48 protein-coding genes are annotated in these 52277 nt (G+C 37.7%); 34 read left to right on the top strand and 14 right to left on the bottom strand.

Annotation, left to right across the window (positions count from 1 at the left end):
• The 19 genes from ACO1O5_RS17640 to rnpA form a co-directional block, all read left to right on the top strand.
• Positions 1-597: DUF4290 domain-containing protein (locus tag ACO1O5_RS17640; RefSeq protein WP_486272562.1), on the top strand; the 597-nt coding region annotated here is incomplete at its 5' end.
• 93 nt (positions 598-690) lie between these two features.
• Entirely contained in the window at positions 691-1995 is a 1305-nt protein-coding gene (gene murA, locus ACO1O5_RS17635) for a UDP-N-acetylglucosamine 1-carboxyvinyltransferase (protein WP_486272560.1), read from the top strand.
• A gap of 165 nt (positions 1996-2160) precedes the next feature.
• Positions 2161-2739 (top strand): guanylate kinase, encoded by a 579-nt coding sequence (gene gmk / locus ACO1O5_RS17630; RefSeq protein ID WP_486272558.1) that lies wholly within the window; start codon positions 2161-2163, stop codon positions 2737-2739.
• Between the two features lie 61 nt (positions 2740-2800).
• Positions 2801-4066 carry a hemolysin family protein gene (locus ACO1O5_RS17625; RefSeq protein WP_486272556.1) on the top strand — a complete coding sequence of 422 codons (1266 nt, stop codon included), beginning with the start codon at positions 2801-2803 and terminating at the stop codon, positions 4064-4066.
• 91 nt (positions 4067-4157) lie between these two features.
• Positions 4158-5282 carry a glycosyltransferase family 4 protein gene (locus ACO1O5_RS17620; protein ID WP_486272554.1) on the top strand — a complete coding sequence of 375 codons (1125 nt, stop codon included), beginning with the start codon at positions 4158-4160 and terminating at the stop codon, positions 5280-5282.
• A gap of 68 nt (positions 5283-5350) precedes the next feature.
• The gene (gldC, locus tag ACO1O5_RS17615) at positions 5351-5695 is read left to right on the top strand and encodes a gliding motility protein GldC (protein ID WP_486272553.1); all 345 of its coding nucleotides are present in this window, start codon (positions 5351-5353) and stop codon (positions 5693-5695) included.
• A 34-nt stretch (positions 5696-5729) separates the two neighbouring features.
• Positions 5730-6185 (top strand): GatB/YqeY domain-containing protein, encoded by a 456-nt coding sequence (locus ACO1O5_RS17610; protein ID WP_486272551.1) that lies wholly within the window; start codon positions 5730-5732, stop codon positions 6183-6185.
• Positions 6186-6242: 57 nt separating this feature from the next.
• Positions 6243-6779: a CvpA family protein gene (locus ACO1O5_RS17605; RefSeq protein WP_486272549.1), complete on the top strand. Its 537-nt coding sequence runs from the start codon at positions 6243-6245 to the stop codon at positions 6777-6779.
• 104 nt (positions 6780-6883) lie between these two features.
• Positions 6884-7663, top strand: coding sequence for an alpha/beta fold hydrolase (locus ACO1O5_RS17600; RefSeq protein WP_486272548.1), 780 nt, complete (start codon positions 6884-6886; stop codon positions 7661-7663).
• A 62-nt stretch (positions 7664-7725) separates the two neighbouring features.
• Entirely contained in the window at positions 7726-8388 is a 663-nt protein-coding gene (locus tag ACO1O5_RS17595) for a CBS domain-containing protein (protein ID WP_486272546.1), read from the top strand.
• Between the two features lie 179 nt (positions 8389-8567).
• On the top strand, positions 8568-9443 hold the full coding sequence (locus tag ACO1O5_RS17590; protein ID WP_486272544.1) for an NAD kinase: 876 nt from the start codon (positions 8568-8570) through the stop codon (positions 9441-9443).
• An 86-nt stretch (positions 9444-9529) separates the two neighbouring features.
• Positions 9530-10354, top strand: a complete 825-nt coding sequence (gene porG, locus ACO1O5_RS17585; protein WP_486272543.1) for a type IX secretion system protein PorG — start codon at positions 9530-9532, stop codon at positions 10352-10354.
• A gap of 208 nt (positions 10355-10562) precedes the next feature.
• Entirely contained in the window at positions 10563-11300 is a 738-nt protein-coding gene (uppS, locus tag ACO1O5_RS17580; RefSeq protein ID WP_486272541.1) for an undecaprenyl pyrophosphate synthase, read from the top strand.
• A 138-nt stretch (positions 11301-11438) separates the two neighbouring features.
• Positions 11439-14177: a BamA/OMP85 family outer membrane protein gene (locus ACO1O5_RS17575; protein ID WP_486272539.1), complete on the top strand. Its 2739-nt coding sequence runs from the start codon at positions 11439-11441 to the stop codon at positions 14175-14177.
• Between the two features lie 21 nt (positions 14178-14198).
• Positions 14199-14711, top strand: a complete 513-nt coding sequence (locus ACO1O5_RS17570) for an OmpH/Skp family outer membrane protein (protein ID WP_486272537.1) — start codon at positions 14199-14201, stop codon at positions 14709-14711.
• 83 nt (positions 14712-14794) lie between these two features.
• Positions 14795-15334, top strand: coding sequence for an OmpH/Skp family outer membrane protein (locus ACO1O5_RS17565; protein WP_486272535.1), 540 nt, complete (start codon positions 14795-14797; stop codon positions 15332-15334).
• A 62-nt stretch (positions 15335-15396) separates the two neighbouring features.
• Positions 15397-16227, top strand: coding sequence for a glutamate racemase (murI, locus tag ACO1O5_RS17560; protein ID WP_486272533.1), 831 nt, complete (start codon positions 15397-15399; stop codon positions 16225-16227).
• Between the two features lie 132 nt (positions 16228-16359).
• Positions 16360-16527 (top strand): 50S ribosomal protein L34, encoded by a 168-nt coding sequence (gene rpmH, locus ACO1O5_RS17555; RefSeq protein WP_150413998.1) that lies wholly within the window; start codon positions 16360-16362, stop codon positions 16525-16527.
• A gap of 88 nt (positions 16528-16615) precedes the next feature.
• The gene (rnpA, locus tag ACO1O5_RS17550) at positions 16616-17014 is read left to right on the top strand and encodes a ribonuclease P protein component (RefSeq protein ID WP_486272531.1); all 399 of its coding nucleotides are present in this window, start codon (positions 16616-16618) and stop codon (positions 17012-17014) included.
• 16 nt (positions 17015-17030) lie between these two features.
• Here rnpA and ACO1O5_RS17545 read toward each other — a convergent pair whose 3' ends face one another.
• From ACO1O5_RS17545 to prfA, 3 genes are all read right to left on the bottom strand, one after another.
• Positions 17031-17849, bottom strand: coding sequence for an SDR family oxidoreductase (locus tag ACO1O5_RS17545; RefSeq protein WP_486272529.1), 819 nt, complete (start codon positions 17847-17849; stop codon positions 17031-17033).
• A gap of 118 nt (positions 17850-17967) precedes the next feature.
• Positions 17968-21438, bottom strand: coding sequence for a trifunctional glycoside hydrolase family 18/polysaccharide deacetylase/glycosyltransferase family 2 protein (locus tag ACO1O5_RS17540; protein WP_486272526.1), 3471 nt, complete (start codon positions 21436-21438; stop codon positions 17968-17970).
• Positions 21439-21765: 327 nt separating this feature from the next.
• Positions 21766-22833: a peptide chain release factor 1 gene (gene prfA, locus ACO1O5_RS17535; RefSeq protein WP_486272525.1), complete on the bottom strand. Its 1068-nt coding sequence runs from the start codon at positions 22831-22833 to the stop codon at positions 21766-21768.
• Positions 22834-22908: 75 nt separating this feature from the next.
• On the opposite strand from prfA, the gene ACO1O5_RS17530 reads away from it, so the two are divergent.
• Positions 22909-24087, top strand: coding sequence for an amidohydrolase family protein (locus ACO1O5_RS17530; protein ID WP_486272523.1), 1179 nt, complete (start codon positions 22909-22911; stop codon positions 24085-24087).
• 6 nt (positions 24088-24093) lie between these two features.
• On the opposite strand, the gene recO is transcribed toward ACO1O5_RS17530, so the two are convergent.
• Entirely contained in the window at positions 24094-24825 is a 732-nt protein-coding gene (recO, locus tag ACO1O5_RS17525; RefSeq protein WP_486272521.1) for a DNA repair protein RecO, read from the bottom strand.
• A 145-nt stretch (positions 24826-24970) separates the two neighbouring features.
• Between recO and rsmA the strand changes: the two genes are divergently transcribed.
• The 3 genes from rsmA to ACO1O5_RS17510 all read left to right on the top strand — a co-directional run bounded on the left by rsmA (position 24971) and on the right by ACO1O5_RS17510 (position 30096).
• Entirely contained in the window at positions 24971-25723 is a 753-nt protein-coding gene (gene rsmA, locus ACO1O5_RS17520; protein ID WP_486272520.1) for a 16S rRNA (adenine(1518)-N(6)/adenine(1519)-N(6))-dimethyltransferase RsmA, read from the top strand.
• Positions 25723-26562, top strand: a complete 840-nt coding sequence (locus tag ACO1O5_RS17515; protein ID WP_486272519.1) for a hypothetical protein — start codon at positions 25723-25725, stop codon at positions 26560-26562. Before rsmA ends, ACO1O5_RS17515 begins: the two co-directional genes overlap by 1 nt.
• 72 nt (positions 26563-26634) lie before the next feature.
• Positions 26635-30096 carry a methylmalonyl-CoA mutase family protein gene (locus ACO1O5_RS17510; RefSeq protein WP_486272517.1) on the top strand — a complete coding sequence of 1154 codons (3462 nt, stop codon included), beginning with the start codon at positions 26635-26637 and terminating at the stop codon, positions 30094-30096.
• 59 nt (positions 30097-30155) lie between these two features.
• Here the strand turns inward: ACO1O5_RS17510 and ACO1O5_RS17505 are convergent, their stop codons facing one another.
• Positions 30156-30692, bottom strand: coding sequence for a hypothetical protein (locus tag ACO1O5_RS17505; protein ID WP_486272515.1), 537 nt, complete (start codon positions 30690-30692; stop codon positions 30156-30158).
• A gap of 174 nt (positions 30693-30866) precedes the next feature.
• Between ACO1O5_RS17505 and ACO1O5_RS17500 the strand changes: the two genes are divergently transcribed.
• On the top strand, positions 30867-31676 hold the full coding sequence (locus ACO1O5_RS17500; RefSeq protein ID WP_486272513.1) for an N-acetylmuramoyl-L-alanine amidase: 810 nt from the start codon (positions 30867-30869) through the stop codon (positions 31674-31676).
• Between the two features lie 83 nt (positions 31677-31759).
• Here ACO1O5_RS17500 and ACO1O5_RS17495 read toward each other — a convergent pair whose 3' ends face one another.
• On the bottom strand, positions 31760-32314 hold the full coding sequence (locus ACO1O5_RS17495; protein ID WP_486272511.1) for a type 1 glutamine amidotransferase domain-containing protein: 555 nt from the start codon (positions 32312-32314) through the stop codon (positions 31760-31762).
• Between the two features lie 327 nt (positions 32315-32641).
• Between ACO1O5_RS17495 and ACO1O5_RS17490 the strand changes: the two genes are divergently transcribed.
• The 3 genes from ACO1O5_RS17490 to ACO1O5_RS17480 all read left to right on the top strand — a co-directional run bounded on the left by ACO1O5_RS17490 (position 32642) and on the right by ACO1O5_RS17480 (position 36721).
• On the top strand, positions 32642-33805 hold the full coding sequence (locus tag ACO1O5_RS17490; RefSeq protein ID WP_486272509.1) for a hypothetical protein: 1164 nt from the start codon (positions 32642-32644) through the stop codon (positions 33803-33805).
• 125 nt (positions 33806-33930) lie between these two features.
• Positions 33931-35760, top strand: a complete 1830-nt coding sequence (locus ACO1O5_RS17485; protein WP_486272507.1) for a DNA polymerase III subunit gamma/tau — start codon at positions 33931-33933, stop codon at positions 35758-35760.
• Between the two features lie 37 nt (positions 35761-35797).
• Complete coding sequence (locus ACO1O5_RS17480; protein ID WP_486272505.1) at positions 35798-36721, top strand: NAD-dependent epimerase/dehydratase family protein; 924 nt, start codon at positions 35798-35800, stop codon at positions 36719-36721.
• Here the strand turns inward: ACO1O5_RS17480 and ACO1O5_RS17475 are convergent, their stop codons facing one another.
• From ACO1O5_RS17475 to ACO1O5_RS17465, 3 genes are read right to left on the bottom strand one after another with little or no spacing between them, the layout of a single operon-like run.
• Positions 36722-37009, bottom strand: coding sequence for a DUF4157 domain-containing protein (locus ACO1O5_RS17475; RefSeq protein WP_486272503.1), 288 nt, complete (start codon positions 37007-37009; stop codon positions 36722-36724). It abuts the gene before it with no gap.
• Positions 37010-37037: 28 nt separating this feature from the next.
• Entirely contained in the window at positions 37038-37499 is a 462-nt protein-coding gene (gene bcp, locus ACO1O5_RS17470) for a thioredoxin-dependent thiol peroxidase (protein ID WP_486272501.1), read from the bottom strand.
• A gap of 10 nt (positions 37500-37509) precedes the next feature.
• Positions 37510-39264 (bottom strand): M23 family metallopeptidase, encoded by a 1755-nt coding sequence (locus ACO1O5_RS17465; protein WP_486272499.1) that lies wholly within the window; start codon positions 39262-39264, stop codon positions 37510-37512.
• Between the two features lie 42 nt (positions 39265-39306).
• Here ACO1O5_RS17465 and ACO1O5_RS17460 point away from each other — a divergent pair, with 42 nt between their 5' ends.
• The 3 genes from ACO1O5_RS17460 (at position 39307) to ACO1O5_RS17450 (ending at position 42583) form a co-directional block, all read left to right on the top strand.
• Positions 39307-39591 (top strand): hypothetical protein, encoded by a 285-nt coding sequence (locus ACO1O5_RS17460; RefSeq protein WP_486272497.1) that lies wholly within the window; start codon positions 39307-39309, stop codon positions 39589-39591.
• Between the two features lie 138 nt (positions 39592-39729).
• Positions 39730-41373 carry a carbamoyl-phosphate synthase large subunit gene (gene carB / locus ACO1O5_RS17455; RefSeq protein ID WP_486272495.1) on the top strand — a complete coding sequence of 548 codons (1644 nt, stop codon included), beginning with the start codon at positions 39730-39732 and terminating at the stop codon, positions 41371-41373.
• Positions 41374-41389: 16 nt separating this feature from the next.
• Complete coding sequence (locus ACO1O5_RS17450; RefSeq protein WP_486272493.1) at positions 41390-42583, top strand: carbamoyl phosphate synthase preATP-grasp domain-containing protein; 1194 nt, start codon at positions 41390-41392, stop codon at positions 42581-42583.
• A gap of 50 nt (positions 42584-42633) precedes the next feature.
• Here the strand turns inward: ACO1O5_RS17450 and ACO1O5_RS17445 are convergent, their stop codons facing one another.
• From ACO1O5_RS17445 to ACO1O5_RS17435, 3 genes are read right to left on the bottom strand one after another with little or no spacing between them, the layout of a single operon-like run.
• The gene (locus ACO1O5_RS17445) at positions 42634-43506 is read right to left on the bottom strand and encodes an outer membrane beta-barrel protein (protein WP_486272492.1); all 873 of its coding nucleotides are present in this window, start codon (positions 43504-43506) and stop codon (positions 42634-42636) included.
• A 32-nt stretch (positions 43507-43538) separates the two neighbouring features.
• A complete protein-coding gene (locus tag ACO1O5_RS17440; RefSeq protein WP_486272490.1) occupies positions 43539-44663 on the bottom strand; it encodes a hypothetical protein in 1125 nt (374 codons plus the stop codon).
• Position 44664: 1 nt separating this feature from the next.
• The gene (locus ACO1O5_RS17435) at positions 44665-45150 is read right to left on the bottom strand and encodes an RNA polymerase sigma factor (RefSeq protein WP_486272488.1); all 486 of its coding nucleotides are present in this window, start codon (positions 45148-45150) and stop codon (positions 44665-44667) included.
• A gap of 149 nt (positions 45151-45299) precedes the next feature.
• On the opposite strand from ACO1O5_RS17435, the gene kbl reads away from it, so the two are divergent.
• The 4 genes from kbl to ACO1O5_RS17415 are packed head-to-tail and all read left to right on the top strand — an operon-like array spanning position 45300 to position 48501.
• Positions 45300-46487, top strand: coding sequence for a glycine C-acetyltransferase (gene kbl, locus ACO1O5_RS17430; protein ID WP_486272486.1), 1188 nt, complete (start codon positions 45300-45302; stop codon positions 46485-46487).
• Positions 46488-46524: 37 nt separating this feature from the next.
• Positions 46525-46752: a DUF433 domain-containing protein gene (locus tag ACO1O5_RS17425; protein ID WP_486272484.1), complete on the top strand. Its 228-nt coding sequence runs from the start codon at positions 46525-46527 to the stop codon at positions 46750-46752.
• Entirely contained in the window at positions 46749-47126 is a 378-nt protein-coding gene (locus ACO1O5_RS17420; protein ID WP_486272483.1) for a DUF5615 family PIN-like protein, read from the top strand. Before ACO1O5_RS17425 ends, ACO1O5_RS17420 begins: the two co-directional genes overlap by 4 nt.
• The gene (locus ACO1O5_RS17415) at positions 47119-48501 is read left to right on the top strand and encodes a LutB/LldF family L-lactate oxidation iron-sulfur protein (RefSeq protein ID WP_486272481.1); all 1383 of its coding nucleotides are present in this window, start codon (positions 47119-47121) and stop codon (positions 48499-48501) included. The genes ACO1O5_RS17420 and ACO1O5_RS17415 overlap by 8 nt, the downstream gene beginning before the upstream one ends.
• Before the next feature lie 12 nt (positions 48502-48513).
• On the opposite strand, the gene purH is transcribed toward ACO1O5_RS17415, so the two are convergent.
• Positions 48514-50037 (bottom strand): bifunctional phosphoribosylaminoimidazolecarboxamide formyltransferase/IMP cyclohydrolase, encoded by a 1524-nt coding sequence (purH, locus tag ACO1O5_RS17410; RefSeq protein ID WP_486272479.1) that lies wholly within the window; start codon positions 50035-50037, stop codon positions 48514-48516.
• 24 nt (positions 50038-50061) lie between these two features.
• Positions 50062-52158 carry a ComEC/Rec2 family competence protein gene (locus ACO1O5_RS17405; RefSeq protein WP_486272477.1) on the bottom strand — a complete coding sequence of 699 codons (2097 nt, stop codon included), beginning with the start codon at positions 52156-52158 and terminating at the stop codon, positions 50062-50064.
• Positions 52159-52277: the final 119 nt, after the last annotated feature.

The following is a 52277-nucleotide window of genomic DNA, read 5'->3' as shown; positions in this document are numbered from 1 at the left end:
CGGCAAAAAAATGCTTATGCCCTTATTGAATTAATGGGCTTCTTAAATCCTCATTTAAAGAATGTAGAAGACTTCCGGCACAAATTGTGGGATCATCTTTTTTTAATAAGCGATTTTAAGCTGGATGTTGATAGTCCTTACCCGATACCAACCCGTGAAACTTTAAAAGCAAAGCCGGATCAGTTGGCCTATCCCAAAAGATATCCCAAATACAATCATCTTGGCAAGAACATCGAAATAGTCATTGATAAAGCATTACAGGAAGAAGACAGCGAAAAACGCCAGGGATTTGCTAATGCTATTGCTTATTATATGAAGCTAACTTATAGTAACTGGCACAAAGAACTCGTTCACGATGATAACATACAAACGGAACTTAGCTCTATTACAAAAGGCGAACTTGAATTCAACAATCGCCCTTTTATAAAACACCGGGTCGACAACAGCCGCGAAGAATTCGTAAGTAATGTTGGTAAATACCGTAAGAATTTTGGCGGCCGTAATAACAATCGAAATAACCAGGGCAGAGATAACCAGGGAGGAGGAAGAGATAATCGCAATAACAATCGCAATAAATTTTCTAAAAAAAGATATTAAGCTACTTTTTATTAAATAAAAAATAAGTTTGCAACCCCGGCCTTTATATATTGCCGGGGTTTTATTTTTGTTTTCCACGAAAAATAAATTGCGATGGGCTCATTTGAAGTTACGGGAGGGAAAAAATTGACGGGGGAAATAACGCCGCAGGGCGCTAAAAATGAAGCATTGCAGGTAATTTCTGCGGTACTGCTGACGGCTCAAAAAGTTACTATCCACAACATTCCCGATATTATAGACGTAAATCTGCAAATTGAATTATTGCAGGGGCTGGGCGTAATAGTTGAAAGAATCGACCGGCATTCCTGCACTTTTGATGCGGCTACAATTAACATTGACTACCTCGCTTCTCCTGTTTTCAGAAAAATGACCGGGCGTTTACGCGGCAGCGTTATGTTGGCAGGTCCCATGTTGGCAAGATTTAAAAGAGCTTACGTGCCAAAACCCGGGGGCGACAAAATTGGTCGCAGGAGATTAGATACTCACATAATAGGATTTCAAAAACTGGGCGCCCAATTTGACTACGATGACGATGCATCTTTTTTCCTTTTAAAAACTTCGCATCTTAAAGGGACAGATATGTTGCTCGATGAGCCGAGCGTAACGGGAACTGCAAATATAATTATGGCTGCAGTTATGGCTACTGGTATAACCACCATCTATAATGCAGCCTGCGAACCTTACATACAACAGCTTTGTAAAATGCTGAATAGTATGGGCGCAAAAATTTCGGGTATAGGAAGTAACATGATTACAATTAACGGGGTTGAGGAATTGCACGGTGCCACACATACCATTCTCCCTGATATGATTGAAGTAGGTTCTTTTATAGGGCTGGCAGCAATGACCCAAAGTGATATAATAATAAAAAACGCAGGCATCGATCATTTAGGAATTATTCCGGAAAAATTTCTTCAGCTTGGAATAAAAATGAATTTTGAAGGTGATGATATTCACATACCGGAACAGGATATTTATGAAGTACAAACATTTTTGGATGGATCTGTATTGACTATTTCCGATCATCCCTGGCCGGGTTTTACACCTGACTTGCTAAGTATTGTTTTAGTAGTTGCAACACAGGCAAAAGGAAGTGTGCTTATTCACCAAAAGATGTTCGAGAGCCGGTTGTTTTTTGTAGATAAAATTATTGAGATGGGTGCACACATTGTTTTATGCGATCCGCATAGAGCAGTGGTTATCGGGCTCCAGAGAAAGAATCAGTTAAGAGGAATACAAATGAGCAGCCCTGATATAAGAGCAGGTGTTGCTTTGCTTATTGCAGCTTTGAGTGCAGAGGGGAAAAGTATCATCCAAAATATTGAGCAAATTGATAGAGGCTATCAAAATATTGATGTACGATTGAGGAGATTGGGCGCAGCAATTGTAAGGCAATAGTAGTCGGCACGGCGAAAGCCGTCAGACTGCGACTAACAGCATACTGCGGTTACCGGCAATAAATAATTAAGTGCTACCAAATTTCATGAGTAAAAGTCAAACTTGAACAAGAGCCTGATAACTGTGAGCCATCTAATTTTTTCAGAATGGAATTAAGTACAAGACATGGACAAAAAATACAATAAACTGATTCTTATAACTGCCCCGTCAGGAGCCGGAAAAACTTCTATAGTAAAATATTTGATGACGCGGTTTCCGCAATTGGCGTTTTCAGTTTCTGCAACAACGAGAAAACCCCGAGACAATGAAAAGGATGGAGAAGATTATTATTTTATTTCTGAAAATGAATTCACAGAAAAAATTCATCAAAAGGAATTTCTCGAATGGGAAATGGTATATGAAGGCAAATATTATGGTACGTTAAAATCGGAGATTGAACGTATATGGGAATTGAAGAAAGTTCCGGTTCTTGATATCGATGTACAGGGTGCTATTCATGTACAGCAGCAATATCCTGTAAATACAATGGCAGTCTTTATACAGGCACCATCTTCTGAAGAACTAAAAAGGAGGTTGCAGGGACGTGGGTCAGAAACAAAAGAATCACTGCAGGCACGAATCGATAAGTCATCATACGAAATGACTTTTAAGAATCATTTCGAAAATGTTATTACTAACAAGGATTTTCAAACCGCGTGCCTTGATGCCGAAAAAATAGTAGCTCCCTTCCTGGCCAAGGAATAATTTAATAAGGGTGCAATCACTTCGTAAGGAGTCCTTTGGACAATTTTTATATTTTTGTAATATGGACTGGAATTCAATTATTGCTATCGCCGTTTCACTTGTGCTTATCGGTTTTTTTGCCGGAATAGAAATTGCTTTTGTTTCTGTAAATAAGCTATCTATTGAACTTAGAAAAAAACAAGGAAGTTACCCTGGCAGAACCTGGGCAGCGTTTATGGACAACCCGTCCCGGTTTATTGGCACAACTCTTATTGCGTTAAATATTTTAATGGTAATATATGGTTTGCTTTGGAGTAACATACTTAACAGCGTATGGAAATACTGGGGCATTTCCAATCCATTTGTAAAGCTTAGCGTAGAGACAATTATCTCAACAGTATTGCTTTTAATTTTTGAATTTATTTTTAAGGCATTATTCAGGGCGACGAATAAAGAAGTAACCGGAAGTAGTTTCATAACTTTTATCGTGAAGTTTTTTTATTCCATGTTTGCATGGGTAGCTTCTTTTTTTGTAAATGTTGCAGAGTGGATGCTCAAATATGTTTTTAACGTAAAGCTGCAAAATAAGAATGAAGCCTTCACTAAAATTGACCTGGAACATTTTATTCAGCAGAGCAATATGAATGATGCAGACGATAATGAAGAAATGAATAATGAATTATTCGAAAATGTATTGTCATTATCCGATGTTAAAGTGAGGGCGTGTCTTATTCCCCGAAAAGAAATCGAATCTATCAACATCAACGCATCACTTCCCGAAGTGAAGGCCCGTTTTATAGAAACCAAATTGAGTAAGTTGGTTGTGTACGAAGGTAATATTGATAATATCCAGGGATATATACATCAGCTCGATATGTTCAGAAATCCTCAGAGCCTTCGCTCTGTGCTGCTTCCTATACCCACCATACCCGAAAGCATGAGTGCTACCGACCTCATTGATAAATTCAGCAAAGAAAGAAAAAGTATTGCATGGGTTATCGACGAATTTGGCGGCACGGCGGGTATTGTAACAATGGAAGATTTGCTGGAAGAAATTTTTGGAGACATTAAAGATGAATATGATGCGCATGAAGAATTTGTTGATAAGCAAATCTCGACAAACGAATTTATTTTAAGTGGCAGGCTGGAACTCGATTACCTGACTGAAAAATATAAAATGGAATTTAGGAAAAATGAGGAGACTGAAACATTATCCGGTTATATCATTAGCCAGCACGAATCTATTCCGCGTCAAAAAGACCGCATAATTATAGACGATTATCAATTTGACATTTTAAGTGTAAGCGAAACCCGCATCGAAACAGTAAAGCTTAAAGTATTGAGGTAACAATGTTTTCCTGATTAATATCAATCATAAGCCATCACTTATACTTTCTTACCAATCTTATAATGTCAATTCAAAAATCTCCCTCATATAAATGATTATTGCAGTTAATACAAAAATTACCGGGAGGGGTGAATTGACAGAAGACGATAATTTTGTTATTGAAGCTTTCAGCAGAATAATAAAACTCCAGCCGGGGCACACCTTCGTTCTAATTTCTGAAATGAAATTAATTGGTACAATAGCTTCTTTTGAAAATGTAATAAATATTGTAATCGGCCAGCAAAATAAAAGTCCTGCCCTTTGGTATTTATGGTATAACATAAAAATTCCGTCAATATTAAAAAAACATAAAGCAGATGTTTATATAAGCTGCGACGGAATTGCATCTCTTACCGCCAAAGTTCCTCAATATATTATTGTAGCTGATCTCAGATTTATACATCAACCTTCTTTTTTTAAAACAAGCAGTTTAATATTTTATAAGACGTTTATACCGAAGAGTGTAAAAAAGGCGCATACAATTTTCACTGTTTCAGAATTTACCAAACGTGATGTAGTTAATCAATACAAAACAAATGCAGATAAAATAAAGATAATTTATAAGGGGGTTAATGAAAATTGCAGAGGAATCGGTTATGAAGAAAAAGAAAAAATAAAATCGCAATATTCCGACGGCTATGAGTATTTTATTTATTCAGGAGAAATTGGTTCCAATAAAAATTTATTGAATTTGTTGAAGGCATTTTCGGCCTTTAAAAAGAGGCAAAAAAGCAATATGCAATTATTAATTGCAGGAAAACCAGGATGGAAAAACAAAGAGTTTTTTGAAAGCCTAAGCCTCTTTATGTTTAGGGACGAAGTAAAAATTTTGAAAGATCCTTCTATTGAAGAACGAATAAAAATAACAGCCGCCGCTTATGCCATGATAGATCCTTCGCTTTTTAACGGCTTTACAACACAACCGTTAGAAGCAATAAAATGCGGTGTTCCGGTAATCACTTCTGCAAAAGGTGCAATGCCCGACATATTTGGCGATGCCGCGTTATATGCCGACCCTGAAAATTTTAAGGAGGTGGCCGTAAGAATGATGCAGCTGTTTAGGGATGAAAATTTGAGGAATGAGTTAATCGCCAAAGGAAAAATTATTGCGGAAAAATTTAATTGGGATGTTACCGCAAAGCTTCTTTGGGAAAACATTGAAAAAGTTATTGTGTAATATATTTTTCAAGTTGAGAAAAGATCATTTTTATTGAAACCTTCAATAGTATTAATTTGCATCCACTTATGACAGAATCTAAAATTAACATCACCGTTCAACTTGACGCCCAAAAAGTTCCTCAACAAATAACATGGAGTGCGAGTGGCAGCACAGCAGAAACACCTCAGAAAGCGAAAGCAATGTTTGTTGCATTCTGGGATGCTATTGATAAATCAGCAATGCGTATTGACCTGTGGACAAAAGATATGATGGTGGATGAAATGGCTGATTTTTATTTCCAGCTATTTACCACGATGGCCGATACCTTTCAAAGGGCCACTAAATACGATGTGTTAACTAATGACATAAAAACTTTTGCAAAGGATTTCCATAAAAAGTTTATTGAAATTGAGAAGGAAAGAAATAAATAAAAAATCATTAATAACATTTTAAATTAGAAATAAAATGGGTTTAGAAGAAAAAGTAATGGCTGACTTAAAAACTGCAATGCTGGCAAAGGATGAAAAATCTTTGAGGTCTTTGCGTGCCATTAAAGCTGCAATCATCAACCTTAAAACTTCAGAAGGTTTTAGTGGTGAAATTAGAAATGATGATGAAATTAAATTGCTTCAAAAGTTAGTGAAGCAGCGAAAAGAATCTTTGGAAATTTACGAAAAGCAAAATCGGAAAGACCTTGCGGATAAAGAAAAAGAGGAAATTGACGTGATAGAAAAGTTTTTACCGAAACAAATGAGTGAAGAGGAACTGAAAGTAGTTATTGCATCTATTGTGAAGGAAACCGGCGCAACGACACAGGCAGATATGGGCAAAGTAATGGGTATGGCTAATAAACAACTTGCCGGCAAAGCAGACGGTAAAACTATTGCGGCAGTGGTAAAGGGGATTCTGGCAGTTCAGTAGCATTTCAACAATTGAGCAGAATCTTCCTTTAGTGTGAAATGATTGTAAACAAGTATTATGATAATTGATATAACATTTCTGCTTGTTATAATTGTTGCCATATATAAGGGCCTAAGCAAAGGCCTTGTAGTTGGTATCTTTTCTTTGCTTGCTTTCATTATTGGTCTTGCGGCTGCCCTTAAGTTATCAGCAGTGGTTGCATCATATCTTGGTAAAAATGTGGGATCTGCTACAAAATGGTTACCTGTTATTTCATTTCTTTTGGTTTTTATTGTGGTAATTTTACTGGTAGGGTTAGGCGCAAGGCTTTTAAAAAAAACGGTTGACCTGGCCATGCTAGGCTGGCTCGATAGTTTAGGCGGGATGGTGTTTTATATTATTATTTATACGATTATATTTAGTGTGTTATTGTTTTTTGCCGAAAAGATTTATTTACTTAAGCCCGGTATTATTGAAAGTTCTGTAGTTTATAAATATGTATCTCCATGGGGCCCAAAGGTGATCGATAACCTCGGAAAGATTATACCCGTATTTAAAAACATGTTTTCACAATTAGAAGGTTTTTTTGAAAGTCTGGCACATAAATCTATTTAGTTAAATCAGAATCAAATATTATTTCGACATTTTTTTGCATAGAAACATTTATTTTAGCATTAAATAGCTGCATGTAAAAACCACAAATCCGCCGTAGCGTATCAATGGAATATAAAATTCAACAAGACGGTAAGTTTAAATTTATTGAAGAAGGAGAGGGTGAACCACTTGTCTTATTGCATGGACTTTTTGGCGCCTTAAGCAATTTTGAGCATTTGATTGAACATTTCAGAAAGATCAATAAGGTTATTGTGCCTATGCTTCCACTTTTTGAACTTGATCTCTTGCACACAACGGTAGGAGGTTTGCAAAAATTTGTTTATAGGTTTATTGAAACCCGCGGGTATGAAAATATTCATTTGTTAGGCAATTCACTAGGGGGCCATGTTGCTCTCGTTTATATTCTAAAACATCCTGAACGCATAAAATCTCTTATACTCACCGGAAGCTCCGGATTGTTTGAAAACGGCATGGGTGACAGTTATCCCAAGCGTGGAGATAAAGAATATATCAGGAAAAAAACCCAGCTCACTTTTTATGACCCGGCCATGGCAACGGAAGAGCTGGTAAATGAATGCTTTGAGATAACCAATAACAGAATTAAGGTAATTAAAATAATTTCTCTCGCTAAATCGGCTATTCGCAATAACCTGGGAGAAGAAATTAGCCAGATCAAACAACCTACATGTTTGATTTGGGGGAATAACGACACTATTACGCCGCCGTTTGTTGCCAAAGAGTTTCACAAACTAATACCCAACAGTGAACTCCATTTTATTGATAAATGTGGTCATGCGCCTATGATGGAAGTTCCCGATGAATTTAACAGGATTCTCAGCGGCTTTATTTCAAAATTAAAAGTGCCTGCTGCAACAGTTCACTAATTTTTTTTGTCTATAGGGATAGTAGCCGTTTATTTTTTTTATGTTTAAATGGAATCACTATCATGTTAGCACAGGAACTCGTCAATAATGTTCTGCCTCAATTGCAATTAACCGACACCGTTTCGAAAGCCTTGCAATTGATGAGCGATTTTAAAATAACTCATCTGCCGGTAATATCAGAAGACAAATATCTTGGTATGATTGGCGAGGATGATTTGCTTGATGAAGAAAATAAAAAAATTACAATTGAATTTTTTCAAAATGATTTTATTCCTGCATCAATAAACTACAACAAGCATTTTTTAAATGCGGTTACCATCAGCAATCAATATCAAACCAACATAATTCCCGTAGTTACTGAAACCAATGAGTTTGTAGGTGCTATTGCGGGACAAGAGCTTCTTGCTGCGCTAGGCAATTTTTCCGGCGCAAATGAAACCGGTGCTGTGATAGTACTTGAAATGGAGCGGAGTAACTTTTCGATTTCTGAAATTAGCAGAATAGTTGAAAGTGATGGCGCCGTAATTCTCCATTTAAATATTACCATCAAGCCGGGCACTTCATTAATGCAGATTACTATTCATCTAAATAAAAGCGAAATTTCAGTTATTATCGCTGCATTCGAAAGATATGAATATACGGTTGCTTATTACTCCGGCGAACAAATGTTTGAAAATGAAATTGACAACAACTACCGGCATCTGATGAATTATCTTGATATTTAGCCTGCCTGTTTTTATTAACTGAATTCAATTTTCCATAGGTTGCTAAAAGTGAGTTTATTACCCTTATTATTTTTGATTTGAGGTTCCATACAGTTTCAAACAGTTCAGCTAAAAGGCTTTATTTTTACAAAATAAGTTTGTCTTTTATTTGATTTTATAAAGGATATTTCACAAAGATTATGAGGATAGCAATATATAGTCGTGGATTGGAAGCCAGTCAGCAAGATGGCTTAAGGCTATTGCTTACTGAGCTGGCACATTATAAAATTGAACCTGTTATATTCCAGAATTTCTTTAACCAGTTTTATTCATCAATTGACATATCCTTTAAATATTCAACTTTTAACTGTCCTGAAGATCTCGAAGATATTGACTTCCTGATAAGCCTTGGAGGTGACGGAACCTTGTTGGACGCAATTACTTTTGTAGGCGATAAGGGGATTCCGGTGTTAGGCATAAATTACGGACGCCTTGGTTTCCTGGCAAGCATTGGTAAAGATGAATTGCAACTCGCAGTAAAAGCGTTGGTGCAAAGAACCTATATGCCCGACAAAAGAACGTTGCTGCATCTTGATGCGAATATGCCTCTGTTTAACGGTGTCGCGTATGCGCTTAATGAATTCACCATTCATAAAAAAGATACCTCACCCATGATTAAGATTCATACCTATTTAAATGGTGAATTCTTAAACACATACTGGGCCGATGGACTTATAGTATCCACGCCCACAGGTTCTACAGGTTATTCGCTGAGTTGTAACGGTCCTGTAGTTTTTCCCGAATCTGCCAGTTTTGTAATTACACCGGTTTCTCCCCATAATTTGAATATACGGCCGCTGGTCGTTCCTGATAATACCATTCTTTCTTTTGAAGTTGAAGGTCGAACTGACGGCTTTTTATGTACGTTGGACAGCCGGCGCGAAATAGTTACAAAAGAAGTACTGCTGGCCATACGTAAAGAGACTTTTAACATCAACCTGGTGCGACTTAATGAAAATAATTTTTTGCAAACTTTGCGCAACAAATTATCCTGGGGACTGGACAAAAGAAATTAATGACAAATTTTTAACTTGCATATATAATTAAAAGAGCGTTTCTTCGTTTTACCAACTATGTTTACAATCGTTATTTTGCACCCATTATGAAAAAATATTTTATAATCCTGATCGTTTTTACGGCTTTTAATATTAAAGCCAAAGCACAATATGAATCGGTACAGGAAGGGGAGTATGGCATAAGTGCCGGCGTGGCACACTATTTTGGGGATCTTAATAACAGGGCCGCATTCAACAGACCCAAAATTGCATTGGGTGGGTTTTATAGAAAACAGTTTAATAATTATGCGGGTGTTCGCTTAAGTGCTCACTTTGCGCAACTTGGTTATAGTGATCAATATAGTGAAAATGCATATCAGCGCAGCAGGAACCTTAGCTTTAATACCAATATTTTTGAGGTTGCACTAAGTGGAGATTTCAATTTTTTCGAGTTTATACCAACTGATCCTAATCACAGCTTCACCCCCTATGCAACAATTGGCGTAGGTGTTTTTAGTTACGATCCTTATGCTTATTTGGCCGGACAAAAATATTTCTTAAGGCCATTGAATACGGAAGGACAAACTTTTTATAAGGGAAGAAAGGAGTATGGTACCATGGCTGTTTGTATTCCCGTGGGTATGGGGATTAAGTATGCAGTGTCTGAAAAAATCAATCTTTCATTCGAAATAGCATATCGGTTTACGACTACGGACTATATTGATGACGTAAGTACGACCTATGTTGGGATAGATAAATTTCCTGTCTCGTCTGTTGCAGCACAATTGCAGGACAGATCGTACGAGTTGGGAACTCCCATAGGTATAGAAGGCCGCCAGCGCGGATTCAGTAAGCAAAAAGATTCATATGCAATTGCCGAGTTTGGCATTTCTTTTAATATTACTTCTTACCGCTGTCCATCTGCTCAGTAATTTATAGAGACTGGCATTTAATATTTTTTAAAAAGATTCCTCATCCCGAAGAATCTTTTTGTTTATAGTTTTCAGCAGAAATTTACATTAGGAAAATCAGATTATTAATTAGGGTTTGCTTAATCACCCGTCGGTATAAACTAATTCCTTATTTTTGCCGCCCCAAGTCAGGCTTCTCTTTTGCCTGACTTGATTATTTTAAAACAACATGAGCCTTAAAGAAAAAATAGAGGTAAAAAAGCTACCGAAGCACATTGCGATTATTATGGATGGCAATGGAAGGTGGGCGAAAGAAAAGGGAAAAGACAGGTTATTTGGTCATTACAGCGGGGTGGAAAGCGTGAGAAATATTGTTGAGGGTTGCGCCGAATTAGGCATTGAATATCTCACACTTTATGCTTTTAGTACCGAAAACTGGGATAGGCCGCCAGATGAAGTAACGGGCCTTATGGAATTATTAGTTCAAACTATAAAACAGGAGGTATCAACTCTCAACAAAAATAACATCAGGCTGTGCGTAATTGGTAACGTAAAAATGTTGCCGCCAGCAGCGCAAAAGGAACTTGAGGAAGCATGCGAAGCTACCAAAACAAATACAGGTCTTAATCTTATAATGGCATTAAGTTACAGCAGTCGTTGGGAAATAACGGAAGCTGTGAGAAAGATTGCTCTCGAAGTTAAGAATAACAAACTTGATCCTGAAAACATAAACAATGATGTTTTTAATCAGTATTTATGTACGGCAAAATTTCCGGATCCGGAACTTATGATTCGAACCAGCGGAGAGTATAGAATCAGTAATTTTTTGCTGTACCAGCTTGCCTATAGTGAATTATATTTTACCGATACATTGTGGCCCGACTTTAGAAAAGAAAATTTATATGAAGCCATACTCAATTTTCAAAATAGAGAACGAAGATTTGGTAAAACCAGCGATCAACTGTAAATAATTTGAAATTCACGTGCAAAGTTTTTCATTTCCAATTCATCATACTAATCACCCGCAAACCCTTTCACAAAGGGTGATTTAACAAATACTTTTAATTATTTGCTTTTATCTTGCCGCCTTATAAAAAATGATTTGATGTTCAAGTTCTACAAGATTTTATTCTTAGTAGTTGTAGCTGTTACTGCCAAAACAAATGCCACTGCACAGGTCAATGATTCGGTTTCAGTAAACGTTCCGCTTGAAAATATTTTCAATTCAAAATCACCCAAGGAGTACATAATCTCTGATATAAAAGTAACTGGAACAAAATCTTTTGATCCAAACCTGATTATTTCCATTTCAGGCCTTGCTGTTGGTGATAAAGTGATGCTGCCGGGAGGAGATAATTTCTCCAAAGCAATCACCAATTTGTGGAAACAAAATCTTGTTTCTGACGTGCAGATTTATTTTACCAATCTTGTCGGAAACAAATTATCAGTTGAAATTAATATTACTGATAGGCCAAGCCTTACCAATTTTAAATTTAAAGGGGTGAGTAAAGGAGAAGCTGATGACCTAACTCCAAAACTTGGACTTTCTAAAGGCAAAGTATCTCGCGTTACAGAAAACCTGAAAACCAGTGCGGTTAACGTAATTAAGAAATTTTATATAGATAAAGGGTTTAGAAATGTGGATGTGAAAGTTGTTGAAACCAAAGACCCTAATGCCGCAAATTCGGTGAACATTGTATTTGTTGTTGATAAGAATGCAAAGGTTCGTATTAAGGATATCTTTTTTACGGGCAATGAATCGGTGAGTGCACTTAAGCTGAAAAAGCAAATGAAGGGCACCAAGGAAAAGAGCAGGCTTACTTTATTTCCTACATCTGTTGGTAATGTATTCGATTCGGGCAGAACCAACAAGATTTCATTTAATGATTATTTGCGATCCAACAGCTACTTAATTCCATCTAAAACAAAGGAATTCCTGGATCCCTATTTCCGATTTAAATTAAGTTCTGCAAAATTTAATGAAAAAAAGTACCAACAGGATAAACAAAGCCTGTTGGATTATTACAACTCTTTAGGTTTCAGAGATGCAGTAATTGTAGATGATACAACGTATAATGATAATGGCGATGTTGATGTAGCTGTTAAACTCAAGGAGGGGCACCGATATTATTTTGGAAACATAACCTGGAAGGGAAATACCAAATACTCTGATTCAGTGCTGACTTTATTATTGGGTATAAAGAAAGGAGATATTTATAATGCAGGAACCCTTAATAAAAGACTAGGTAAAGAGCCATCCCCGGAGGGTGGCGATATCAGTAGCCTTTACCAGGATGATGGCTATTTATTTTTTAGAATTGATCCTGTTGAAACCGCTGTTTATAATGATACAATCGATCATGAAATTCGAATTGTAGAAGGCCCGCAAGCTACTATAGGTAAAGTAAATATTACCGGAAATGAGAAGACCAAAGACTATGTAATACGCCGCGAATTACGAACTATTCCTGGTGACAAGTTCAGCCGCGAACTTATTATAAGAACGCAAAGGGAACTATCTCAGCTTGGCTATTTTAATCCTGAGAAAATTAATCCCGGTATTGTGCCGAACGTTGATGATGGCACTGTTGATATTACATGGGGGCTTGAAGAAAAATCATCTGACCAACTGGAACTCTCTGCTGGTTTTGGGGGTGGTATAGGATTGACGGGAACTCTCGGTGTTACTTTCAACAATTTTTCTATCTACAATATTTTTAATAAGAAAAGCTGGGATCCTTTACCAAGTGGGGATGGGCAGAAATTAAGTTTGAGAGGCCAAAGTAATGGAAAGCAATTCAGATCCTACAACTTTTCATTTACCGAGCCATGGCTTGGAGGTAAAAAAAGAAATTCGTTTACAATAAGTTATTACGATACAAAATATGCCAACGCCTATTCACCATTAGGCTATTACGACCGTAGCTATGCCGACTCTTCATATATTAAGACTACTGGTTTTAGTGTGGCACTCGGCAAACAGCTAAAATGGCCGGACGATTATTTTTCATTGGTTTATCAGTTAGATTATCAGCGCTACAAACTTAGAAAATATAATATTTTTCCAGGTTTAACGAGCGGTATCTCAAACAATTTTAGTTTTAAAATAACCTTAGCCCGTAATTCTGCCGGACCAAACCCGATCTTCCCAACAGGGGGTTCTAATTTTGCATTGAGTGGACAATTTACACCGCCGTACTCACTGTTCAATAGCGCCACATATTACAAAAATCAAGCTGCCGAAGATATTTATAAGCTGGTAGAATTTCACAAAGAGCGCTTCAATGCTGAATGGTATGTGCCTATTGGAAAAGGCCGTGGCCCCGATAAAAACAAACAGTTTGTGCTGAAAGCTGCCGCTAAATATGGTTTCCTTGGCCGTTATACCAATAAAACCATCACTTCGCCATTTGAAAGATTTCAGTTGGGTGATGCAGGCTTAAGCAACAACTACGGCTTACTTGGATACGATATTATTTCACATAGGGGTTATCCTGTTTATGATAATTCTGACCCAAAAGTTAACCCTGATATAAGTACTGCGAGTAACTTTTTTACTATTTTTAATAAATACACACTTGAGTTAAGATATCCATTTAGCACCAGTGCAAGTAGTACCATTTATGGCGAAACTTTCTTTGAAGCGGCAAACGGTTGGTATAGTTTTAAAGACTACAACCCGTTCAAACTGCGGAGATCAGTTGGAGTCGGTATGCGCTTCTTCCTACCGATGTTTGGATTACTTGGGTTTGATTACGGTGTTGGTTTAGACAGGTTAGGTTCTTCAACAGGATTAAAAGGAGCAGCTAAATTTACATTTATGCTAGGCCAGGAACCCGAATAGCAAAGCGACAAATCATCAGTTATGAAAAAAATATCTTTTTTATTATTGGCGTGTATAGCATTGAGTTCAACCTTATATGCTCAACGTTACGCAGTCATCGATTCAAAATATATTCTTGAAAAACTTCCTGAATATAAAGCGGCACAGCAAAAGCTCGATCAGTTTAGCGCACAATGGCAACAGGAGATTGATCAAAAATCTGCAGCACTTGATAAAATGTATAAGGATTATGATGCCGAACAAGTTATGCTTAGTGATGACTTGAAGAAAAAAAGGGAAGATGAATTATTCAACGCAGACAAAGCACTTAAAGATTTGCAAAGAAAACGTTTTGGCTACGAAGGTGATATTTTTAAAAAGCGCCAGGAATTGATAAAACCAATACAGGACAGAGTTTACAACGCAGTTCAAAAATTGGCCGTGGCAAAACTATATGATTTTATTTTAGATAAAAGTGAAGGAATTACCGTTATATTTGCCGACCCAAAACTTGACAAGAGTGATGATGTTCTTAAAGAGTTGGGTGTTAAATAAATGCGAAAGCACCTTTGATGATGCATCTAAAAATTAGATTTTAAACACTTTATAAAAACAAATACCAAACACAAAACACAAAAATGAAAAAGTTTGTCTCAATCGTTTTAATTTCAGTAGGGTTATTCGGATTCTCTAATATTGCAAACGCACAGAAAATTGGTTATATAAGTGCCGATGAAATTATACAATTAATGCCAGAAGCTGCCACTGTTCAGCAACAGTTGGATGAATACCAACAGTCGCTTTATAAGAATGCAGATGACCAAAAAACTGCCTTAAATGAAGCTGTTCAAAAATTTTACAAGGATTCTGCTACCATGAGCCCCAGCCTTAAAGAAGTAAAAAGAGGCGATCTGCAAAAGCAGGTGCAGGACCTGAGTGGTATGGATCAAAAAATTCAAAACCAGTTCGAGCAGAAACGGCAGGAACTTTCATTACCCATACAAAAGAAATTACAGGCTGCTATTGAAGAAGTAGCCAAGGAGAATGGATATACCTATATTTTTCCAAGGGAAGCTTTAATTTATATGCCTCCTACCAGCGATATCGGACCTTTAGTAAGAAAGAAATTGGGATTGAAAGAGCCATCCACTACGGCACCCACACTTCCTAAAAAATAAAATGATTCAAATAATTGATGCAAGCCATCCTTTAAACGGGGTGGCTTGTTTATTTTTGTACGATGAGTAATGTTTCACCTATTGGCGTTTTCGACTCAGGCTACGGAGGATTAACCGTCCTAAAATCAATAGTAGAAAAATTGCCAGATTACGATTATCTCTATTTTGGTGATAATGCAAGAGCTCCCTATGGCAACAGGTCTTTTGATACCGTTTACGAGTACACGCTGCAATCAGTAAAGTGGTTGTTGCAAAAAGGTTGTCCTTTAATAATTCTTGCGTGCAACACCGCGTCGGCAAAAGCGTTGCGATCTATTCAACAAAAAGACCTCCCGAAACTCGGTGCAGACAAACGTGTGTTGGGAGTTATAAGACCAAGCGCAGAAGTAATTGGGAATTATTCTAAAACAAATCAAATTGGGATACTTGGAACGAATGGTACAGTAGAATCGATGTCGTACCCGCTTGAGATAGAGAAGTTCTTTCCCGACGTAAATGTCATCCAACATGCCTGCCCTCTTTGGGTTCCGCTAGTTGAAAACAATGAATACAATTCTACCGGAGCGGATTATTTTATTAAAAAAGATGTGGACGAATTATTGAGCAAATCACCGGGAATAGATACCATTTTGCTCGCCTGCACTCACTATCCGCTACTGGCAGGTAAAATAAAAAAATATGTCCCGGAAAATGTTCAATTGATGTCACAGGGTGAAATTGTAGCTGGAAGCCTGGTTGATTATTTAGCCCGCCATCCCGAAATTGAAGAAAAATGCAGTAAAAATGGGCAAATTGCGTTTTTTACAACTGATTCAGCCAAAGATTTTGATAAGCATTCTGCCGTATTTTTTGGTAAGCCCGTAAAATCAACTCACGTAGACCTGGTTTCATAATTCAGTAAAAAATATCGTGAAGCTCCTTTAAAATCTAAAATACTTTCTTACTTTTGCAGCCCTTTCACAAACAGCAGGGATGGTGCCCGGCTGGGAATTGGAACAAATTTATTAAAGGAAAAACAAAATAAAATGCCAGGAAAAAAACGTACATACCAGCCGCATAAGCGCCGCCGTAAAAGTGTGCATGGCTTTAGAGAGCGCATGTCAACCGCCAACGGACGCAAAGTATTGGCAAGCCGCAGAAAGAAAGGACGCCATAAGCTTACGGTTTCTGATGAGCACGGAAGTAAAAAATAACATACGCTGAAATATTTTTATGAATAGCCTCCTTTTCGGGGCTATTTTTTTATTTTAGTATCTATCATATTTCCAAATAAATAAAAAGTTGACCATCGGGCACAGACATACATTTAAAAGGGATGAAAAGTTAAAAAGCCGTAAACTTATTCAGCTACTATTCAAGGAAGGAAAATCATTTTCACATTTTCCTCTAAGGATCATTTATGCGCAGCCTGAAAAAAATTATTCTCATTTGCAGGCAACGTTCTCTGTAAGCAGTAAAAATTTCAAGAAGGCTGTCGATAGAAACCGGGTAAAGAGGCTTATGAGAGAAGCGTACCGTTTACAGAAAGCTTCACTCTCAAACAAACTGGAAGAAGATAAAAAAAACCTTGTTGTGTTCATAATCTATACCGGTGGTGCGCCACCGGAATATGATAGCATATTTGAAAAAATGGGTAAAGGTTTGGAGCAATTGTTACAAATTATTTCAGCAAAATCTTAAGACATTTTGCAGCCCATTATAAGAAGAGATCGGTGTATAGCTTTGTCCCGGGCTCTATCGCATATTTTTCCAAAGCGGTAATACCCTCGTTTGCCAATACATCTTCGTCTATGAAGCAATTTCCTGTACATTCCTTCGAAGGTTTCCTTAAAATATAAAAAGCCGCATCAGCAATTATTTCCGGCGTGCGGCTCATTTTTATAAGTGTTTCCCCACCTAACAAATTACGAACTGCGGCTGTTGCTATGGTGGTCTTTGGCCACAAACTATTTGCCGCAATGTTGTATTTTTTAAGCTCACCCGACAGCCCCAATGAAATCATCGTCATATTATATTTACTCATCGTGTAGGCGAGATGGTTAGTAAACCATTTTTGGTCAAGATTTATAGGCGGAGAAAGATTCAGAATATGTGCATTGGTTCCATTTTTTAAATGGGGAATGCAGGCTTTACTTACAAAAAAAGTTCCTTTTACATTTATATCATTAATTAATCCAAATGCTTTTGGCTCGGTTTGTTCAACTTTGGTTAAGCTAATTGCTGATGCATTGTTTATTAAGATATCAATGCCACCAAATGTTTCAACGGCCTTATTAACAGCCTGTTGAATTTGTTCTTCAAACCTTATGTCACATTGCACGGCAAGCGCTTTACCCCCTGCATCTTCTACTTCTTTTGCTGCACTAAAAATTGTTCCTCCGAGTTTGGGATTCTCTTCAGTTGATTTGGCTGCAATCACGATATTTGCGCCTTCTTTTGCAAGCCTTAATGCTATGGACTTTCCGATACCGCGTGAAGCCCCTGTGATAAATACTGTTCTATTTTGAAAACTCATAAGTTAATTTGAAGATGAAAATTCCTAATGGACAGATATAGAAAATAATATTACAAAACACAAACTGAATTGCCTATTGCTAATATTAATAAAGCTATTTTAAAATTTGATAAAACAATTATTTAACCACTGCCACATCTTTTACACTTCCGGTTCTTTTCAATGCACCCCAACCTTGCAACTCTCCCTTAATGGCCTTATTGAAAGATTTTATAAGAATATAATACATTAATTGACGATAGATTAATCTTTGTGGCAGCATCCATACCAGCTTGAAATGATTTTCTCTTTCATAAGCAAATGCTAAAGCAGCGCCTGCAACATCAATAAACGTAAATATAATATAATACAAAATAATATGAGGTATGCTCGCCACAATTACTCCGAAGGATGCTGCTACAAGGCTAAGGACCAAAATAATATCTGCAAGGGGAGCAAGTATAGGCAATATCATTTGGTAAATTAAAATATTGGGCATGGCAATCATTCCAAAGTTTTTATACTTCGGATTAAAAACGGTATCACGATGTTTCCAAAAACATTGCATAACACCAAAACTCCACCTGAATCGTTGTTTCAAAAATTGCCTGAAAGTTTCCGGTGCCTCGGTGTAGGAAATAGCAGAAGTACAATTTCTAATAATATAATCATGACGCAACAGCCGCATCGTAAGGTCACAATCTTCAGCAAGTGTATCGGTCGTAAAGCCTCCTGCAATCAAAACAGCATCTTTGCGGAAAGCCCCGATGGCACCAGGAATGACCGTAATACAGTTTAATAAATCAAATGCCCGTCGGTCAAAATTTTGAGAAGTTATATATTCAATGCTTTGCCAATGTGTGATCATATTTATCTCATTGCCCACTTTTACATTTCCGGCAACGGCGCCAACATTTTCATTGTCAAATTTTTTCATTAATTCAGAAACAGCATCTGTCTTAAGTTGTGTGTCTGCGTCTATGCATACCACAAAATCGGCTGTTGATTTTTGTATCCCGAAATTAAGAGCAGAAGCTTTTCCTCCATTTGATTTTGTATAAACCCTCACTTTTGGATTTGCAAGAAAGTATTCTCGAACCGTGGTATAGGTTTCATCTTTGCTTCCATCATCTACAAAAATAATTTCGAGCTGCGGGTAATCCTGTGCCAGCAGGCTTTTTACGGTTCGAATTGCATTTACTTCCTCATTATACGCTGGAACAATTATACTTACTAAAGGCCAATTACCTTTATTGGTGGTAAGCAAAGGAGAAATTTTATTCGACCTGGAATCTTTTCGTTTTTGAATGCTTGCCAAAACAGCCATTAAGATTATTCGGCCAACTGATAATAAGATGCCAAAGATAAAAAGCGAAAATAAAATGTGGCCGCTCCAATATCCTGCTTCGGCCAGGAAAAAATTAAATCTTCTTGTCCATCTGTCACGGGAAGAAGCTACTCTTGGCATCACTTCATCTTTTGTTTTTCCCATCAGGTCAGCAACAGTTGTAAAAACATACCCTTGCTTTTTAAAGTAATCAATTATCCTGGGGAGCGCTTCAACAGTAGATTTTCGTGTTTCTCCACCAGCATCATGCAATAAAATAATACTGGCATTTCCATCTTGCACCTGCCTCACCACACGTTGAAAAATACTGTCGGCACTTACACCCGGCGCCCAATCGTTAGGATCAATACTTTCATTAACTGTCAAATAATTTTCATTCCGGCTTCTTTCAATCGGAGCAAGCTCTTCGTAAGTTTGTGGCTCGGAATCGGCGTTGTATGGAGCTCTGAATAAAATGGTGGAATGACCGGTAATGCTTTCTATTAGTAGTCGCGTTAGTTTCATTTCAAGTTCTGCCCTTTGCAGACTCATGTCTGCAATATTGTGATGCGTGAAAGTATGATTGCCAATTTCAAATCCATCTTTAAATTCCCGTTGCAGAATTGGAATATTTTGTTCTGCATTAATGCCAACCACAAAAAATGTTGCAGGTACTTTTTCACGTTCTAATATGGTAAGAATTTTAGGTGTCCACTCTTCGCTCGGCCCATCATCAAAGGTGAGAATAAGCTTATGTCCTTTTCCCACGGTGGTATCTTCTGCAAATTTTCTTATTACATAACCTGAAGGAAGTTGAACATAATTCTGTTCGGCAATGAGTTGCTCCGCACTGTCAATTTCGAAGTTAATTTTTCCGGGTTGTGGAGAGAATATAATGTCAAGAACTTCCCCTTCACCCTCGAATCCAACATTATTTTGAGTTATTGGAATAGTGGTAAGTGAATCAAAATTAAATGGCTGTTGTTGTAAGGAAGAATTACTCAATAAACGGCTATAATATTTCCACATGCGCTGATCTTCACTTCCAAGCCGCCACAATGCTGTACCTGCTGTTGGAAATTCATCGCTGAAACGAAGAATATTGAAAGTAGTGGCCGCATCAGTGAACCACACTTCATGACGGGTTGTATCAACATCATCCGTGCTGTCAGTTTCTTCCGAATCATAGCTAAAATGTAGGTTGTATGAATCGTTATCATAAATAATTTTTGCATCAAGCGCTTTAGCTTTATTAATGGCATCGTTATAGATATAATCCTGGTCGTGTTTTCCATTTGCCCAATCGTATCCAAAGGCACCTATTCCAAGAATTATTTTGGATGGATCAATACGTTCGGCGGTCCACGACACGGCATCTTCAATCCATTTTTGCCCGCTTATCGGCCCCGGGCCTGTGGAGTTATTAAATTCATCATAAGCCATTAGAACGATGTAATCATTATAGGCCGATAATTTCGTGTAGTCGTAGTCGTTATTCTTAGGTTCCACATCCATACTTACCAGCATTCCTCTTCCGTGCAATTTTTCATATAATTTTTTTTGAAATTGGGTAAGAGGTGCATTAGTGGTTTCCACCAGTTCTTCAAAGTCTATATTTATGCCATTGAGTTGGTAGTAAGATAATGTGTCCGCAATCTGTTGTATAAAATTTCTTTGCAGGACTGAGTCGTTTAAAATTTTATGCAGGAGCTTTCCATCAAAGCCCTTTGATATCGACCTGAAGTTAGAAACAATGGGCATAATCCGCAGTTGTTTTTGCTTCATCAGGGCCAGTCCGGCACTGTCGATCCTTGTTTGCAGGTGAAAAGTTAGGGTATCAATAAAAAACCATTCGGGAAAAATGGTGTTGAGCTTATCAGCATTTTTTTGCAAATCGGGATAAGAGGTATTAGCAGTCCATGGCGTATAAAATGCGGCTCTAATCAACGGAAGCGAATTGGCTTTTGAAGCTGTCTTATTCCTTGCTTTCTTTAAAGAGTCTGTCTTTACCTTTTTTAGTAAGAAGTCTTTAAAGCCTTTATATTTTTCATTCTGGGTATTTTTTAAAGTGAGCGGGTTGGTAGGATCGAGCGAAGTTTCATATTCTTTGGCCTTTGCCTTCATATTTGGCAAACTGGGTTGCGAGCCGCTGTACAATGCGATCCCGAGCACCACAAAAAAGAAAATAGCGATTATCAAAAGTACCCGTGTTGTCCATTTTACACTTTTCCAGCGGGTAGGTCTGTTGGTTTGAAATATTTGGGGAGTATCGCTATTAATCATGAAAGCTTTAATTATAAATAATCAACAGCTTTTGACGTAAAGAAAGTTATTGATGTTTTGCGCAACAAAGATAATAGTAAGACAAATCAAAATTCTTTCCTTATAAATTATAGTAAGTGCTTAACAAATTCTGAAGGAAAAAAAGAAAGGCCCCTGTAGAAACAGGGGCCGTTTACCAAAACTAACTGCTTATGAGAAAATTGACTTTTAAACTTAATACTGGTTATGTTTCAAACCATGTGCCAAAGTTAAGACCACTTATGTTAAGAAAGTTATAAGATGGTTCTAAGCAAATGATAAATACATCAATTACGAAGTTACACATTTCTATTGCTGTTGTTGCGATAATTTTTCTGAATTTTCGGCAAACTGGAGTGCGTCTATAAATTCCTGAAGGTCCCCGTTTAACACATTGTCAAGGTTATATACCGTTAAGCCTATGCGATGGTCTGTAACACGTCCCTGCGGATAATTGTAGGTTCTTATCTTGGCTGATCGATCACCCGTACTCACCAGGCTTTTTCTGTGACGGGAAATCTCTTCCTCTTGTTTTCGCACCTCTTCTTCATACAATTTAGTTCGAAGCATCTGCATAGCTTTTTCACGATTTCCTAATTGGCTTCGCTCTGTCTGGCAAATAATAACAATGCCTGTCGGAAGATGCGTGAGCATTACCTTCGTTTCTACTTTATTTACATTTTGCCCGCCAGCGCCACCACTCCGGGCAGTTTCCATTTTTACATCGCTATCCTTCAATTCAAAATCTACCTCTTCTGCTTCGGGCATAACGGCCACTGTGGCAGCACTCGTATGTACCCGACCGCTCGCTTCGGTATCGGGTACCCGTTGTACGCGATGGACACCGCTTTCAAATTTTAAGGTTCCATAAACGTCTTCGCCCGTTACCTCTATCTGCACTTCTTTATAGCCTCCGACAGTCCCTTCACTCTCGCTAAGCAACGCCGTTTTCCAGCCCTTGGATTCACAATATTTCAGGTACATTCTCATAAGGTTCCCGGCAAATAGTGAGGCTTCGTCTCCACCAGTTCCCGCACGTATTTCAAGTATGGCATTCTTCTCATCCTGCGGATCTTTTGGTATCAACATGTTCCTGATCTGCCTTTCGTACTGTTCTTTTTTTTCCAATAAGCCCGGCATTTCTTCTTTAGCGAGCTCCTTCATTTCATCGTCATCGCTTTCAATCATTTCCTTGTTGAACTCCATGTCATCCAGCAGTTTGGCATATTCGTTTCTCACATTTACAATCTTCTCAAGGCTGCGGTATTCTTTGCTTAGCTGCTTATATTTTTTATTGTCATTTACAATTTCAGGATTAGAAAGCGCTACGCCTAATTCTTCGAACCTTGCTTTTATACCGTCAAGTTTATCTAACATTTTTATATCTATTTATAACTGCAATGCAGGTTATCTTTGATTTCCGGGATGCAAAATTAACTTATTAGTTTTTAGATGGAATATCGAAAATTTAAGGCAGATTATTTATTTACAGGGAAAGATTTTCTTAACGGAAACAGCGTATTAGTAACCGATGATACAGGTAAAATCTTGGAAATTATTGATGAAAGCGCCGCCGGACAAGACGTAGAGATATTTAACGGCGTTCTTTCACCTGGATTTATCAACGCTCATTGCCACCTGGAACTATCACATTTAAGAGATCTTATTCCGGAAAAAACCGGGCTTGTTGATTTTGTATTTATGGTAGTGACGGAAAGACACTTCGCCCAGGAACAAATTTCCGATGCTATTGATAAAGCCGAAAAAGAAATGCTACAACGTGGCATAGTGGCAGTTGGGGACATCTGTAACAATACACTTTCACTTCACCAAAAACAAAATAGCCTCCTTCTCTATAAGAATTTTATTGAAGTTAGCGGATGGCATCCGGATGTTGCGGAAGCCAGGTTCGAAAAAAGTAAATTGTATTACGATGAATTTGTTCAAAAAAAACAGGAAACGTATTTAGTTCCTCATGCCCCGTATTCCATTTCCAAAGATCTGTGGGGAAAAATTACCCCTTATTTTTCCCAAAATGTGGTGAGTATCCACAACCAGGAAACACGCGATGAGGATGAATTTTTTTTGAATGGCTCGGGAAATTTGGTGGACTTGTATAGAAAGATGAAGATTGATAATTCATTCTACCAATCGCCAAAATTAAGAAGCCTTCAAACTTATTTTGCCAATTTTGAAAAAGCTTCTTCTGTTATTTTAGTGCACAATACTTTTACGCAACAAGAGGACATCGATTATATAGATAAAGCGAAAACCAAGGATCAACTGGTATCTTTTTGCCTGTGCCCTAATGCAAATTTTTATATTGAAAACAAATTGCCACCAGTAGAAGTGCTTTTGCGTAACGAATGTAATATAGTGGTGGGAACAGATAGTCTTGCATCAAATCATCAACTCGATATCCTGGAAGAACTAAAGATAATTTCAAGAAATTTCCCTGGTATTCCGCTGGAAACATTATTGCAATGGGCAACTATAAATGGAGCTAAAGCATTGCGGGCAGATGATGTACTTGGCAGTTTTGAAAAGGGAAGGCAACCGGGAATAGTTCTCATAGAAAATGTTGAAGGTAAAAAGCTGTCTCAAACTGCTGTGGCCAGAAGAATTTTATAGGTTAACTTATTCCGATAAAACACGCAATACAGGGAGCGTTTTCATAACGCCAAAATCGGCAATATGAAAATTGTAATAGTTCTCGAGTGCAGATAAAATAATTGCCCGGATACTTTTATTCAGTTTTATTTCTTTCAACTCTGATGGGTGTAACACTTTTAATAATTGTGAGAAATGATGACTGATACCAGGTTCTAAATAATTATCATTTGCCAGTGGCTTACTGGTAAAAATCCCTTCACTTATATTGAAATGATTTTTTTCTGTAGAGTAATTATCCTGGATGCTCAAACCAAAAAAATGAGCAAGTTGCATAGCGAAATAAATAGGGAAATTGCCAGTCACTTCGTTTTCTGCAACATCAAGCTGCATAAAAGCATCTTCACAAAAGTGAAATAGATCCGCATTGGCCTCGGGTTGTTTGAGGCATTTTTGTAAAAGCTCCACCATATAAAGTGCCACCGAATTTTTAGTTACATCACTTAAAATATTTCTATAGAGGTAACTCCATTTAAGGTCTTTAATACGTTGTAAATTTTTAAGCTCATTATGGTACACCTCCATTTCGAGCATAGATGACGGTTGAAAAAAATGAGCTTTTGAAGTCTTACTTTGTGTACGAACGCCATTCACAATATAAGATTGAATACCAAACAACTCAGTGAAAATGGATGCAATCACAGAAGTTTCACCGTATTTAATGGTACGCAGTACAATTCCTTTTGTGGCGTGAATCATTGGAACGTAAAGTAATGAATGATGTTCGGTTCTTTTTATCTAAATTAATTCATATTCCATTTACAGGATCGCAAAGAAACTATTGACATACAATGACCCAATCTTATTAGATGTTATTGGTAAAACTTATCTGTAATTTCGGCCCATGTACACATTAAAGAAATCACTTGGGCAGCATTTTTTAAAAGATGAAAAAGTGGTGCAAAGGATAATTGACGAACTTCAAAAAAGTGACTTCACAAATTTATTAGAAGTGGGACCTGGCGGCGGCGCACTTACCAAACACCTTTTGAAAATTCCACGCATCCACTTTAAAGCAGTTGAACTGGATGAAGAAAAAGTTAATTTTCTTTTAAAACAATTTCCCTCGTTGCAAAATAATCTAATTCATCAAAGCTTCCTTACAATAGACCGCCCGTTTGACGAACCATTTACTGTAATTGGCAATTTTCCTTATAATATTTCCACCCAAATTCTGTTTAAGGTATTGGAATGGAAAGAATATGTACCGGTTGTAATTGGCATGTTTCAAAAAGAAGTGGCAGAAAGAGCAGCCGCGAAAGAAGGAAGTAAAATATATGGTGTATTAAGTGTGCTCCTGCAATATTACTATAGTGTTGAATATTTATTTTCGGTAGGCAACGAAAGTTTTACACCGCAGCCAAAAGTTCAAAGTGGGGTTATCAGGCTAACCAAAAATAAAAGTCAATTACCGGTGAAGAGTGAAAGAGCCTTTTGGGTTTTGGTAAAAACAGCGTTTAATCAACGCCGTAAGACGTTAAGAAATGGGGTGAAGAGTTTGTTTTCAAAAGAAATTCTAGATGACGATTTATTTAATCGTCGGGCCGAAACTTTAAGTGTTGAAGAATTTGCAGCCCTTACTTTTAAAATGAGTTGATGAAGAATATAAAAGTGACTATTTCCCTGGTTTTTGTTTCACTATGCATGTTATCGTGCTATGCGCCAAGATATGTCTATAGCCCTTCAACGCAAAATATTCCTCTATTACACAAGAAAAATGATCTTGAGTTTTCGGGTTTCTATGCAGGTTCTATAAATGCCTTTAAAGAAAAAGGGAATAGTATTAACGGTTTAGATTTACAGGGCTCATGGGCCGTTAGCAGCCATTTTGCCCTTATGCTCAATGAAAGTTTTCGGTGGGAAAAGAATAGCGGTAACGATAGCTTTTTCCCTGGCGATAGTTCATTATTAAATTACAAAAGAAATTTTACCGAGTTGGGCGGCGGCTATTTTACATCGATGGCTTATAACGAGAAAATGCAGTTCCAGTTATTTGGCGGAGTTGCATTAGGCGCTTCAGATATATCCGACGAATATATTTCGAATATGGCTCATGTGAATAAATATCACAATAGTAGCGTAACAAAAATTTTTATTCAGCCTGCTATTATTTATAATCTTTCAAAAAAATTCTCAGGAGCGATGAGCTCTCGTTTTACAGAGATTGTCTTTACTCATATTCATACCAATTATACACCGCAGGAACTGGATAATTATATCCTGGATAGTCTTACTGTATCCCCTGTCTTTTTCTGGGAACCGGCCGCGAGTTATACTGTTGGATTTAAGAAACTCCCATTAAAGTTGAGAATACAGGGTTCGATTTCAATCCTTTTAAATCATCGCTTCGTTGAGCATCGAACAGGCAACGTAGCCATAGGAATTATTGCAGACTTTGATAAAAAAAGAATAAGAAGTAGATCGACCAAAGACTAACAACCATTTATCCTTCCCTTTAGTTGTAATTTTGCAGGAGCGATTGTCTTGTTATCAAAATGATTTTTAGGTATGGCACATGAAAAAAAAACAAGCTCTGTACGAATTGTTACAGCTGCCTCATTATTTGATGGGCACGATGCTGCTATAAATATTATGCGGCGTATTATGCAGAGTAAGGGCGCTGAAATTATTCATCTTGGCCATAACCGGAGCGTGCACGAAATAGTTGAATGCGCCATTGAGGAAGATGCGCAGGGCATAGCAGTTACAAGTTACCAGGGAGGCCACCTGGAATTTTTTAAATACATGAAAGATTTGCTTGATGAAAATGGCTGTGGCCATATAAAAATTTTCGGTGGAGGAGGCGGCACCATTTTGCCTTCAGAAATAGAAGAGTTGCAAGCATACGGAATTACAAAAATTTATTCACCTGATGATGGCCGGCATATGGGCCTTGAAGGAATGATAGAAGATGTAGTTAGGAAATGTAGCCTCCCTCTAGCCCCCTCCTCACTAATAGTTAACGGGAGGTCGGGGACAACAGCTTCTAATGGTAATGGCAAGTTTGCGTTAGGTGAATGGAGAGATATAAAAAAGATTGCAACCTCTATAACTCAGGCGGAGAGCGGTGAATCAGTTGACATATTATTGAATGGAAGAGACAACGCTGCGGCATTAAAAAGTAAAAAAGTACCCTCACCAGTCCTTGGCATAACCGGAACCGGAGGCGCCGGTAAGTCTTCCGTTACTGACGAGATTGTTCGCCGGTTTCTAAAGAATTATCCCGATAAAACTATTGCGGTTATTTCTGTTGATCCTTCGAGGAAGAAGACCGGTGGTGCGCTATTGGGTGATCGCATTCGCATGAACTCTATCCATCATCCACGGGCTTATATGCGATCTCTTGCCACCCGTGAAAATGATAAAGCATTGAGCAATTACGTGCAGGAGGCCATCGATATTTGTAAGGCAGCCGGTTACGACTTTATTATTTTGGAAAGCGCAGGCGTAGGACAAAGCGATGCATCAATTTTGGATTATTGTAATGTGAGTGTGTATGTAATGACTCCCGAATATGGCGCCGCATCGCAACTGGAGAAGATTAATATGCTTGACTATGCAGACATTGTTTGCCTGAATAAATTTGACAAGGCAGGTGCGTTGGATGCATTGCATGATATCAAAAAACAATATAAGCGGAATCATGGCCTTTGGAATGCAAAAGATAATGAGCTCCCCGTAATTGGCACTGTTGCTTCTTTATTTAATGATAAAGGATGCAACGAACTATTTAATAAGATAGTTGATATTGTTGACAAAAAAACCGGTAACACTTTTAAGGGATATAGCGCTTCGAAAATAAGTGGCGGAATTGGTGAGCCTATAATTCCCGCAAAGAGAGTTCGTTACCTGGCGGAGATAGCTGATGAAATCATAAATTACAACAGGCTTGCTCAAGACCAGGCTGAGCTTGCCACACAGCTATACCAGTTAAAGGGAGCCGCCAGGATTATTAATCAGGATAAAACGACCGACAACGAAGAAACTAGTACTGCCATAAACGAAGCCATTAAAAAAATTGAAAAGAAATTATTACCGATTTCTAGAAAATTAATAGATGAGTGGGACGTTGTTAAAAATACTTATAAGAAAGAATTTTTTGAATACGATGTAAGGGGTAAGATAATTAAGCAGCCACTATTTGTTGAATCGCTTTCCCATTCAAAAATTCCAAAAATTGCTGTGCCGAGGTTTAAAGATTGGGGAGATATTTTGCGCTGGAGGTTGCAGGAAAATTTCCCGGGAAAATTTCCCTATACCGCCGGGGTCTTCCCTCTAAAGCGCCAGGAAGAAGATCCTACAAGAATGTTTGCCGGTGAAGGCGGCCCGGAAAGAACCAACAGACGTTTTCACTATGTAAGTTTGGGACAGCCTGCAAAACGCCTCAGCACTGCATTTGACAGCGTAACACTTTATGGTGAAGATCCTGATACCCGTCCTGACATTTACGGAAAAGTTGGTAACAGTGGTGTGAGTGTGGCATCAGTTGACGACGCAAAAAAATTGTATAGTGGCTTTGATCTTTGTGATGCTAAAACTTCTGTAAGCATGACGATCAATGGACCGGCGCCAATGTTGCTTGCATTCTTTTTGAACGCAGCAATTGACCAGCAATGTGAGAAATACATTATTGAACATAACTTACAGGAAAGCATAAACGCAATTATAGAGTCGAAATTTAATATTGATTTTTTACCAAAGTATACAGGGATTAATGGTGAAAAGGTACAGCCGTACCAGGGCCAAATGATTGGCCAACTTCCCGAAGGAAACGATGGTTTAGGCCTAAGACTTCTGGGTTTATCGGGCCAGGATGTTTTGGATAAAGAAATTTATGAACAAATAAAAGCAAAGGCCTTGTCAACTGTTCGCGGCACTGTCCAGGCAGATATTTTAAAAGAAGACCAGGCACAAAATACTTGTATTTTTTCTACTGAATTTGCTTTGAAATTAATGGGAGATGTACAACAATATTTTATTGAAAAAAAGGTAAGAAATTTTTATTCTGTTTCAATCAGCGGGTATCACATTGCGGAAGCCGGTGCTAATCCTATAACGCAACTTGCATTTACACTTTCTAATGGGTTTACTTACGTTGAATATTACCTGGCCCGTGGAATGAACATTGACGATTTTGCACCAAATCTTTCTTTCTTTTTCAGCAATGGTATGGATGCTGAATATAGTGTAATAGGCCGTGTTGCCCGCCGCATCTGGGCAAAGGCGATGAAATATAAATACCACGCCAATGAGCGGTCGCAAAAATTGAAATATCATATTCAAACCAGTGGCCGAAGTCTTCATGCCCAGGAAATAGATTTCAACGATATAAGAACCACACTACAAGCCCTGTATGCTATTTATGATAACTGCAACAGCCTGCATACAAATGCCTATGATGAGGCGATTACCACGCCAACCGAGGAGAGCGTGAGACGTGCAATGGCCATTCAGTTAATAATTAACCGTGAGCTGGGGACTGCCAAAAATGAAAATCCCAACCAGGGAAGTTTCTTGATTGAGGAGTTAACTGACCTGGTAGAAGAGGCTGTGATGACGGAGTTTAACCGCATATCAGAAAGAGGTGGCGTATTGGGTGCCATGGAGCGTATGTACCAGCGTAATAAAATCCAGGAAGAGAGTCTATATTATGAAACGCTCAAACATACAGGCGAATTCCCAATAGTTGGTGTAAACACTTTTCTCAATAAGGCCGGTTCTCCTACCATTCTACCGGCGGAGGTTATACGCAGTACCAACGAAGAAAAAGATTTGCAGATAGATAATTTGAATGCCTTTCACAAACGGCATAAAAATGAGAGCAGCAAAATGTTGAGGCGACTGCAGGAAGTGGCAGTAAACAACGGAAATCTTTTTGAAGAATTGATGGAAACCGTAAAATATTGTTCATTGGGTCAAATAACCCATGCATTATATGAAGTAGGTGGGCAATACCGGAGAAATATGTAAGACGGTTTTCAAAAAAAAGCACCGCAATTCTGCAGTGCTTAAAAAAAATCAATTTATTTTCAATGCAGTTTCCTGGTGTATTCGTCGAGTCTCACAATTTTGCCATCCTTAATTTTGAGATCATCAATTATATCAGCTGAATCTTTTTTGCCTTTCATATCTTCCCAATGCTGCCTGTACCATATTGTAACCCATTCCTCTTTTTTATCTTTAGAAATAACCGATTCCCAATCACTCATCTTTACGTCCATGCTTTTCATTTCTCCCCTGGATTTTGTAAACATTGCCTGAACGCTATCGGCCGGAAGAGTCTTGTCCAGTCCATCAAATTGAAGGTGTACGGAATCACCGAAATACTTCATAGATTCCGGAATATTTCCGGTTTCATAGCCTTTCAGGGCTTCCAGTGCTACCATTGTGTTTGCCGTACTGCCCATATCCCAATTGTCAGGATGGTCAATAGTATATGGGTAAGTCATAGCAACAGGAGCTGCTGCAGCTGTAGAATCTTTAACTGCTTCTTTTGTGTCTGTGCCTGCGTTGTTACAAGCAGCAAAAGCAATAGCTGCCATAAAAAATAACGTCAATTTTTTCATAATGAATTTTTAATGATGAATAAATACAGGTGAAATATAAGATAGCAACTTACTGTTCAAGGGGCATAACAAGTTAACTATTCAGTAGTTGATATACAAAAAAAATGGAATAAATTTTAATTGAAATGAGGAGGTCAGGTTTGTTGGCCTGGCTAATTACCTTTACTTAAAAAAATGCGGAGACTTTCATTTTTAATCCTTGTTTTAATATTGATAATTTTTTCATGTTCCTCAAATAAATATGCCCGTACCAACAGAGTATATAAGCGCCAGGTAAAATCGTTTGCAAAAATTATTCGTAAAACACCATTAACCGACAGTATTTACAATTCAACTCCGTGGGTGGGCACTACCAACTTCGGCCTTCGCAAACCCAATTTTGTAATTATCCACCATACAGCTCAAAGTAGTTGTGAGCAAACATTACAAACCTTCACTTTGCCCAGAACGCAGGTAAGCGCCCACTATGTAATTTGTAGAGACGGAACGGTCCATCATATGTTGAACGATTACTTACGTGCATGGCAGGCAGGCGTGAGTTCCTGGGGAAATGACAGGGATATCAATTCATCTTCCATAGGCATTGAGCTCGATAATAATGGCTTTGATTCTTTCCCCCCGGCACAAATCAGCAGTTTACTAACGGTGTTGGCTACTCTTAAAAAAACCTACAATATCCCAACAGCAAATTTTATTGGCCATGCCGATATAGCTCCAACGAGGAAAAAGGACCCCAATGTAAAATTTCCGTGGCAATTGCTGTCGCAAAATGGCTTTGGTTTATGGTATAATGATACAACTAATATTTTTCTGCCCGACAATTTCAATAGCCTGGAGGCGCTGCGAATTATAGGGTACTCGGTTAAGGATAGCCTTGCAGCTATTGTTGCATTTAAACGTCATTTTGAAATGCAGGATAGCAGCACCATTCTTACCTGTGGCGATAAAAAAATATTGTACAAACTAATGGCGAAATATGAATAATAACTGTTAGAAAAAGGAAAGCCCACACCATGTACGATGTGGGCTTTGTACCACCCTATCAGCTCGTAAATTAATAAATGCGGCTATGCATGTTCGTGTATGCCTTCCCGTATTTGCTCCAATATTTTTTTGTTAAAAGCTTCGAGGTCTTTAGGGCTGCGGCTGGTGATAAGATTATCATCAACTACCACTTCCCTGTCTCGCCAATCTGCTCCTGCATTTTTGAGATCTGTTTTAATAGAAGGATAGGATGTTAGTTTTCGCCCTTTTAATAAACCGGTCTCGATCAACAATTGTGGGCCATGACATATTGCTGCAACCGTTTTTCCAGTCTTCATAAAATCCCTTGCAAACTGTACGCATTGTTCGTTCATCCGCATATGGTCGGGGTTCATAACGCCACCCGGTATTAGCAGTGCGTCGTAGTCTTCTACGTCTGCGTCGGCCAGGTTAACATTTACCGGCAATTCAACGGACCAATGATCTTGTGACCACGCTTTAACTTTACTTTTTTGTGGTGACACAATGTCAACTTTGATTCCTGCATTTTCCATTGCTTTTTTGGGACTGGTTAATTCAGTTTCTTCGAAACCATTCTCGGTTAAGATGGCTACTTTTTTTCCCGTTAGGTTTGTCATAATTTAATTTTTTTTAAGGTTAACGAATTTTTGTTGATGTATTGTTTTACATCTTTTTTATATCGTTTCAAGCAACCAATAAATATGCCTTCAAAAAATATTTTATTATAACGGGAATTAAAATTTAACATTCAAATTCATTTTCAAGGAATCCACAACTAGGATCTTGTGGAAAAGTAAAATTCAAATTTATCATTGTTCCTTTACTTTTTACTTTACTATGATAGAACATACAATTTGCTTTTTTAATCTTACAATCGACTGTTGAATTTTGGCAACAATAACTTTTCATTGTTACTTTACTTAAATAATTTTTTAAATAAGTTGATGTACCTCGTACCTGTCTCCGACAAGGCCTTAGAAAAACAATTCCTTGAAGTTCCTTTAATCATTTACAGGAACGATCCTAATTTCATTCGGCCACTGGATCATGATGTCACTGATGTTTTTAACACTGAAAAAAATAAAGCGTTCCGTTTTGGCACATGTACCCGGTGGATCTTAAAAGATGATGACGATGCCTTGATTGGAAGGATTGCAGCATTTGTGAATAAAAAATATAAGAACAAAGGAGACGAACAACGTACGGGCGGAATTGGTTTCTTTGAATGCATCGACAACCAGCAAGCCGCTGACATGTTATTTGATGTCGCCAAAAGTTGGCTGATGCAACATGATATGGAAGCTATGGATGGCCCAATAAATTTTGGTGAACGTGATCGCTGGTGGGGCCTGGTGGTGGATGGCTTTAAACCCCCAATTTATTTAATGAATTACAATCTTCCTTATTACGTTGAGCTTTTTGAAAACTATGGATTTAAAAATTTTTATAACCAAATATGCTGGCATCTTTTTGTACAAACCCAGCTTAGCGAAAAGTTTTTTGAACAGAACGGAAAATATAGTTCGAACCCAGAGTATAAGGCCATTCACATCAAAAAAAGCCAACTGAAGAAATTTTCCTCCGATTTCAGCATTGTCTATAATAAAGCATGGGCGATGCATGAAGGCAACAAACAACTAAATAAAGAAGTGGCTTATAAAATGTTTAAGTCGATGAAGCCGGTAATGGATGAACATCTTATTTGGTTTATATATCATAATAATGAGCCAATTGCTTTTTGGGTAAACTTACCGGAGCTTAACCAGATTTTTAAACATCTCAATGGAAGATTTGATTTTATTGCGAAGCTTAAATATTTATGGCTGAAGAAAAAAGGTGTATGCAATAAGTTTACGGGAATTGTTTTTGGTGTTATACCCGAATACCAAGGCAAAGGCATTGATCATTATATGATAGTGCAGGGTTCTAAAGTTATTCAGCAGGACAAGCAGTACGACGAACTGGAGCTTCAATGGCAGGGAGATTTTAATCCGAAAATTTTAAACATTTCTAAAAATCTTGGTGCCACCCAAAGCAGGATGCTGGCCACTTACCGTTATATTTTTGATAGAAGTAAGGAATTTAAAAGACATCCTTTATTGCAATAAAACCCCTCCTGCCTCGCTAAAGGGAGATTATATGACGCTGTAATTGCTATATTTCTTTTAAGATTTGGTTTCTTAACTTGCAGTATATTTTTGAAAATAAAATTCTCCTTTAGGGGTAGGGGTATATGGATAAATTTATAGTATCAGCCAGGAAATACAGACCGCAGAACTTTAGCACAGTTATCGGACAATCGCATATAACAACTACGCTGAAGAATGCCATTAAAAATAACCAACTTGCTCATGCTTTTTTATTTTGCGGACCGCGGGGTGTGGGCAAAACGACCTGTGCCAGAATCCTGGCAAAAACGATCAATTGCGAAAACAGAACTCCTGACGGAGAAGCGTGTAACATTTGTAATTCCTGCGTTTCGTTTGATAATGGAACATCATTGAACATTCATGAACTGGATGCTGCCAGTAATAATTCTGTAGACGATATACGAACCCTTGTTGAACAAATACGGTTTGCACCGCAGGCCGGGAAATATAAAGTGTATATAGTGGATGAGGTGCACATGTTAAGCACAGCCGCCTTTAACGCGTTTCTTAAAACACTGGAAGAACCACCACCATTTGCAATTTTTATTTTAGCAACTACTGAAAAACATAAGATACTTCCTACTATTCTTTCACGGTGCCAGATTTTTGATTTTAAGAGAATCACTAACCAGGATACAGTTGATCACCTTCGTGAAATTTGTGAAAAGGAAAATATAAAGGCTGACGATACCGCCTTGCACGTAATTGCTCAAAAAAGTGAAGGCTGCCTCAGGGACGCTTTAAGTATACTCGATAAAATTGTAAGTTTCACCAATGGGGCGCTCACGTATGCTAATACGCTGGAGCATTTGAATATTTTAGATGAAGATTATTACTTCAGGTTGATGGCCGCAATGCAAGATCAAAGTATTACTGATGCTATATTATTGTACGATGAAATTAACAGGAAGGGATTTGAAGGGGATCTTGTATTGAATGGGTTTGCAGAATTTATAAGAAATCTTTTGGTAAGTAAAGATCCAAAGGTGGCGATGTTATTGGAAGTTTCAGAAGGATTTAAACAACGCTATCTTGACATGGCACTAAAGCTGGATGCCTCTTTTTTAATAAGTGCATTAAATATTTTAAATGAGGCTGAAATAAATTATAGACAGGCAAGAAACAAGCGGCTGCATGTGGAGCTGACATTGATAAAGCTTTGTTATTTGCAACAGGCAATCGAGCTGGTAAGCGACGGTGATCAAATCAATAAAAAAAAACAGGTTGAGCGCATGAAGCCTGTTGCTTTTAAAACACTTACTCCTATTGCCTTTAAGGAAAAAAATACGCCCGAAGCTAAAGTCAAAGAAATAACCCCCGGAAATTCAACAAATAAAAAGAGTAATGGACTGGCTCCGGGAAACGAAGCAAAACTGGTAATTGAAGAAAAACAAAAAAGTAAACCCACACTTCCTAAGGCTGCCGCAGATCATACAATCGTTACTAACGGCAGCGCACGCACGAAAATTGGCAGGTTGGAAAAAATACAGGAGCAGGTGGCTCTTGAAAACAAGCTAAACGGGAATAATGTTAAACCATTAAACGAGGAGGAGTTGTATGTAGCCTGGGGACTTTATATTGAGGTACTTCGAAAAAGTAATAACCATTCCGGCGTTACAAATTTTAAATTGGCAAAGCTTAGTATTGTTGATGACAATTGTATAGAAATAATTACTGACAATAATATTCAGCAGAAATTTATTGAAACAGAAAGAGCCGCTTTAATTGAACATCTCCAGGCTCACTTTAATAATCGTTTTTTAACCTACCGGGTTATTGTAATTGAAAATGAAAAGGATACTGCTGTAGCGGAAAAGCATCTCACCACCAAGGAACAATATTTAAAAATTATTGAAGAATATCCGCTGGTAAAAGAATTAAAAGACAGGCTTGGCCTGCAACTTGATTATTAATTTAATCCCTTATTGCTAACACAATTAAACAAAATACATGTATACTATATTAGGGGCCGGCGGGGCTATTGCCAATGAATTTTCAAAAGTGCTTTTTCAAAATAACGTGCCTCACACTTTAGTAAGCAGAAATCCAAATTCTATTAATGGAGCGCTTACCTTATCTGCAGATCTTACTAACGAATCGGAAACAGATGAAGCAGTGAGAGGTGCAACGATAGTGTTACTATGCCCCGGATTAGCTTATGACATAAGAGTATGGACCGAGAAGTGGCCCTTGATTATGAACAATACAATTAAGGCATGCAGTAAGTATAATGCGAAACTTATTTTCTTTGATAATGTATATCCGCTTGGAAAAGTTGTCGGCCCCATGACTGAGGCGTCGCCATACAATCCTGTGAGTAAAAAAGGAGAACTGCGTGCAACACTAGCTACTCAATTAATGGAGGAAGTAAAATCGGGAAAGATTACTGCAATGATAGCAAGGGCGGCGGATTTTTATGGCCCCAATTGTAAAACAAGTTTCTTAAATGCTTTGGTATTTGATAAGATGGCTAAAGGGAAAAAATCGCAATGGATGGTAAACGATAAGGTAGTGCATTCGTTTACGTTTACCCCTGATTGTGGTAGAGCGTTATGGCTCCTTTCGCAAAACGAACAGGCATGGAATCAAATATGGCATATGCCCACCGCAGAGCCAGCTTTAACAGCGAAAGAAATGATTTCACTGGCCTCGGGAATCTTCCATGCTCCTGATAAAGACTTCGTAATCGGCAAAGGAATGGTAGGAATAATGGGAATTTTTATGCGACTGATGTACGAGATGAAAGAGATGCTGTATCAATACGATTCAGATTATATTTTTGATTCTTCAAAATTTAATAAAGCCTTTAATTTTCAACCTACAACTTATAAAGAAGGATTCGAAATAACAGCCGCTGCGTATAAGAAGGGCTAATCAAATATCTTCAGCCTTCCTGGCTTCAATCTCATACTTATTATGGTAATATCCATGAAGCAAACTTTCCCACAAATATTTAATAATGAAAATAAAATTGCCCTGCTTTTTAAATTGCTGCAAATGGCAAACTTCATGTTTCACCCATCTTTCATTTTTTAAAAAATCTTCTTTTGTTGTATTATGCAAATGAATTGTACTGCCAATAACAATGGCAACTTGTTTCGATTGTAGCTTCTTCGCAGCCAGTTTTGCTATCCATGAATTTTCTTTGATGTTTAAATTCATTATAGAAATTATTTATAGCTGCTATAAATTAGCCAAGGGCTTTCAATATTTCTTCGCTATGAATTTTCGATTTTGGCTTTTTGAAAATCTTTTGAATAACGCCTTTTTCGTCAATTAAAAATGTGGTGCGATGCAGCCCCATATATTTTCTTCCATATAAATTTTTTTCGCCCCAAACACCATATTTGTCAATAATCTTTTTGTCAGGGTCGGCAAGAAGTGTAAAGGGAAGCTTATATTTTTCTTCAAATTTTTTGTGCTTCTTTTCATCATCAGGACTCACCCCCAATACAACCAGTCCTTTATTTTGAAGTATTTTGTAATTATCACGAAGATTGCACGCTTCAATGGTGCAAGTTGGTGTATCATCTTCGGGATAAAAATATAGAACAACTTTCTTTCCCTTAAAATCTGCCAGCGAAATTGCCTTTCCGTTTTGATCTTTTGCTTTAAATGCAGGTGCTTTCTCTCCTTCTGTTAATTGAATCATCGATTTTTTTTTATCTGGTAAAATGAAGAATTTTTTCTGTGGTATTCCCGGCCTCGTCCTGTACCGAAATTTTTAATTCATGTTTCCCGCGGGGGCACATTTCATCGAATTTGTAAATGAACAGCTTTCCTTTGTCGTTGGTAAACATCAGCCACTTTCCGTCAAGTTCCGCACGGAAGTTTTTAATTTCCTGGTTGTTGTCTTTTGGAATGAAAACAATGCGGGAAGCTTTAGCAAGGTTGGCATTATCATGAAAACCTCCTGCGATTACAGGTGGTTCTTCATCCGCAATAAGCTCAAAATTTCCAAAAGTTTTAAAATACGCAGTAAACCATTCGCCATCTGCTGTAGCTTTTACAACTTCGGTTTTATCGCCCCATGTTCTTTTAATAAGCATTTTATTGTTTAATTCAGCGGGTATTGGTTTGTCCGCTTTTATTCTCAAAGTAAAATAATCATGAACCGGTATTAATCCCGATGCTATAACATGAATATCAGAAAAAGTGTTTAGCGAATTGGTAGGTTGTGTTGAATGAACAAAAGCAAATGAATCATACAAGGCCTCTGGCTTTAATACTAATTGCACATTTTCATTATCAAATATGTTTACAAAACCAGGATGAAATTCCTGCTGCTCATAATACGATGCTGCCTCTTTTGCTGATTCGCCCTCATGTATCAATCCCTTTTTTACCTTAAAATCAAGTGTGGATGTGTTTCCATAGGTGTCCTTTACTACAATTTCTACCTCGTGCACCGCGTCATCCGACAGTTCTATCACACCGTCTCCACTAAAATCTTTATAAACTCCCTCAGGATAACCGGGAAGCCTTGACATGTGTTCAATAAAGGGGCCGCCGGCTGCCCTTGTTTTATAATCAATGTGTGCATTAACATACCGTGTTTCATCGTAAGTTATACTGTCTATTTGTAAACCAACAATAGCACGGCCGTCAAAATACAGTACAGCCTCGTAAATGCCATTTGGGTTTGATGATCCGGTATATTTATCATTAGCTGAAATTCCAAAACTTACTTTGTCTGTGTTTACGGTTATGATCGGTTCAGCTGTTGTATATCCTCCCTTTATTTTTTTGAGGCCAAACAATTTTGGTGATTGGCTATAGGTGCTAACGCATCTATCGTACATGGCTAAACGCAAAATCGTGGGCGGTACATTATCTGGAATTGGCAAGCCGAATAGAAGCGGATTTAATACCTTGTCAGTTTTGGTATCCCTTATTTCAAAATGACAATGAGGACCCTGCGAACCGCCTGCATTACCACTGTAAGCAATAAACTGGCCTTTCTTGACCGGGAACATACCTGCCGGAATATCCAAAAAAACCTGCCACGACTGCAATTTATACTGCTGCTCTTTTACGTATTTCTCAAGCGCAGGATAAAAGTTATTAAGATGTCCGTATAACGTGGTTAACCCATTGGGATGGTTAATGTAAATGGCTCTGCCAAATCCAAAAGGTTCCACACGAACATGTGCAATATATCCGTCAGCTGCGGCTTTCACGGGTCGGTTTTGTACCTGGTTGGTACGACAATCGAGCCCCATGTGGTAATGATTAGGGCGCAACTCACCAAAATTTGCGGCTAGCCCAATTTTGGCATCAACCGGGTAAATAAAATAACCTTTAGGATAATTTTTTACCGGGAAAAGCTGGGCTTTCGAATGACCATAAAAAAAGAGTAGTGCTAAAAACAGGAACGGTTTATGTATTAAATCTTTTCGGGGGAAAATCCTTTTCATAATATTTACAAATCTAACACCTAAAAATTTTAAAATAATATCATGACGAAGTCAACAACAATCGCATCACTTATATTTGGCGCCTCAATTGGTTTTGCACTGTTAAAATTTTACAGTATGCCTAAAGAAGACAAAGATGCTTTATTAGATCATCTTAAAACCACGACAAACGATTTGTTGGATGATGCGGAAAGAACCGTAGAAAAGGTTGAACACTATGTTGACGAAATAAAAATGAAAGGAGAAAAAAATTGGATTGAAAAATTATATGTCCTAAAAAAAATGTTCACCGATTTTTATGGAACAGAAAAAAAATATCTTCTTTAATTTTTTGAACTGTTAAATTATCCGTAGAAAAATTTGTTTTTTTGAACCTGATATTTCTCAATTAGAGCATCAATTTTAATTTATTGCTTTTCATTTCAACATTTCAATTTATTTTCGCGGTCGCAGATTAAAAAATTCATGCCACTAGACAAGTCAATTAACTCAGTTTTAATTATCGGTTCTGGGCCCATTGTTATTGGACAAGCCTGCGAATTCGATTACGCCGGAACACAAGCCGCCCGCAGCCTCAGCGAGGAAGGGATAAAGGTGATACTTATAAACAGCAACCCAGCCACCATCATGACGGATCCTATGATGGCCGATAAAGTGTACCTGCTTCCACTTACCGTTGAAAGCATTGAACAAATTATTGACGAAAATAAAATTGATGCAGTGTTGCCGACAATGGGCGGCCAGACGGCATTAAATCTTTGTAAAGAAGCTGATGAATTAGGTATTTGGGAGAAAAATAAAATTCGCCTTATTGGTGTAGATATTAAGGCAATAGATAAGGCGGAAGACCGTGAAAAATTCCGGCAATGGATGATCGAAATGAACATCCGGGTAGCACCCGCAAAAACTGCAAACTCGTTTTTAGAAGGGAAAGAATTTGCCCAGGAAATAGGGTTTCCATTAGTTATTCGTCCATCGTTTACCCTTGGCGGTAGTGGTGGAAGCTTAGTATATAAAAAAGAGGATTTGGACGAAGCCCTGAATCGTGGACTCACTGCCTCACCGATGCACGAGGTACTAGTAGAAAAAGCGATGATGGGTTGGAAAGAATTTGAGGTGGAATTGTTACGCGATGATAACGATAATGTTGTTATTATTTGCACGGTGGAAAATGTTGACCCTATGGGAGTACATACCGGCGACTCAATTACCGTAGCGCCGGCAATGACATTGAGTGACACTGCTTTTCAAAAAATGCGTAATACAGCTATTGCGATGATGCGCAACCTCGGCAATTTTGCAGGAGGTTGTAACGTGCAATTTGCTTTAGATCCGCAAACGGAAGACATAATTGCGATAGAAATAAATCCGAGAGTTAGCCGCTCATCGGCATTGGCAAGTAAAGCCACCGGTTACCCTATTGCAAAAATTGCAGCTAAACTTGCCATTGGCTTTACCTTGGATGAACTGAAAAACCAAATTACTCAAACTACATCGGCGTATTTTGAACCGGCACTGGATTACGTTATTGTAAAAATTCCACGGTGGAATTTCGATAAATTTAAAGGTGCTGACGATACGCTGGGCTTGCAAATGAAATCCGTTGGAGAGGTAATGGCCATTGGAAGAAGCTTTGCGGAGGCCATTCAAAAGGCTTGTCAAAGTTTGGAAAATGAAGCAGTGGGACTTGGCTACTATGGTAAGAGTCTCATGTATGCTGAGGAGGTTATAGAATATCTGAAGGTGCCCAAATGGGATCGCATATTCAGGATAAAAGACGCCCTGATGATTGGTGTGAGTGTGCGTCGTATCTGCGAATCTACCGGAATAGATCGTTGGTTTATTTACCAGATTCAAAAAATATGTGATTGTGAAAAAGAGTTGATTAAAACAACCCTGGAGACACTTTCGCCTGGGTTGCTAACTAAAGCAAAACGCCTGGGTTTTGGCGATGAGCAAATTGCACGCATCTTGAAGGATGGAAGCACTGATGAAGATATTTATGAAAAAAGAAAAGAGTTTGGCATTACAAGAGTGTACAAAATGGTAGATACCTGCAGCGCAGAATTTGAGGCAAAGACGCCTTATTTTTATAGCACTTTTGAATAGTACCTGAATAAAAAAGATGAACACTGACATAATACATAACGAATCGATCTCTTCTTCAAAAAAGAAAATTATTGTTTTGGGCAGCGGCCCCAATCGCATAGGACAAGGAATAGAATTTGATTATTGCTGCGTACATGGATTGCTGGCCATAAAAGAATGCGGATACGAAGCCATCATGATTAACTGCAATCCTGAAACGGTTTCTACTGATTTTGACATAGCTGATAAATTATATTTCGAACCTGTTTTCTGGGAACACATTTGGGAAATTATTGAGCTTGAAAAGCCGGAAGGGGTTATTGTTCAGCTTGGCGGACAAACAGCATTAAAGCTTGCCAAACGTTTGGACGAAAAAGGGATCAAAATTATCGGCACTTCATTCGACAACATGGACATAGCTGAAGATCGAGGACGCTTTAGTGATATGTTGAAAGAATTAGGAATTCCCTATCCCAGGTATGGAACAGCATTTAATACCGATGATGCTATTGAAGTGGCCAAAACGGTTGGTTATCCCGTTTTGGTTAGGCCAAGCTATGTGTTGGGCGGCCAGCGCATGCGTATTGTTTTAAATGATGAAGAACTAGAAAAAGGTGTGCTTAGTTTATTAAAACATTTGCCCAATAATAAAATTTTAATCGATCATTTTTTAGATCGCTGCCAGGAAGCCGAAATTGATGCCATTTTTGATGGAGACGATTTTCATGTGATGGGCGTAATGGAACATATTGAACCTGCGGGTATCCATAGCGGTGATAGTAACGCGGTGATACCCGAATTTAATTTATCTCCGTTAATTGTTCACACAATGGAAGAATATGCAGAAAAAATTGCCAGGGCGTTGAACATACAAGGATTAATCAATATCCAATTTGCTATTAAGAATGGCGAAGTATATGTAATTGAAGCCAACCCAAGAGCTTCACGCACGACACCTTTTATTGCGAAGGCTTACCAGATTCCCTATTTGAATATTGCCACCAAAATAATGATCGGCGCTGCCAAACTGAAAGATTTTACATTTGAAAAAAAGCTAACCGGTTTTGCTATTAAAGAACCCGTTTTTTCTTTCAACAAATTTCCCAATGTAAATAAAGAGCTTGGCCCTGAAATGAAGAGCACAGGCGAATCTATCCGTTTCATAAAAGATCTTCGTGATCCTTACTTCAGGCAATTATATAAAGAAAGAAGCATGCATTTGAGTAAATAGAAAACCTGTCGTTTTTGTGACAGGTTTTTGTAAAGAGTTTATTTTTCAATTTACCAGTTGCTGAATCTTATTCCTACGTTATAAGGCATCAAATTCAAGCCCTTTTGAAAAATAGAATTCGGGCTATAAGAACCATATAAGTGTGCCGGCCCAAGACCTAATTCTGCTATATAAGAAAATTTCCATTTTTCAAGATCATAGTCTCCGTGATTTTTTAGTTTTCCGCGTTCCCCGCTTATTTGTTTGTTGCGGCTGTTATATAAATATCCCACACTTACTCCTGCACTAAGGCTCAAACCTTTGTTGGATGAATTTGGATTAGTTAGGAAGTTTAGCATAAATGGTATTGTTACATAATCTGCCGCGAGCTTGTTCTTTGAAAAGCTTATTGAATCGCGAAATATAAACGAGTGATCAATGCTTTGATGCGTGTATGGGTTTATTCCGCTCTCATCCATGCTTAATGCTGATTTAAACCGATAATTGTTCAACTCGAGGCCCAGTCCGTATTTCAGGTTCACATAATGCTTTATTAAATTAAGCCTTTGCATAAAAAACCAGATGTTTACATTAACTGATTTTATGGTTCTTAATTTAAAATCATTTTCAGCCAAATTGGGAGTGCCGGGTTTGTTAACGAGATAACTACCTGTCGTTGCAGAAGCATAATTGGTTTTATCTACCCAGTTTGCAAAGCCTAAATCTACTATGAAGGATGCCGTGTTGATGTTGGATTTCTTATTATAGTTCCTGTTACCAACGGTAACGGTTACACGTTTATCATTAGTGTCACCTTTTTTCAATATAATCATTCCGCCAATCCGGATCGTGTCGTTCTTTTTTTGAACCTGGACTGAGTCAGATTGCGCTAGAGAGGTGATGGCAAATAAAATCCCCATAAATCCTAATGCTGTCTTTTTCATTGTTTAATATTTATTAGTCTGAATTATTTTATTTAGTTGGATACAACCTGCCGGTCATCTCCCGAGAGAAGGCGTGTGATTGGGTTATTTCTTTCCACAACACGCTTTACTTTTTTTAAGAAGCCGCCTACTTTTGTTTTCTTGAATTTATCGGCGGTAATATCGTAGAATACATAATTTTCATTTTTATTATCCTCATCTGGCACATAAGAAACGTTTTGCGCATTCACCAGGGGCTCTGTTTTTACTGTCTTATTTTCATCTATCTCTTGTGCTAGTTCTTTTGAAGGCTCAATTTTGTTTAACGGCGATATTTCGTCATTAGGTTTTTGATTGATTCCGTCATTAGAAGCTATTATTGCATCATTAACTTTTTCCGGAAGTTGATTGGTACCAGTTTCTTCCCTTGTTTTTCGAGTGCTATTTACATTTCTTAAAGCTGCAACGTTATTTCTATTATCTAAGGCTTTTTGTTTATTTGCTTTTTTAGCACTGTTTACTTCTTCCAGGGTTTTGTTTCGAGGCTCAACGTATTGAGCAACAGATTCTCCTGATTTTTTCTGCGGAAGAATTTTATTGTCAACTTTTGGTGCTTCATTCTTTGCAGTAATAGAGTGAGTCGTCACTATACCTGGTTTAACCGGCGGCTTCGAAAGCAGCCCGGTAATCCATAAACCAAATCCAATGAAAACCGCTGCAGCAAGCATTCTCCAAAATAGTACCGGAATAACTTTTCCTGACCTTTCCTTTTTATATAAAATCTTTTTATTGTTGAAAACGATAGCGCTATCGGGTGTGAGTCTTGCTATTCCGATTAAATCAAATTCATCTTTTAATTCATTATGATGAGATATGAAATCTTCCGTTTTTATCATTTGTTCTTTTGTCAATTCTTTATCATGGTATAAAACAAAAACCTCTTCGTAATTTTTTTCATTAATGAAAGCCGTTATATCATTTCTATATAAAAATGATTTATCACTTAAATGAATATTTACATCAGGCCTTGCAATAGTGTGATGAATCATCCTGAATTCATCCTCCAGATCTTTGTTATATTTAACAAACATCAATACTTCAGCTTTTTCAGAATCGGTTAATTCATTATCTGCATAAAGCAAAAAATATTCTTCGTAATTATCTCTGTTGATGTTCATCTTAAATTACATTTTCCGGTTTTACCAAATAAGTCTTAAGTTGAATCCTTGCACGATGCAAATACACTTTTACCTGGCTTTCACTCAAAGAAGTGATTTTTGCTATTTCATCATACGAATAACCCTCATAATCTTTTAATAAAACAAGGCTTCGTTGTGTTTCGCTTAATCTTTGCAATGCCTCATTCAAAATCTTATTTATATTATGATGAGGCTGATGCGTTGTTCTCGTCTCTGCAGAAAAATTTTCCTGCAATTGCACTCTTTTATTTTTTCTTATATGATCAATCATCTGGTGATAGGCTACTGTAAATAAATAAGATTTACTACGTTCATTTTCCACGGTTTCCCGGTTTATCCATAATTTCTCAAATGCCGACTGCACAACATCTTTGGCATTTTCTTCGTGCCGCAGGTTTTTTACAATAAAACGGTAAACATTATCTGCATAAAGGTTTACACATTCATTATATTCTTTCTCAGTCATACACTCAATTAGTAGTTTTCTGTCGCTTCCGTTCTGTTTGATAGTGAAACGAAGTTGGAAACAAAAAGTTACAATTTTGTTTTTTTTGATTTTATACAAAATTATAATTTAATGATTTCATGTAGGTTTGCCGGAGAAATACAAAAATCATGAACGAAAATTTTAAGAATCGGATTGGCGAAGAACTGGAAGCCATTAAAGCCGCGGGTTTGTATAAAACTGAAAGAATCATTACGAGTGAGCAGGGCGCGGAGATTGAAGTTGGCGGAAAGAAAGTTTTAAATTTTTGTGCCAACAATTATTTGGGATTATCATCTCATCCAAAAGTAATAAAAGCAGCGAAAAAGTATATTGATGAAAGGGGTTATGGCTTAAGCAGCGTCCGTTTTATATGTGGCACACAGGATATTCATAAAGAGCTCGAAAAAAAAGTGGCCGAATTTTTGGGAACAGAAGACACTATTTTGTATGCCGCTTGTTTTGATGCAAATGGTGGCGTATTCGAACCGTTATTTGGTGAAGAAGATGCAATTATTTCTGATGCATTAAACCACGCAAGTATCATCGACGGCGTTCGTTTATGCAAGGCACAGCGCTACCGTTATGAACATAACAACATGGAAGATTTGGAAATTAAGTTAAAAGAGAGTCAGCATCTACGCAGCCGCATCATTGTATCAGACGGTTCTTTCAGCATGGATGGAACCATTGCACAGCTTGATAAAATTTGTGACCTCGCAGATAAATTCAATGCCATCGTAATGATTGACGAATGCCATTCTACCGGGTTCCTGGGGAAAACTGGAAGAGGCTCACATGAATATCGTGGTGTAATGGGGAGAATAGATATTATTACCGGAACATTTGGAAAAGCTTTGGGAGGTGCCAGCGGCGGTTTTACTACGGGCCGAAAAGAAATAATTGAGATGCTTCGCCAACGCAGCCGCCCTTATTTGTTTAGCAACACAGTGGCGCCAAGTATTGTAGGCGCATCCATTGCGGTCTTTGATATGCTTAGTGAAACCACTAAACTCAGGGACAAGCTGGAAAGAAACACAAAATATTTTAGGAGAAAAATGACTAAAGCGGGATTTGATATAAAACCCGGGGAACACCCCATAGTTCCAATTATGTTGTATGATGCAGTTGTTGCACAAAACTTTGCTGCAAAACTTTTGGATGAAGGAATTTATGTTATTGGATTTTTCTTTCCCGTGGTGGCCAAAGGGCAGGCGAGAATACGGGTGCAATTGAGTGCGGCACATAAGCAAAAACATCTCGATCATGCCATTGAGGCATTTACGAAAGTGGGTAAGGAACTGGGGGTATTGAAATAAAAGAAAACAAGATTTTGTTTTATAACTTTATAATATTATGGAAACAACATTATTAAATAGAATTACAAATAACCCCGCTATTTTAACAGGCAAGGCTGTTATAAGAGGAATGCGCATTTCTGTTGAGCAAATTCTAAAAATGCTTGCCAGGGGAATCTCGCATGAAGAGATACTTGAAGAATTTCCATTACTTGAAGAAGAAGATATCAAAGCATGTCTTGTATATGCTGCAGCAAAAATTTCTCATGAAGAAGAAATAGCATGATTGATGCATCGTCCATTAATATTGTAATTGATGTTGGAGTCGGTAAAATTATTGAAGAATGGTTGTTCAATAATGGGTTTAAGATTTTTGCAATGAGAAATATAAATCCTGAGATGACTGATATAGATATAGTGAAATTAGCCAACAATGAAAATGCGATTATAATAACTATGGACAAAGATTTCGGCGAATTGGTATATAAAAACCATTCCTTACATAAGGGAATTCTTTTATTGAGATTGGACGATGCAGTGGCTGAAGAAAAATTATCTGTTATTCAAAATATTTTTCCTGCTTATTTATCTCAAATACAAAACAGTTTTTGCGTCTACCAGAATGGTAAATTTAGAATTAGAAAATATTCAAATGAGTGAATCCGCTTCAATATTTAAGGCAAAGAGTACTGTTAAGAGTGCAGACCTTGACCATAGGCAAAAGATAAACTTTAATATCGGCAGATACAACGCTGTTGTTCCGCAGGGAAAAAAGCAGTTTGAAAATACCGACCTTGTAAGGGAGCGGGCTAAGAATATTAAATGGCGTGCACTTGAAAACCTCGATCAGCAATTGGAAGAATTTGAAATGAACTTCACAAAACGCGGAGGCAAAGTTATTTGGGCGCAAGACTCACAGGAAGCCTTAGACGAAATTCTAAATATTTGCAAAGAAAAAAATTGCACTTCGATTGTTAAGAGCAAGAGCATGGTTACGGAGGAAATTCATTTGAATCATTTTCTTGAAAAAAATAATATTGAAAGCGTTGAAACAGATTTGGGAGAATACATCCAGCAGTTGGATGGCGAACCTCCCTACCATATTGTAACACCTGCCATGCATAAGAGTAAAGAAGACGTGGCCAAACTCTTTGCAGATAAATTAGGAACGGCTTCGAAACTCACACCGGAGGAATTAACGTTAGTGGCCCGCGAAAAATTAAGAGAAAAATACACGCAAGCGGAAATTGGAATTACCGGGGCCAATTTTATCATTAGTGATATTGGCGCCATAGCAGTTACGGAAAATGAGGGCAACGGCCGGCTCAGTATGGCGTGGCCCAAAACGCATATTGCCATTGTAGGAATTGAAAAGGTTGTTTCATCGCTTACAGACCTTGCCTTAATGTGGCCCTTACTGGCAACGTTTGGTACCGGACAAAAAGTTACGGTTTACAATAGTATTATTTCGGGACCAAAACAAGCCGGTGAAAGTGATGGCCCTGGCGACATGTATGTGATATTATTAGATAATAACCGCTCAAATATTTTGGCGAATCCTAAAATGAGGGAAAGCTTGTATTGTATACGATGCGGAGCATGTTTAAATGCTTGCCCTGTTTACAAAAATATTGGGGGACACGCTTATGGCGCCACTTACAGCGGCCCTATAGGTAGCGTTATAAGTCCGCACTTGCAGGGATTGAGAGAATATAAACATTTGAGTTTTGCCTCTTCGTTATGTGGCAACTGTACCGAAGTTTGTGCGGTCAAAATTAATCTTCACGAATTGTTGCTAGAGAACCGAAAAGAAAGTGTTGATGAAGGGTTGGCCTCTTTCTCTGAAAAGACTGCCTGGAAACTTTGGAAAATATCTTCGCTCAGAAGAGGCTTTATGAATATGGGTAACGGAAACTTAAAATCAACCGTAGTTAATAAATTATTTAAGGGATGGAACAAAGAACGTTCTGATTTACATTTTAGTAAAAAAACATTTAATGAAATGTGGAAGAATCGTTTTAAGAATGTTGAGTAGGCTGCGCCAGTCCTAATGTTTAAAATGCCTCAATCCTGTTATCACCATCACCAAATTATTTGCTTTACAATATTCAATAGAATCTTTGTCTCTTATAGAACCACCCGGTTGTATAAACGCAGTTACACCGGCTTCATGCGCAATCTTCACGCAATCGTCAAACGGGAAAAAAGCATCGCTTGCAACCAATGAATTATTCAAATCAAAATTAAATTGAGCAGCCTTTGCAATTGCCTGCCGCAGTGCATCAACACGCGACGTTTGTCCGCAGCCTTTACCTATTAGTTGTTTATCTTTTATTATGGCGATAGCATTACTTTTTAGATGCTTGCATACCAGGTTGGCAAATATTAAATTACTTTTTTCTTCTACAGTAGAATTTCTGCCACCTGCTTCATTCCATTCAGCAAAATTTCCCTTATCAAAATCCTGCGACAAAATTCCGTTTAAAACGGTCTTCGACATTTGTTTTTGCTGAATGGCGTTTTTAGTTTTCAACAAAATTCTATTCTTTTTTGATTGAAGAACTTCCATTGCATCCGCGTCAAATTCGGGTGCTATCAAAACTTCAAAAAACAAACCGTTTAAAGTATCAGCAGTCTTTTTATCGATTGATGCGTTGGCAATTAACACGCCACCAAAAGCGCTTTCAGGATCGCCGGATAAGGCTGCGTTAAAGGCTTCATTTACATTTACACGCTGTGCGACTCCGCAGACATTGGTGTGTTTAAAAATGGCAAAAGTAACATTCTCTTCATCTTCCTCCGAAGCAAACTCATTCATCATTTGTATAGCGGCATCAACATCTACGAGATTGTTATACGAAAGTTCTTTACCGTGCAACTGTTCAAAAACTTCACCAAGGTTTCCTGCAAAAGATGCCTGTTGGTGCGGATTCTCGCCATAACGAAGCGCCTTTTTTTCCGCGACAAACGGATTTAAAAAAGAAGTTTTATTAAAGTAATTTGAAATCGCCATATCATATCCCGTGCAAACATCAAATGCTTTGGCCGCAAATTGTTTCCGTGCTTCCAGTGATGTTTCTGCATTGTTTTTAGATAAAATATTTTCAAGATCATTGTAATTGCCTTTATCTGCGATAACCAAAACATGAGCGAAATTTTTAGCCGCAGCTCTTATCATAGAAGGACCACCAACATCTATCTTTTCAATAATGGCTTTCTCATCAGAAGTTGATTTAACAGTTTCTTCAAAAGGGTACAGATCAACAATCACCAAATCAATTTCCGGAATATTAAATTGTTCCATTTCCTGTATATCACTTTCCATTTCCCGCCTGCCTAGAATACCTCCAAATACTGATGGATGTAGTGTTTTAACTCTTCCGCCTAATATGGAAGGAAAGCCCGTTAACGACTCAACGGCAACGCAAGGAACTCCGGCGTCTTCTATAAATTTTTGAGTGCCACCTGTAGTATAAATCGTAATATTTTTTTCCTTTAAAAGCTGAATAATTTTTTCCAGCCCATTCTTATAGTAAACAGAAATGAGCGCGGACTTTATTTTTTTTTGCATGAGATGTTGCCGAGAAATTGAACTTTATAAATCGGTTATAAATGCACCCTGTTCAGGAACAGAATGGAAGCGCAAATGTAATTCTTCGCAATCTTTTTTCCATTTTTCAATTTTCCACATCGGGTTGGAGGCATCAAAAATATAAACAGAACAATTAAAAACCGCTGCCAGCCTTGGTATATATAGTTTTGGATTTTTAGATATGATTATGTAATCAACATTTATTTTTTTTCCGGATGTTGAATAAGTAGCGGCGGAATCGATAGCGAGAATTTTTTTGTCGCAAAACTGAAAGAAATTATTTTTCTGAAAGATGCTAAAACCGCTATCAACCTTTTTGCTTATTAAAAAAGAAATTCTCGCCGGCTTAAGGTGAAAATTTTGTAGCACACCATCGGATACCAAATCACTGTCGCCAACAAAATGGTAAGAATCTCCTTCAACAAAATCTATTGCTTTGTGTGCTGGCACATCGTACACAATTATTTTTTTCTGATTTGCATAATGCCAGTTTTTGATCGTCTTATTTCCGGTGAGCAGGGAAGTGGATAATAATGCAAATTGTAGTGCCGGCTTACTTTTTCTAATAAGCCAGTAGAGAGAAAATATTATAACCAGGTAAAGCAATATGGCGTCAGTAACTGAAAACGATATGCCATCCCATAATGAAAATGGCAATGAATTAATATATAAAACAGCATGATTTAGCACCCATATAAACCAGCTAATTAATTTGCCGGTATACATCGCAACTATGTGTAACGGTGAAACAAAAACAAGTGCCAGGGAACTCCATAATGTTACCGTGGCAATTGGTATAGCTATGAGGTTCGAAACCAGAAATAATAACGGAACCTGGTGAAAATAATAAATACACAAAGGCAACGTAAAAAGTTGCGCCGCCAGCGAAACCGAAGCAAGTTGCCACACCCTACGTAGCATTTTATTTTTGAAGTAAAACCAGGTGGAGATAAATTTTTGCGCTATTACAATGCCCGAGACGGCACAGTATGAAAGCTGAAAACCGACATCCCACAACATAAATGGATTAATACAAAGTAAAATAAAAGCTGACGCGGCCATGGAATTATAGATAGACGACTTTTTATTTGCCGCCATTCCAACTGCAATAAACGTAAACATTACAGCGGATCGAAGCACGGATGCCGAGGCGCCGGTTAAAAAAGAAAAAATCCACAAGCCGGATAACAACAGCAATAAACGGGTTATTTTAGAACGTTTTACAAATGGGATTTTACCGGTTATCCAAAAAAGTAATACATATATCAGACCGAGATGCAGACCAGATATGGCAATCAGGTGTACCACACCTGCATTGCTGTAAGCCTGAACCAAATCTTTGTCGAGATCTACCTTGTATCCGATGAGCAAAGCTTTTGCAACTGCCGATTCATCTGGCCCATGTATGTATTTATCCAGGACATTAACTACATAATGTTGGGTCGTAAAGATTGCCTGCCTGAAAGTATTGACGTTATTACCTTTCAACAAAATCCATTCGTTTGATTTAAGATAACATTGATAGAAGATTTGCTGAAAGGCACAGTAACGTTTATAGTTAAACGCAGCTGGGTTGCCGGAATTTTTTATTTCCTGTAATTGTTTTTTTATGATAATCCTGTCCCCATAGGCAATTGTGTTTGATGCTGAATCTTTGGAAAAATAAAGCAGCAATTTTCCGGTAAGAGCATAAACCGACTCGTTTTTAATAATGGCATTAACTGTTGCAACAACTTTCAAAGATTTATTTTTTTCGACGGGTGGTTCATTTATAGTTGCAACAATGTAGCAACCTGAATCATATCTTTTTCCATACCAATTGGTATGATGTCTGGCATCTTTATTCCAGGTGAGAAAAATTCCACCGTTTAAAATAAATGCCGTAATAATAATTCCATTTATTGCCTGAAGATTATAGCGATAGGCAAGCGGCAATAAGTTGAATACACTATAAGCTACAACTAATACGAAGGCGGCAATGATTATAACATTAAGGTTGACCTGCAAATAATATCCGGCTATAATACCAATTATTACGGGTAGTAATAGACGCAGAAATGGTGCCTTCTTCCAGATAAATATTTTATATGACTTAGCCATGCAATATGGTTGCTTCCGTGGAAAGAATGATCAATAAAAAATAAATAAAAGAGGAGGTACTTCCTTGAGATAGAAAGAATCAATTAGAATTTTAAAAATACAATTTTAATTGAGTTTTT

The sequence above is a fragment of the Ginsengibacter sp. genome (genome assembly GCF_057362405.1).
The sequence above is the reverse complement of the archived record's forward strand: the minus strand, read 5'-3'. Positions and strand labels throughout refer to the sequence as shown.

What these genes read in the sequence shown, in the direction of transcription:
- murA (WP_486272560.1), top strand. Translation starts at nt 691, where the DNA reads ATGGGCTCATTTGAAGTTACGGGAGGGAAAAAATTGACGGGGGAAATA.
- gmk (WP_486272558.1), top strand. Translation starts at nt 2,161, where the DNA reads ATGGACAAAAAATACAATAAACTGATTCTTATAACTGCCCCGTCAGGA.
- ACO1O5_RS17625 (WP_486272556.1), top strand. Translation starts at nt 2,801, where the DNA reads ATGGACTGGAATTCAATTATTGCTATCGCCGTTTCACTTGTGCTTATC.
- ACO1O5_RS17620 (WP_486272554.1), top strand. Translation starts at nt 4,158, where the DNA reads ATGATTATTGCAGTTAATACAAAAATTACCGGGAGGGGTGAATTGACA.
- gldC (WP_486272553.1), top strand. Translation starts at nt 5,351, where the DNA reads ATGACAGAATCTAAAATTAACATCACCGTTCAACTTGACGCCCAAAAA.
- ACO1O5_RS17610 (WP_486272551.1), top strand. Translation starts at nt 5,730, where the DNA reads ATGGGTTTAGAAGAAAAAGTAATGGCTGACTTAAAAACTGCAATGCTG.
- ACO1O5_RS17605 (WP_486272549.1), top strand. Translation starts at nt 6,243, where the DNA reads ATGATAATTGATATAACATTTCTGCTTGTTATAATTGTTGCCATATAT.
- ACO1O5_RS17600 (WP_486272548.1), top strand. Translation starts at nt 6,884, where the DNA reads ATGGAATATAAAATTCAACAAGACGGTAAGTTTAAATTTATTGAAGAA.
- ACO1O5_RS17595 (WP_486272546.1), top strand. Translation starts at nt 7,726, where the DNA reads ATGTTAGCACAGGAACTCGTCAATAATGTTCTGCCTCAATTGCAATTA.
- ACO1O5_RS17590 (WP_486272544.1), top strand. Translation starts at nt 8,568, where the DNA reads ATGAGGATAGCAATATATAGTCGTGGATTGGAAGCCAGTCAGCAAGAT.
- porG (WP_486272543.1), top strand. Translation starts at nt 9,530, where the DNA reads ATGAAAAAATATTTTATAATCCTGATCGTTTTTACGGCTTTTAATATT.
- uppS (WP_486272541.1), top strand. Translation starts at nt 10,563, where the DNA reads ATGAGCCTTAAAGAAAAAATAGAGGTAAAAAAGCTACCGAAGCACATT.
- ACO1O5_RS17575 (WP_486272539.1), top strand. Translation starts at nt 11,439, where the DNA reads ATGTTCAAGTTCTACAAGATTTTATTCTTAGTAGTTGTAGCTGTTACT.
- ACO1O5_RS17570 (WP_486272537.1), top strand. Translation starts at nt 14,199, where the DNA reads ATGAAAAAAATATCTTTTTTATTATTGGCGTGTATAGCATTGAGTTCA.
- ACO1O5_RS17565 (WP_486272535.1), top strand. Translation starts at nt 14,795, where the DNA reads ATGAAAAAGTTTGTCTCAATCGTTTTAATTTCAGTAGGGTTATTCGGA.
- murI (WP_486272533.1), top strand. Translation starts at nt 15,397, where the DNA reads ATGAGTAATGTTTCACCTATTGGCGTTTTCGACTCAGGCTACGGAGGA.
- rpmH (WP_150413998.1), top strand. Translation starts at nt 16,360, where the DNA reads ATGCCAGGAAAAAAACGTACATACCAGCCGCATAAGCGCCGCCGTAAA.
- ACO1O5_RS17545 (WP_486272529.1), bottom strand. Translation starts at nt 17,849, where the DNA reads ATGAGTTTTCAAAATAGAACAGTATTTATCACAGGGGCTTCACGCGGT.
- ACO1O5_RS17540 (WP_486272526.1), bottom strand. Translation starts at nt 21,438, where the DNA reads ATGATTAATAGCGATACTCCCCAAATATTTCAAACCAACAGACCTACC.
- prfA (WP_486272525.1), bottom strand. Translation starts at nt 22,833, where the DNA reads ATGTTAGATAAACTTGACGGTATAAAAGCAAGGTTCGAAGAATTAGGC.
- ACO1O5_RS17530 (WP_486272523.1), top strand. Translation starts at nt 22,909, where the DNA reads ATGGAATATCGAAAATTTAAGGCAGATTATTTATTTACAGGGAAAGAT.
- recO (WP_486272521.1), bottom strand. Translation starts at nt 24,825, where the DNA reads ATGATTCACGCCACAAAAGGAATTGTACTGCGTACCATTAAATACGGT.
- rsmA (WP_486272520.1), top strand. Translation starts at nt 24,971, where the DNA reads ATGTACACATTAAAGAAATCACTTGGGCAGCATTTTTTAAAAGATGAA.
- ACO1O5_RS17515 (WP_486272519.1), top strand. Translation starts at nt 25,723, where the DNA reads ATGAAGAATATAAAAGTGACTATTTCCCTGGTTTTTGTTTCACTATGC.
- ACO1O5_RS17510 (WP_486272517.1), top strand. Translation starts at nt 26,635, where the DNA reads ATGGCACATGAAAAAAAAACAAGCTCTGTACGAATTGTTACAGCTGCC.
- ACO1O5_RS17505 (WP_486272515.1), bottom strand. Translation starts at nt 30,692, where the DNA reads ATGAAAAAATTGACGTTATTTTTTATGGCAGCTATTGCTTTTGCTGCT.
- ACO1O5_RS17500 (WP_486272513.1), top strand. Translation starts at nt 30,867, where the DNA reads ATGCGGAGACTTTCATTTTTAATCCTTGTTTTAATATTGATAATTTTT.
- ACO1O5_RS17495 (WP_486272511.1), bottom strand. Translation starts at nt 32,314, where the DNA reads ATGACAAACCTAACGGGAAAAAAAGTAGCCATCTTAACCGAGAATGGT.
- ACO1O5_RS17490 (WP_486272509.1), top strand. Translation starts at nt 32,642, where the DNA reads ATGTACCTCGTACCTGTCTCCGACAAGGCCTTAGAAAAACAATTCCTT.
- ACO1O5_RS17485 (WP_486272507.1), top strand. Translation starts at nt 33,931, where the DNA reads ATGGATAAATTTATAGTATCAGCCAGGAAATACAGACCGCAGAACTTT.
- ACO1O5_RS17480 (WP_486272505.1), top strand. Translation starts at nt 35,798, where the DNA reads ATGTATACTATATTAGGGGCCGGCGGGGCTATTGCCAATGAATTTTCA.
- ACO1O5_RS17475 (WP_486272503.1), bottom strand. Translation starts at nt 37,009, where the DNA reads ATGAATTTAAACATCAAAGAAAATTCATGGATAGCAAAACTGGCTGCG.
- bcp (WP_486272501.1), bottom strand. Translation starts at nt 37,499, where the DNA reads ATGATTCAATTAACAGAAGGAGAGAAAGCACCTGCATTTAAAGCAAAA.
- ACO1O5_RS17465 (WP_486272499.1), bottom strand. Translation starts at nt 39,264, where the DNA reads ATGAAAAGGATTTTCCCCCGAAAAGATTTAATACATAAACCGTTCCTG.
- ACO1O5_RS17460 (WP_486272497.1), top strand. Translation starts at nt 39,307, where the DNA reads ATGACGAAGTCAACAACAATCGCATCACTTATATTTGGCGCCTCAATT.
- carB (WP_486272495.1), top strand. Translation starts at nt 39,730, where the DNA reads ATGCCACTAGACAAGTCAATTAACTCAGTTTTAATTATCGGTTCTGGG.
- ACO1O5_RS17450 (WP_486272493.1), top strand. Translation starts at nt 41,390, where the DNA reads ATGAACACTGACATAATACATAACGAATCGATCTCTTCTTCAAAAAAG.
- ACO1O5_RS17445 (WP_486272492.1), bottom strand. Translation starts at nt 43,506, where the DNA reads ATGAAAAAGACAGCATTAGGATTTATGGGGATTTTATTTGCCATCACC.
- ACO1O5_RS17440 (WP_486272490.1), bottom strand. Translation starts at nt 44,663, where the DNA reads ATGAACATCAACAGAGATAATTACGAAGAATATTTTTTGCTTTATGCA.
- ACO1O5_RS17435 (WP_486272488.1), bottom strand. Translation starts at nt 45,150, where the DNA reads ATGACTGAGAAAGAATATAATGAATGTGTAAACCTTTATGCAGATAAT.
- kbl (WP_486272486.1), top strand. Translation starts at nt 45,300, where the DNA reads ATGAACGAAAATTTTAAGAATCGGATTGGCGAAGAACTGGAAGCCATT.
- ACO1O5_RS17425 (WP_486272484.1), top strand. Translation starts at nt 46,525, where the DNA reads ATGGAAACAACATTATTAAATAGAATTACAAATAACCCCGCTATTTTA.
- ACO1O5_RS17420 (WP_486272483.1), top strand. Translation starts at nt 46,749, where the DNA reads ATGATTGATGCATCGTCCATTAATATTGTAATTGATGTTGGAGTCGGT.
- ACO1O5_RS17415 (WP_486272481.1), top strand. Translation starts at nt 47,119, where the DNA reads ATGAGTGAATCCGCTTCAATATTTAAGGCAAAGAGTACTGTTAAGAGT.
- purH (WP_486272479.1), bottom strand. Translation starts at nt 50,037, where the DNA reads ATGCAAAAAAAAATAAAGTCCGCGCTCATTTCTGTTTACTATAAGAAT.
- ACO1O5_RS17405 (WP_486272477.1), bottom strand. Translation starts at nt 52,158, where the DNA reads ATGGCTAAGTCATATAAAATATTTATCTGGAAGAAGGCACCATTTCTG.